This is a genomic window from Mycobacterium asiaticum (genome assembly GCF_001673365.1).
GTDB classification, from domain to species: Bacteria; Actinomycetota; Actinomycetes; order Mycobacteriales; family Mycobacteriaceae; genus Mycobacterium; species Mycobacterium asiaticum_A.
On sequence record NZ_LZLS01000087.1, the window covers coordinates 1 to 48,331 of the forward strand.

Consider the following 48,331-nt stretch of genomic DNA (forward strand, 5'->3'; position numbering starts at 1 on the left):
TCTGTGTCTGCTCGCGCCAGCTAGATCGCGGTAGGCAGGGGGCCGCGGGCGGCCTCGTAGGCCGCACCCACCCGGTACAGCCGGTCGTCGCGTAGCGCCGGCGCCATGATCTGTAACCCCACCGGCAGCCCGTCGTCGGAGGAAAGCCCGGAGGGTACCGACATGCCGCAGTGCCCGGCCAGGTTCAGCGGCAGCGTGCACATGTCGAACAAGTACATGGCCAGCGGGTCGTCGACCTTCTCCCCCAGCCGGAAGGCGGTGGTCGGGGTCGCCGGCGACACCAGTACGTCGACGGATTTGTAGGCCTCGTCCAGGTCGCGGGCGATCAGGGTGCGCACCTTCTGCGCCTGGTTGTAGTAGGCGTCGTAATAACCCGCGGACAGCGCGTAGGTGCCAATCATGATGCGCCGCTTGACCTCTGGTCCGAAACCGGCGGCGCGGGTCATGGCCATGACCTCCTCGGCGCTGTGGCTGCCGTCGTCGCCGACCCGCAGTCCGTAGCGCATGGCGTCAAAGCGGGCCAGGTTGCTCGAGACTTCCGACGGCAGGATCAGGTAGTACGCCGGCAACGAGTAGTCGAAATGCGGACAGTCGACTTCGCTGACCTGCGCGCCCAGCGCCTTGAGCTGTTCGACGGCGGCCTCGAACGAGGACAGCACACCCGCTTGGTAGCCCTCGCCGCTGTGCAACTGACGCACCACCCCGACTCGAACGCCGTTCAGGTCACCTCCGGCACCCGCCCTGGCCGCGCCGACGACGTCGGGAATCTCGGCTTCGATCGAGGTGGAGTCGCGCGGATCGTGGCCTGCGACAACCTGGTGAAGCAACGCGGTGTCCAGCACGGTGCGCGCGCACGGGCCGCCCTGGTCCAGCGACGACGCACACGCGATCAGCCCGTAGCGCGACACCGTGCCATAGGTCGGTTTGACGCCGACGGTCGCGGTCAGTGCGGCGGGTTGGCGAATGGAACCACCGGTGTCGGATCCGATGGCCAGTGGCGCCTGGAACGCCGCCAAGGCAGCCGCACTACCACCGCCGGAACCGCCCGGCACCCGCTCGACGTCCCACGGGTTGCGGGTCGGGCCGTAGGCCGAGTTCTCCGTCGAGGAGCCCATGGCGAACTCGTCCATGTTGGTCTTGCCCAGGATGGGAATGCCGGCGGCCCGCAACCGCGCGGTGAGCGTGGCGTCATACGGCGAGCGCCAGCCCTCGAGGATTTTCGAGCCGCAGGTAGTCGGCATGTCGATCGTGGTGAAGACGTCCTTGAGCGCCAGCGGAACGCCGGCCAGCGGCGACGGAAGCGCCTCACCGGCAGAAACCGCCTTGTCGACGGCCGCCGCGGCGCCCAGCGCTTCGTCGGCCGCGACGTGCAGGAATGCGCCGTAGCGTTCGTCGGTCGCCGCGATCTGGTCCAGGCAAGCTTGGGTGATTTCTACCGAGGACAACTCCTTGGCAGCGATCTTGGCGGCGAGCGTCGCCGCATCGAGCCGGATGATGTCCGTCACTGGCTCTCCCCCAGGATCTGCGGAACCGCGAAGCGGCCGTCGACAGCTTCGGGCGCGGCGGCGAGCGCCTGCTGCTGAGTCAGGCACGGCTGCGGTTCGTCCGGGCGCGTGACGTTGACGTCCTTGAGTGGGTTGTCGGTGGCCTCGACGCCGGTCACGTCGACGGCCTGAATCTGGCTGACATGGCTCAAGATGGCGTCAAGCTGACCGGCGAAGCTGTTCAGCTCGGTCTCGGTCAACGCCAGCCGGGCCAGCCGAGCCAGGTGGGCCACCTCGTCGCGGGAGATCTGGGACACGAGCGAAAAGCCTATCCCGCCGCGACCGTGAAGCTGGCTTCACGTTGGGCATCTTGAACTCAAGCATCGAGCGTCAAGCTGGCTTCACGCTCGGCGCACGGGGGCGAGGCACCGGCCGAAATGCCACGAACGCGTCGCTGTGCAACAGTGTTGGCCGTGCCGTCCTATCTATTGCGCGTTGAGTTGGCCGACCGACCAGGCAGTCTGGGGTCGCTGGCCGTCGCGCTCGGTTCGGTGGGCGCCGACATCTTGTCGCTGGATGTGGTCGAGCGCACTGGCGGTTACGCGATCGACGACCTGGTGATCGAGATCCCGGCCGGAGCGATGCCGGACGCGCTTATCACCGCGGCCGAATCGCTGCCCGGTGTGCGCGTGGACAGCGTGCGTCCACACACCGGCCTGCTGGAAGCACACCGGGAACTGGAGCTGCTTGACCTGGTGTCGGCGGCCCGCGACAACGCTTCGCGTCTACAGGTCTTGGCTGATCAGGCGCCCAGGATCCTACGGGTGAGCTGGTGCACGGTGCTGCGCAGCTCGCAGGGAAAGCTACAGCGGCTGGCCGGCAGCGCGGGTGCACCCGAAACGCGGGCGGATTCGGCACCGTGGCTGCCGATCGAGCAGGCTGCCACGCTGGATGGCAGCGCGGAGTGGGTGCCGCAGGCTTGGCGCGACATGGACACCACGATGGTCGCGGCGCCGCTGGGCGATCCGCACACCGCGGTGGTGCTGGGCCGACCCGGGCCGGAGTTCCGGCCGTCGGAGGTGGCACGGCTGGGTTATCTGGCCGGCATCGTCGCGACCCTGTTGCGTTGAAGCAGATGCGTTACGGCGCTTGGGTTTTGACGACGGGATCGTCGTCTTCCCAGAGCAGCAGTTGCCGGACCGCCGGGCGGGAACCGTAGGGTCGCAGCATCTGGCTGGCCGGACGCGGGCGAGCGGTACACCGTGGCCTTACTCGCGCGCGGTGTTGGCCACCGCGTCCACCGCGAGCAACTCGGCCTCCCGCGGCGACCAGGGGGATGCATCCGCGGACCAGTCGGCGGCCTGACTCATAGCGCCCACCATAAGACCGTTTGCCCGGTGGCAGCGAGCAGCCGCCTGGCTGTTACTCCGGTTCTTGCGGTTCGGGGTCGGGACCCTCGGCCAGCAACCTTCGGAATCCGTCCTCGTCGAGAATGGGTACGCCGAGTTCGACGGCCTTGTCGTACTTCGACCCCGGTGAGTCTCCGGCGACGACGTAAGAGGTCTTCTTCGACACCGAGCCGGCGGCCTTGCCGCCGCGGGCCACGATAGCTTCCTTGGCGTCGTCGCGGGAGAAGCCGGCCAGCGAGCCGGTGACCACGATCGTCAGTCCGGCCAGGTTGCGGGGCACGCTGTCGTCGCGCTCGTCGGCCAGCCGCACCCCGGCGGCGCGCCACTTGTCGACGATCTCGCGATGCCAGTCGACGGTGAACCACTCGGTGACCGCCGCGGCGATGGTTCCCCCCACCCCCTCGACGGCGGCCAACTGTTCGGTGGACGCGTCGCGGATCGCGTCGAGGTTGCCGAACTCGGTGGCGAGGGCGCGGGCCGCGGTCGGTCCGACATGACGGATCGACAACGCCACCAGCACCCGCCACAGCGGGGCGGCTTTGGCCTTGCCGAGGTTGGCCAGCAACCGTTTACCGTTGGCCGACAGCTCGCCGGCCTTGGTCCGAAATAACTCGGTGCGCAACAGATCGTCTTCGGTGAGGTCGAACAGATCACCTTCGCTGTCGACCACTCCAGCCCCCAGCAGCGCCGCACCCGCCTCATAGCCAAGCCCTTCGATGTCGAGGGCATTGCGGCTGGCGACGTGAAAAACCCGCTCCCGCAACTGCGCCGGGCAGCGCTGCGTGTTGGGACAACGAATGTCGGCGTCGCCTTCCTTCTCCGGCGCCAGCGTGGTGCCGCACTCGGGACACGTTGTGGGCATGACGAATTCGTGTTCGGACCCGTCACGCAGGTCGACCACCGGCCCGAGTACCTCGGGGATCACGTCGCCAGCTTTGCGGATCACCACGGTGTCACCGATCAGCACACCCTTACGCTTGACCTCCGAGGCGTTGTGCAGCGTGGCCTGCGAGACGGTCGAGCCCGCGACCTTCACCGGGGTCATCCACGCATACGGCGTGACCCGCCCGGTGCGGCCGACATTGACCTTGATGTCAAGCAGTTTCGTCTGGGCTTCCTCGGGCGGGTATTTGTAGGCGATGGCCCAGCGCGGGGCGCGCGATGTAGAGCCCAGCCGCCGTTGCAACGCCACCTCGTCGACCTTGACCACCACGCCATCGATTTCGTGGGCCACTTCGTGGCGATGCTCGCCCCAGTACTCGATGCGTTCGGACACCGCGGTCAGGTTGTCGACCAGGCTGGTGTGCTGGGACACCGGCAGTCCCCAGGCTTTCAGTGCGAGGTACGCCTCGTGCTGGCTGGCCGGCCGGAAGCCCTCGATTCGACCCAGACCGTGGCAGATCATCCGGAGCTTGCGACGGGCCGTGACGGCCGGGTCCTTCTGGCGCAACGAGCCCGCGGCGCTGTTGCGCGGGTTGGCGAACGGCGCCTTGCCGGCCTCGACGAGGCTGGCGTTGAGCGCCTGGAAGTCCTCGACCTGGAAGAAAACCTCGCCGCGGACCTCAAGAACCTCGGGGATCGGGAATTCGTCGGTGGCCGTGAGCCGTTGGGGGACATCATCGATGGTGCGGGCGTTGTTGGTGACGTCCTCGCCGGTGCGCCCGTCCCCGCGGGTCGCGGCTCGGGTCAGCCGGCCCTGCCGGTAGACCAGCGACAAGGCGACACCGTCGATCTTCAATTCGCACAGGTAATGTGCGGCGTCGCCGACCTCGGCGTGCACCCTTGCCGCCCAAGCTGACAGCTCGTCGCCGCTGAACGCGTTGTCCAGGCTCAGCATTCGCTCAAGATGCTCCGCCGGCTCGAAATCCGTCGCGAACCCAGCGCCCCCGACCAGCTGGGTGGGCGAGTCGGGTGTGCGCAACTCGGGATGCTCGTCTTCGAGCGCCTCCAGCGCGCGCAGCAACTTGTCGAACTCCGCGTCGGTGATGATCGGCGCGTCACGCACGTAGTAGCGGAACTGGTGCTCGCGCACTTCCTCGGCCAGGTCTTGCCATTGCCGCAACACGTCGGGCGAAGTCACCTTCAAAGGCTATCCACCAGCGGCCGGACTTACGGTGGGGCCCACCGGTGAGCGGCGACGCGGGCACCGCGGACACGCACTCGAGCACCGGCGTGCGTCGTGTCCGACTAAGTCGGATGACCGACTTAAACTAAAGCACGTGAAGCAAGCGGCCGAGAGGGCGGTTTAGATGGCGTACGTCAAAGCAGCCGAACGCGAGGAGCAGATCGTCGCGGCGGCCAGAAGCGTGCTTGCGGCGGCGGGGGTGTCGGCGACGACGTTGCGCGCGGTCGCGGCCGAGGCCGAGATTCCGTTGGGCACGCTGCACTACGTGTTCCCGACCAAGGAAAAGATGTTGCGCGCGGTGATCACCGCGGTCATCGGTGAGGTGGTCGATACGGTCGGGGCCGATCTGGAGCTCGATCAAGGTCTCGAACATGCCATCCGGCACGGTGCGATCCGCTTCTGGGACACCTTGGTGCAAGGCGACATCGGCGTCCAAATCATGCAATACGAGTTGGCGATGTACTCGGCCCGAACTCAGGACTCGGGGGGCCTGGCCCTCTACCAGCACTACACCTCGTTGATCACCGAACTGTGTGAACGGGCCGCCTCGGGTGCCGGCGAGCGCTGCGCGGTCGACTTCGACACGCTCGGACGCCTCTGTCTCGCTGTCGTCGACGGCCTGATCGTGCAATACGTGGCCAATCCCGATCCCGATCGCGCGCGTCGCGATCTCAACCGGGCGATCGACATGCTCGTTGCCTTCGCTGACCCACAACCCGTCACCAGCGCGCGGACCCGCGGCTAGGGCCTGCGTTCGAAGACATTGCGTTCGAGGGCCCTACTGCATTACCTTGAACAGTCGGTCGGTTGACCGACTTACTATTCAACCAGAAGAAGGACCCCAGATGGATTCGCGACAGACACCGGAACCGTCCCAGTCCATCGCCACAGCGACGGTGGCTGTGGTGGGTGCGGGGCTTTCCGGGCTGACGGCAGCCCGCGAGCTTGCCCGTGCGGGCGTCGATGTCGTGGTACTCGAGGCTGCCGACCGGTTGGGCGGACGAGCGATGACCGAGACGACCGTCCTCGGCTCGCGGGTAGACCTCGGCGGACAGTGGATCGGCCACGACCACCACCGCATCATCGAGTTGGCCGAAGAACTGGGCGCCGAACGGTTTCGGATGCATACCCGACCGCTGCCCGTGCTGATCAGCGGATCTCGCCGGATACGGCCGGTCTCGCCGTCGATGGTCCTGACCGCGTTCATCGTCGCCGGCGTCGAATTGCTGTCCCGCTGCCGAGTTACGCAGCGGTGGAACGCCACAACCGTTGCCTCATGGCTGCGCCGAGTCCCAGGGCACACCACCCGACGTCTGCTGGAAGTAATCGGCTTGGTCTCGTGGACGGCCGATCTGGACCGCTTCTCCATCCACGCCATGGCTAGCACGATCCGCCAACAGGGTGGCCTGAAGGCCATGTTGTCCACCAGCGGGGGCGCACAAGAATCGTTGCTGACGCAAGGGATAGGCGCACTCGTCGACGGCCTCGCGCGCGACCTCGGACCGCGAGTCCGTTTGAGCCACCGCGTCACAACGATTGCCCGCAGCCAAAGCGGCGTCACCCTCGACACCGACGCGGGCGTCGTGCGGGCGGCGAAAGTCATCGTCACGGTCCCGCCCCCGAGCGCCGCACGGATCACCTTCGACCCACAGCTTCCCGGCCACCGAGTTGCGCTGTCACGCAACACCTACATGGGCTCGGTCTACAAAGCGATCGCCATCTATGAGCGCCCGTTCTGGCGGGAACGCAACCACAGCGAGTTCATCATTCTGGACAACCCCGGGCGAGCCGTCTTCGATACCAGCCCACCCGGCGGCCCCGGACACCTGTGCGTGCTCGTGGCAGGCCCGGACGCACGCGAACTCGACGCATTCGATGAACCCGCGCGCCGCGACGCGATACTGAGCGCCCTTAGCCGACACATCGGGCCCGAAATCCTCGAACCGGTCGACTGGCACGAAAAGTCTTGGCACCTCGACGAGAACGTCGGCGGCGGCTACGTGGCCCTGCCCTGCCCCGGAACCACCGAAGGCCTGCTGCCCGTGGCGTCCACACCTGTCGGCGACATCCATTGGGCCGGCACCGAAACAGCTAGTCACCACCCCGGCTACCTCGACGGCGCCATCGAGTCAGGCATACGTGTGGCCAACGAGGTAATCGAAGCGCTGTCGGCTCGCCGCCCAGCCGGCAACCGAGTCGCCGCACGCTAGCTGAAGCTGACTCCCGCGCTAGATCGCGTCCGGATCTTCGGCGAACGCCTCGGCGGCCTTGCGGGCCAGCCCGATTGCCGTGCGCGCCCACTGCGGCGTGGCAACCGCCAGACCACAGACCGGTGTAACGCCGACGCAATCGCGCAGCGCCGAGCGTCCGAAGCCGAGCCGATCGGTCACCGAAACCACCGCGGTGGCCACTTGCTCAGCCGACAACGATCGCTGCGGAGCGCTCGCCGGGACGACGCCGAGCACGATGGTGCGGCCGGATTCGACGAACGCGGCGATGCCGTCCAGGTCCGCGGCCAGCAGTGTGCCGGCGTCGACCGAGACTGCCGCAATTCCGCTGCGCTGCAACAGGTCCCACGGTATTCCAGTGGCACAGCTGTGCAGCATCACATCCGCCCCGACACCCTGCACGCAGGTTTCCAGCAGTGCGGCCGCCACCGCTTCGTCAAGTGGTGGCACCGGACTCAATGCGGTGACGCCGCTCAACCCCCCACCCAGCGCGGCCGGCAGGGTCGGTTCGTCGAGTTGGACCACCACCGGGGTGTCCAGGCGGCGCGACAGTGCGGCGCGATGGCCCGCGACGCCCTCGGCGAGTGAGGCGGCCAGATCGCGCAGCGCGCCGGGATCGGTGATCGCTCGGTGGCCGTTGCTCAGTTCCAACCCGGCCGCCAGCGTGACCGGCCCCGCCGTCTGGACTTTGACCACCCGGTCGCCACCGCGCAGACCCGCCGTCTCCCACGCCTCCTCGAGGGCGTCCATGTCTTCGTCGAGCATGGAGACCGCCCGGCGCAGCACCGCACCCGGACGCGCGACGATGCGGTAGCCGCGCGGCACGGTGTCGATGGCTACATCGACAAGCATCGCGCCGGTCCGGCCGATCAGGTCTGCACCCACTCCCCTGGCGGGCAGCTCCACGAGGTGAGCCATTGCGTCCGCCAGTTCGCCGACGACGACTTCGGCGGCCGGGCGCGCCAAGGTGCCGGGCCACGAGCCGACGCCGCTGGCTTTGGCAAACGGATGCGTCGAAACACTCACCGGGCAACCGTATTCGACGTCGCATGGTGCGCCGGTCAGCAGGGGTGTTTAGCGACGGGCGCGGCGGGTAGGTTCGACCCAGAAGGGTGGCAGATGGCCAGATTGATGCGACGCCTGCGGCTACGTTCGCTCTGGTGTTGCGCGATGTTGCTGACGGCGGCGTGTACGCGCGTGGTGGACGGCGAAGCTTTGCCCGCATACGGTGCCGTCCCGGTGGGCGTGCTGGACGCCGCCGCCGTGCTGCTCGACCCGTCCCGGATGCGCGCGATCACCGGCGCCGGTGAGCATCTGACGATCATTCCGTCGATGGACGGGCGCTACCCCGTGGACATCGAGGCGCTGGCTACCAGCACGCCGCCGGAATGCCGGTTCGTGTTCGCCGAGACCGCGACCTTCGGTCCGGATGTCAAGGCGTTTCATAAGACGACCTTCCAGGATCCTCCCGAGGGCCGGATGATTTCCGAGGGTGCGGCGAGTTATCACGACGCCGACGCGGCCCGGCGCGCCTTCGATGGCCTGGTCAGCACCGTCAAGAACTGCGCAGAAAGTTCGATGGGCTGGTTGTTCGTCAGTTCGTGGGACGCTGACGCCGAGTCGCTGCACATGCGGCCGGGTGCGTGCGGACGTGACTACCGGGTGCTTTCCACGGCACTGCTGGAGGTGACGTTCTGCGGCTTTCCGGAGTCGGTCTCCGAGATCGTGCTGACGAACATGGCCGCAAACGTTCCGGGCAGCTAGCCCGTGCTCGCGATGGTGGCGCTACCCAGCACCTCGTCACCGGCGGGGTCGGGACGGTAAAGCACCAGCGTCTGACCGCGGGCCACGCCACGCAGCGGCGCGCGCAACTGAACTGTGAGTTGGTTGTCGACGAATTCTGCTACCGCACTAGCGATTTCACCGTGCGCCCGCACCTGGACTTCGCATTCGATCGGGCCCGAGGGGACGGTGCCCGCGGTGAAAACGGGCTGCCTTCCGATCAACCCGTGCACGTCGAGGTCCGCGACGGTGCCGACATGCACGGTCGCGGTGTCGGCGTCGATGGCGGTGACGTAGCGCGGGCGGCCGTCCGGGCCGGGCCCGGCAATGCCCAAGCCCTTGCGTTGTCCGATGGTGAAGCCGTGCACGCCGTCGTGCTCGGCAAGTACCGAGCCGTCCTGATCGACCACGCTGCCGCGACGAACGCCGATCCGCTCGCCCAAAAACGCTTGAGTGTTGCCGGACGGAATGAAGCAGATGTCGTGGCTGTCCGGCTTTTCGGCAACGGCCAGACCTCGGCTCGCGGCTTCGGCGCGGATCTGGGGCTTGGGGGTGTCACCGATCGGAAAGGCGGCGTGGCGCAACTGCTCGGCGTTCAAGACAGCCAGCACGTAGGACTGATCCTTGTCCCGGTCGACGGCGCGACGCAGCTTCCGACCGGACAGTCGCGCATAGTGCCCGGTGACGACGGTGTCGAAGCCCAAAGCCAGTGCGCGCGCCGAAAGAGCCGAGAACTTGATCTCCTGGTTGCAGCGGACGCAGGGATTCGGGGTTTCGCCACGCGCATAGGACGATACGAAATCGTCGATCACGTTCTCTTTGAACTTCTCGGCGAAATCCCAGACGTAGAACGGGATTCCGAGCACATCGGCGACCCGGCGCGCATCGGATGCATCTTCCTTTGAACAGCAGCCCCGCGAGCCGGTGCGAAGCGTGCCCGGTGCGCTCGACAACGCCAAATGCACACCGACCACGTCGTGTCCGGCATCGACCATGCGGGCAGCGGCAACAGCGGAGTCGACGCCACCGCTCATCGCGGCGAGAACCTTCACTTAACCAGCCCCGCACTGGCCAGCGCGGCGCGTCGGGCCCGTGCCACCGCACCGGGCAACACCTGCAGCGCCGCGTCGACGTCAGCGTCAACACTGTTATGGCCCAACGAAAGTCGCAGCGAGCCGCGAGAACTGGCCGGATCGGCACCCATCGCCACCAGCACGTGTGAAGCCTGGGCGACGCCTGCCGTGCACGCCGATCCGGTGGAGCACTCGATTCCGTTGGCGTCCAACAACATCAGCAGCGCATCGCCTTCGCAACCGCGGAAAGTGAAGTGCGCGTTGCCCGGAAGACGCAACGCGTCGCGGGCGCCGTTGACGCGGACGTCGTCGATCGTTTCCAGCACGCCCTCGACCAGGCGGTCGCGCAGCACCCGCAGCCGAGCGCTGTTGACCTCCAGCCCGTCCACCGCGATCTGTATCGCCGTCGCCATCCCGACGGCACCGGCGACATCTGGTGTGCCGGAACGAATGTCACGCTCCTGGCCGCCACCGTGCAGCAGCGGCACGCAACTTACGTCGCGGCGCAACAGCAGGGCGCCCACTCCCGGCGGGCCACCGAACTTATGTGCGGTCACGCTCATTGCCGAAAGACCGCTGGTTGCGAAGTCAACGGGTAGCTGTCCCACGGCCTGTACCGCATCACTGTGGATCGGGACACCGAATTCAGCGGCTACCGCGGCCAGTTCGGCGATCGGCATGATGGTGCCGACCTCGTTGTTGGCCCACATCACCGACACCAACGCCACGTCGTCCGGGTTTTCCAGCGCGGCGCGCAACGCGGCCGCCGACACCGAACCATCGGCGGCGGTCGGCAGCCAGGTGACCTCGGCGCCTTCGTGGTCGACCAACCACTGCACGGTGTCCAGCACGGCGTGGTGCTCGACCTCGGTGGTGACGATGCGGCGGCGACTCGGGTCAGCGTCGTGGCGCGCCCAGTAGATACCTTTGACCGCCAGGTTGTCGCTCTCGGTCCCACCCGCGGTGAAAATCACCTCGGAAGGCCGCGCCCCCAGCTTTTCGGCAATCAGTTCGCGGGATTCCTCGACGCGCCGGCGCGCCGTGCGCCCAGAAGTGTGCAGCGACGAGGCATTGCCCACCGTCCCCAGCACAGCCGTCATCGCCGCGATTGCAGCGGGATGCATCGGGGTGGTGGCGGCGTGATCGAGGTAGGCCATGACTCGTGCCACGATACCGGGCAACCTCAGGGACCCAGAATCTCGTGAGCAGACCGCACAGGTACCGCCCCCACCCGCGTCGTGCGGTCAGGAGATCAGCGCGTGACCAGGCGCGTGACCAGGGTGATGTCCGGGGATACGCGACGAACCCGGCCGCACGGCGGACTGGCACCGCCGAGCCAGCAGGCGACGGTCGTCGCCGGGCAGTTGCAGGGACTCGACCTGCAGCCTGACCAGTGTGCGGCGCGCTCGAACCACCCGGCAGACCGACCGCAGCAAGGTGTCCCGGCCGACGTAGGCGGGTGCGGTGGACAGGCTGCCGTCGACGTGGTGGTAGCTCAGTCGCAACGGTTGGACGGGACGTCCCGCGTCAATCGCGGCCTGGAACATGGCCGGGTAGAAGCTCCCAGATACCACCCCGCACCAGGTGGTTCCCTCTGGGAAAGCCACCACCGTCTGGCCCGCGCGCAGCCGTCGAGCAACCGCGTCCACCACCTCGGGTAGCCGCCGCAGGCTGGTCCGCTCGATCGGGATGATCTTCAGGACGCGTGCCACAATTCCGGTCGCGGGTCCGGTGAACATATCGGCGCGCGCGACAAAGGACCCCGGCAACACCGCGCCGATCGCGAAGACGTCCAGCCACGACACGTGCCGACTCACCACCAGGACGCCGCGGATATTGCGAATGGGGTTGCCCGACACGGTGATCCGCACGCCGAGACTGCGCAGCACCAGCCGGCAGTAGGCGCGCTGGATGTGGGTGCTGCCGGGTAACGGCACCCCCAGCAACGGCAGTCCCGGCGCCAGCACCAGCACCATGGCGATCCGAAGCGCCATGCGCAGCCGCACCGAGAAGCGCTCCGAACCCAGGACATCGCCCACACAGCCGAGGTCACACGATGCGCGGGGTAGCCAGGAGTGTCCGGCCGGCCCGTTCATCAGGCCGCGCCGCCGGACATCTCGGTGGCGGCCGAGACCGACCGTAGCCGGTTGAGGTAGCGGGTATCGGCGTCGCGCTTGCCCAGCAGCACGCAGAAGTCGCCGACCCCGAAGTCCGGGTCGTGCGCGGGTTCCCCGCAGACGCGGGCACCGAGGCGCAGGTAGCCGCGCATCAATGCCGGTACCGTGGGCCGCTCGGGCGGCGGGATGTCGTCGAGGGTCTTACCGTCGACGCATACCTGGCGATATGGCTGGACCCGGTACTGGGCCGGGTGCCGCTTGAGCACGAAGTCCCGTACGCCGCGAAGCTGACTGCCGGGAGCCTGGCCGTCGGTTTCGATCGGCACTGACACACACCCGGTTACGTAGTCGTAGTCGCAGCGGTCCAGGTAGGCCAGGATGCCTGCCCACATCAGCAACACCACACCACCATTGCGGTGGCCGTTACGCACCGCGGCGCGTCCCATCTCGACCAGGGAGGGACGCAGTGAGTCGAAGGCGCGGACGTCGAATTCCGTTGCGGTGTAAAGCCCTCCGGCCGCTATCGCACCCGAGGGCGGCAACATCCGGTAGCAGCCGACCAGTTCGCCGGTCTCGTCGTCGCGGACCAGCAAATGGTCGCAGTGCTCGTCGAACCGGTCGGCGTCTCTGCCGTCGGCCTTGCCGTCGGGAGGGGCCGGCATGGTGAATCCGGGTGTGGTGCTGAAGACCTCGTAGCGCAGCCGCTGGGCGGCCTCGATCAGGCTGGAATCGTTGGAAAGCAACAGAGAATAGGGCGGTCCGGACGACGACCGTGTCGCCGAGCCGCGCGGTTTGTCGCTGGGTATGAGTACAGAAGCGATGCTCATGCCCACAAGGTGACCTAGGCGATGAGCGAGTTGGCGTCGCTGCGTTGACAGGTCGGTGCACGTCAGGTGACAACTTGCTCGCGCGACAAGACGCAAAAGCACCGCGGAGCGGCCGCTCCACAGTGCTCTTGCGTCTGCTGGCGCAGCGAAAGCTAGCCCTTGCGGGCCTTGACTCCCTCGGTCAGCTGCGGCGTGACCTTGAACAGATCGCCGACCACGCCGTAGTCGGCGATCTCGAAGATCGGCGCCTCTTCGTCCTTGTTGACCGCGATGATCGTCTTCGAGGTCTGCATGCCGGCCCGGTGCTGAATCGCCCCGGAGATGCCCAGCGCGATGTACAGCTGCGGCGAGACCGTCTTGCCGGTCTGGCCGACCTGGAACTGGCCCGGGTAGTAGCCGGAGTCGACCGCGGCGCGCGAGGCACCGACGGCCGCACCGAGCGAGTCGGCCAGCTCCTCGACCACGCTGAAGTTCTCCGCGCTGCCCACACCGCGGCCACCGGACACCACGACGCTGGCCTCGGTCAGTTCCGGCCGGTCACCGGCGACCGCGGGCTCACGGGAGGTGATCTTGGTCGCGTTCTCGGCGGGTGCGGGCACCTCCACGGTCACCTGCTCACCAGCACCGTCGGCCGGCTCGGCGTCGACTGCACCGGCGCGCAACGAAATCACCGGGGTGTCGCCGTTGGCCTGCGCCTCGACGGTGAACGCACCACCGAAGATGCTGTGGACGCCCACGGCACCCTCTTTGACCTCGACCACGTCGACCAGCAGGCCGGAGCCGATCCGGGCGGCGAGGCGACCGGCGATCTCCTTGCCGTCGGCGGTGGCGGCCACCAGCACGCCGGCCGGCGCGTTGGACTCGGCCAGCGCGGCGAGCACGTCGACATACGGCGTGATCAGGTAGTTGTCGACGTCGTCGGACTCGGCGACGTAGATCTTGGCGGCACCGGCCGCCTTCAGCCCGTCCACCAGCGGGCCTGCCGTACCCGGCGCGCCGATGACGACGGCGGACGGCTCACCCAGCGCGCGGGCGGCGGTGATCAACTCGGCGGTGACCTTCTTCAGGGCACCATCAGCGTGCTCAGCGAGCACCAATACTTCAGCCATGAATTTCGCTCTTCTCGTCTTAAAGGATCAGCGGCTAGGTCAGATGATCTTCTGGGACACCAGGTACTTGACGATGTCGTTGCCGCCCTCGCCCTCGTCGGTGACCTTCTCACCCGCGGTCTTCGGCGGCTTCGGCGTCGACGACTTCACCGTCGACCCGGCGTTGTCCAGCCCGACCTCGTCCGCCTCGACCCCGATCTCGGCCAGCGTCAGGACGGTCACTTCCTTCTTCTTGGCGGCCATGATGCCTTTGAAGGACGGGAAGCGCGGCTCGTTGATCTTCTCGTTGACGCTGACGACGGCGGGCAGGGTCGCTTCGAGGGCGAAGACGCCGTCGTCGGTCTCCCGCTCGCCGGTCACCTTGCCGCCCTCGACGGCCAACTTGCGCACGTGTGTGAGCTGCGGCAGCCCCAGGTACTCGGCGATGATGGCCGGCACCGCACCGCCGGTGCCGTCGGTCGCCTCGTTGCCCGCGATCACCAGTTCGGTGCCCTCGATGGCGCCCAGCGCCCGCGCGAGCGCCCACCCGGTCTGGATGACATCGGAGCCGCTCAGGCCGTCGTCCTTGAGGTGCACGGCCTTGTCGGCGCCCATGGACAGCGCCTTGCGAATCGCCTCGGTGGCGCGCTCGGGACCGGCGGTCAACACGGTCACCGATCCGTCGCCGCCTTCGCGCTCGCGGATCTGCAGCGCCTCTTCCACGGCACGCTCGTTGATCTCGTCCAGGACCGCGTCGGCGGCCTCGCGGTCCAGCGTGTAATCGCCATCGGACAGCTTGCGCTCCGACCAGGTGTCTGGGACCTGCTTGATCAGGACCACGATGTTCGTCATGAGTGTGGTTCGTCCTCCTCGAAGGTGTCCCGCAGCGATCGGCTGCAGGACCTCGGTCACGAGTTACGCAATGCACAGCGAATGTTACTAGTCGGTAACTTCGTGCGGTCTGCTCTCACACCATAGCGGGTCGTACTGCACGTTCTTTCCCCCGGATCGCCCCCGCGAGCGGGTTGGCCCCCGTTCGCGGTTCGCGAATCCGATGCCAGGCGTTAGCCTGCCTTGGCAATGAGCGCATTCACCCCTGACGGGCCAGAACTGATACCCGCCGGTACCGGGCCGGCGGTTGACGCGGTCTTGACGCTGACCGGGGAACGCACCATTCCGGACCTGGACATAGAGAATTACTGGTTCCGCCGCCACGAGGTCGTCTACGAACGGCTCGCGCCGCGCTGCGTCGACCGTGACGTGCTCGAAGCCGGCTGCGGTGAGGGTTACGGCGCGGACCTGATCGCCGGTGTCGCGCGCCGGGTGGTCGCGGTGGACTACGACGAGTCCGCGGTGGCCCACGTGCGCAGCCGCTACCCGCGGGTCGAGGTGATGCACGCGAACCTCACCGAACTGCCGCTGCCCGACGCATCGGTGGACGTCGTCGTCAACTTTCAGGTGATCGAGCATTTGTGGGATCAGGGCCAGTTCATCCGGGAGTGCGCGCGGGTGCTGCGGCCGTCGGGCCTGCTAATGGTCTCCACTCCCAACCGGATCACCTTCTCCCCCGGTCGCGACACCCCGATCAACCCGTTCCACACCCGCGAACTCAATGCCGACGAACTCACCGAACTGCTACTCGAAGGCGGTTTCTCGGACGTTTCGATGAGTGGTTTGTTCCACGGGCCGCGGTTGCGGGAGATGGACGCCCGCCATGGCGGTTCGATCATCGACGCCCAGATCGAGCGCGCGGTCACCGACGCGCCCTGGGCGCCCGAGCTGATCGCTGACGTGGCGGCGGTGCGCACCGCCGACTTCGAGCTGAGCGGACGTGAGATTCGCAACATCGACGACAGCCTGGACTTGATTGCAATCGCGGTGCGGCGTTGAACACCGCTGGCCAGCACCAGGTGCCGGGCATGTTCACGCTGGTGCTGCACACCCATCTGCCCTGGCTGGCTCATCACGGCCGGTGGCCGGTCGGTGAGGAATGGCTTTACCAGTCGTGGTCGGCGGCCTATCTCCCCTTGTTCCGGGTGCTGCGCGAGCTGGCTGAGGAGGACCGCCACGGGTTGCTCACGCTGGGCATGACGCCGGTGGTCAACGCCCAACTCGACGACCCGTACTGCCTGGACGGCATGTACCACTGGCTGGCGAACTGGCGGCTGCGCGCATTCGAAGCCGCCAGCGTGCGGTCGTTACCTCGGTCGAAGTCGGCCGGCTACCTGTCCTGCACTCCGGAAGCCTTGCAGGCGTTCGGTATTCGTGAGCGTGAGGAAGCCGACCAGGCGCTCGAGGACTTCGCGACGCGGTGGCGGCACGGCGGCAGCCCGCTGCTGCGAAACCTGATCGATGCGGGCACCGTGGAGTTGCTCGGCGGTCCGTTGGCCCATCCGTTCCAGCCGCTACTTGCGCCGCGGCTGCGCGAGTTCGCGCTGCGCGAGGGTCTGGCCGATGCGCGTTTGCGCCTGGCGCACAGCCCGACCGGAATCTGGGCGCCGGAATGCGCGTATGCCCCGGGCCTGGAAACCGAGTACAACTCCGCCGGCGTCACCCACTTCATGGTGGACGGTCCGTCGCTGCACGGTGACACCGCGCTGGGCCGGCCCGTGGGCGCCACCGACGTCGTCGCATTCGGTCGTGACCTGCAGGTCAGCTACCGGGTGTGGTCGCCAAAGTCCGGTTACCCCGGCCACGCCGCTTACCGCGACTTTCACACCTACGACCATCTCACCGGGCTGAAGCCGGCCCGGGTCACCGGTCGCAACGTGGGATCCGAAGACAAAGCGCCTTACGACCCGGAGCGGGCCGACCGTGCGGTCGACGTGCACGTCAGCGACTTCGTCGACGTGGTGCGCAACCGGTTGGCTTCGGAATCCGAGCGGATCGGCCGGCCCGCGCACGTGGTCGCCGCCTTCGACACCGAGTTGTTCGGCCACTGGTGGTACGAGGGCCCGACCTGGCTGGCGCGGGTGCTGCGGGCGCTGCCCGAAGCCGGGGTGCGGGTCGGCACACTCAGCGACGCGTTGGCGGCCGGGTTCGTCGGCTCGCCGGTCGAATTGCCGCCCAGCTCTTGGGGTTCAGGCAAGGACTGGCAGGTGTGGAACGGCGAGCAGGTGACCGACCTCGTTCAGCTCAACGCCGAGGTCGTCGACACCGCTTTGACCACGGTCGACAAGGCACTTGCCCAGACCGCATCGCTGGACGGACCAACGCCTCGCGATCACGTCGCCGACCAGATCCTGCGCGAGACACTGCTGACCGTGTCCAGCGATTGGCCGTTCATGGTCAGCAAGGACTCCGCCGCCGACTATGCGCGCTACCGCGCCCACCTGCACGCCCACGCCACCCGGGAAATCGCCGGGGCGCTCGCGTCGGGCCGCCGCGACACAGCCCAGCGCCTGGCCGAGGGGTGGAACCTGGCCGACGGACTGTTCGGCGCGCTGGATGCCCGTAGGCTACCCAGGTGACCGCTCGCCCGTCCCGCCGCGAGCGTGCGTGTCGTGCCAACGACACGCCGCTACACGTGGCATTTCGCGAGCGCTCGCGGCAAGGCGGAAGGGCACGCGCGTGAAGATCCTGATGATCTCGTGGGAGTACCCGCCGGTGGTTATCGGCGGCCTGGGACGCCACGTTCACCACCTGTCGACCGCGTTGGCCGAGGCCGGCCACGACGTCGTCGTCCTGTCTCGTCGGCCCACCGGCACCGATCCCAGCACCCACCCCTCCTCGGACGAGATCAGCGAGGGGGTGCGTGTGATCGCGGCCGCTCAGGACCCGCACGAGTTCACTTTCGGCACCGACATGATGGCGTGGACGCTGGCCATGGGCCACGCCATGATCCGCGCGGGACTGTCCCTCAAACGGCACGGCAGCGACCGGCCCTGGCGTCCCGATGTGGTACACGCCCACGACTGGCTGGTTGCTCACCCCGCCATCGCGCTCGCCCAATTCTATGATGTGCCAATCGTTTCCACGATTCATGCGACCGAGGCCGGCCGGCACTCCGGCTGGGTCAGCGGAGCTATCAGCCGTCAGGTGCATGCGGTCGAGTCGTGGCTGGTGCGGGAATCCGATTCGCTGATCACGTGTTCGGCGTCGATGAGCGACGAGATCACCGAGTTGTTCGGCCCCGGACTGTCCGAGACGACGGTGATTCGCAACGGAATAGACGCGGCGCGTTGGCCGTTCGCGCCACGACGCCCACGGACCGGGCCGGCCGAACTGCTCTACGTGGGAAGGTTGGAATACGAGAAGGGGGTGCACGATGCGATCGCCGCATTGCCCCGGATCAGGCGCACCCACCCTGGCACCACGCTGACCGTCGCCGGTGACGGCACCCAGCAGGACTGGCTGATAAAGCAAGCACGTAAATACAAGGTGCTCAAGGCAACTCGTTTCGTCGGACACCTTCACCACGAGGAGTTGCTGGCAGCGCTGCATCGGGCCGACGCCGCGGTACTGCCCAGCCACTACGAGCCGTTCGGACTGGCCGCGCTGGAAGCCGCCGCCGCGGGTGTACCGCTGGTGACGTCGAACATCGGCGGTCTGGGCGAAGCCGTGATCAATGGCGTCACCGGGGTGTCATGTCCGCCTCGCGACGTGGCAGGACTGGCTGACGCGGTACGAACGGTGCTCGACGACCCCGCCGCCGCACAACGCCGCGCCCGCGCGGCCCGGCAGCGGCTTACCTCCGACTTCGATTGGCAGACGGTGGCAAAAGAGACCGCCGAGGTGTACTTGTCGGCCAAGCGCCGCGAACGCCAACCGCAACCGCGGCTGCCCATCGTCGAGCACGCCCTGCCCGATCGCTGAGCGACGCACTGCCGGTAACGTCCTGGAGAGGGCTTCAAATGGGCATCATCCACACCAGCGTGATCGACGCGCCACGCGACCAGGTATTCGCCTGGCACGCCAGGCCGGGTGCCTTCGCCAGGCTCTCGCCGCCGTGGTCACCCATGCGGTTGATCTCCGAGACCGACTCGCTCAAGGACGGCCGCGCCATCCTCGGCTTGCCGGGCGGCCTGCGCTGGGTCGCCGAGCATCAGGCCGATTCATACGATCCGCCAAGGCGTTTCGTCGACGTGCTCAGCAGTGCCGGGTTGGCCTCGCTGCCACCGCGCATCATCGGGCGTTGGCGGCACATCCACGATTTCGAAGAAGTCTCCGACACCCAGACCCGGGTGATCGACCGGGTGGAAACCCCGGTGCCGAAGTCTGCGTTGCGGGCCATGTTCGTCTACCGGCACCGCCAGTTGGCCGACGACCTCGCCGTACATGGGCGGGCAGCCCGGCTGGGTCTTGCGCCGTCCACCGTGGCCGTGACGGGTTCGTCGGGCCTCGTCGGCACGGCGCTGGCCGCCTTCTTGAGCACCGGCGGCCATCGGGTCATCCGGCTGGTCCGGGGCACCGCCGAGAATCCCGATCAGCGGCAGTGGAACCCGGATGACCCCGACCCCGACCTGCTGCGTGACGTGGATGCGGTCATCCACCTGGCGGGTGCCTCGATCGCGGGCCGATTCTCCGACAAGCATCGAAAGGCCGTCCGCGACAGCCGAATAGGTCCGACGCGTCGGCTGGCCGAACTGGTGGCGCGTAGCGGGACACCGGTGCTGATCTCGGCTTCGGCCGTTGGAATCTACGGCTATGACCGCGGCGACGAACCACTCACCGAAGACAGCAGCCGCGGCGACGGGTTCCTCGCCGACGTCGTCGCCGACTGGGAGGACGCCACCGAAGCCGCCGAGCACGTCGGAGCGCGGGTCGTGCACGTGCGCACCGGGATCGTGCAGTCACCTGCCGGCGGTACTTTGCAGCTGATGCGACCGCTGTTCACCGCCGGACTGGGCGGCCGACTCGGCGACGGCCAGCAGTGGCTCTCCTGGATCGGGATCGACGATCTGGTCGACATCTATCACCGTGCGCTCTGGGACACCGAGTTGGCGGGGCCGGTGAATGCCGTTGCCCCACAACCCGTTCGCAATGCGGAGTACACCCGCGTACTGGCCCGGGTGTTGCACCGTCCCGCGGTCCTGCCGGTGCCGTCACTGGGTCCGCGGGTGCTACTCGGCGCCCAGGGCGCCCGCGAACTCGCGCTGGCTAGTCAGCGGGTCAGTGCCGCGCGACTGAGCCAGGCCGAGCACCGGTTCCGTTGGCCCGACTTGGAGTTGGCCTTGCGGCACCTGCTGGGACGCACCGCGTAGCCGATTTGGATCAGCCGGGGTTAATCCGCGTCTCTGCCGCTTCGGCTGCGCGAGTAAGCGCTGGCCCGCAAGTCGGCGAGCCAGCCCGGAAATAGCTTCACGCCGGGGGCGGTGTTGAGTACCGGATCGAACGAAACATCTTCGCCCGGTGCCAGTTCGACCACACTGGTCAATGTCAGTCGGCCCAACTTCTCGAATTCCGAACTGCCGCAAGCTTGATCGAGAGCCACATCGACACCGTCGGCATCGATTCGCGTTCGAATGTCGTCGAGCGACACTCCGGTTCCGTCGATTTCGCTTTCGATCCGGGCCCGTAGCCACCACTTCTTTCCGCCGTAGTTCAGCGGCATCAGGGTGGTCAAGGTTTGTCCTGACCACGATGTCACCGGTCGAAGTGCCAGTGCTCGGGTCAGTACGCCAGAGCCGGCGGAGACGAGCAGGACGTCCCATGGTTCGGCCTCTGCGCGGGTAGCGGGAACCCGGATTGCCAGTCCGATGAAGTCGGGTAGGGCTCCGGGGGTGCCGGTGGCCTTGGAGAACCGGGCGACGACGTCCGACGACGGTATCGGTAGGCCTCGTCCCGCTGGTGCGAGACGTTTGATGGAGCCCTCCGCCACCACACCGAGTGGATGGAAAAATCGTTTGCCTCGGATTGCGGATCCCCACTGGAAGGGCAGGGCGATGAGATCGGAAACGTTCACCGGCGGCGGATTCCCGTTATCGCGGGAGGAAAACCTCTGCCGTGCTGCCTACTGGCTGTGGCTGACCAACCTGACCGCCCGCTGCGTGCCCGACGAGCGCGTGTCGGCATGAACTTGTTGCATCAGGGCCGGCCAGGACTGTGCCTCCAGTACCGAGCCGCGCGCGCTTTCCACCAGTCCGATCAGTACCGCACGTTTGTCGTCAGGAACGGCATAGACCGGTCCACCCAGGTCGCGTGGTTCGCCTTGCCATCGGTTGACGGTGAAGCGGCGATGATTCGCCGCATCAATCGACCCGCACACTTGTTCCACCGTGTTTCGCATTCGGCAGACGGGCAGACCGGTTTGCATGCGCAGCGCCGGGTCGACGACCAACTGGCGACCGTTCGGTAGCAGATCTGTGGCGTTGGCTTCTGGCGCAAGTCCGATGATCTCGTACTCGGCCGCCAACTTTGACGAGTCAGCAGCCTCGTGGTCTGCGATGTCGTGGCTGGTCCGAAGCACCGTCCCGATCGGAACGCGGTTTTTGTCCGTCACTATCGGGGCGCCATTGCACCGGCCTATGGTGACCGCCATCCGAAGCCGTGCTGAAACATAACCAAGCGTGCAAACCGTGTCGCCCTGATGGATTTCCATACCGGGATATACCGCTACCTCAGCGTTTGCGTCCACCCGCTTTGGCACGACAAGCCACAGCATCAGAAGCGCTAGCGCGGCCGCCATCGGGAGGGTCGCGCTGCACACCGTTTTCATCGACGCTCACCGCCCGTCATTTGTTACTGCTGGCGCCCGGATACCCTCGCGAAAGCCGGCCAAACGCCCAGACCGCAACCCCAGCGTCCACCGCCGTCCGGTAGGCGCAGACCGGTGCGACGACGGCCCCGGACTTTCCTTTCGCCGCATCCCGGACTGGCGGTGAGGATAATCATTCATTAAATTAACGATTAAATAACTGAAGCTAGGCCGTCAGGCCAGCGCGGCAGCCCGAGGGCGGTCGGGGGTTTCCTTTCGCGCAAAGGGGGTATGAACGCGTGATTCTGGGTCGTTCGGGTCAGCGGTTGGCCGAGGAGACTGGCAACCTTGCGAAGGAGGATTCGGTGGAGGCTTTGCGTGAGTTTCCGCGCGTGCGCCTGCCCGACGTCACGCCGCGTGTCCCCTTCCCCGCTGGCGTCCAATTGGCCTCGTGGCGACAAGGTTTGCGACGCAGCGTGCTTGCCGAAGTAGCCGAGTTCGTGGCCGCGCGGGGCGCGGGCGAATTGAGTAAGTGCGGCGTGACCGCGGCCGGTGAGATCCTGCTCGAGTTCGTCCAAGGCGGTAAGTGTCTGCGCTCGACGTTCATGTATCTGGGTTGGCTGTGCGGCGCACCTCCCAGTGCTGCCGCGCTCTCAGCCGCCGCCAGTTTGGAGTTGCTGCACGCTTTCGCGCTGCTGCAAGACGACGTGATGGACGATTCGGATTCCCGGCGTGGACGTCCCGCCGCGCACGTCCAGTTCGCCGGTTGGCATCGCGGGCATGGCCTGTCCGGGTCCGCGCGCCGGTTCGGGGAATCGGCCGCGGTGTTGCTCGGCGACTTGTGCCTGATCTGGGCCGAACAGATGCTGCGGGACTGCGGCCTGGGGAGCCGCCAGCTGGACCGCGCCTGGCCACGATACGACGTCATGCGCACCGAACTGGCTATTGGCCAATTCGCCGATCTGGCAATGGATTTGCACAACATGCCCACCATGGGATCGGTGCTGGACATGATCCGGATGAAGTCCGGCAACTACACGGTGCGCCGCCCGTTGGAAATCGGTGCGGCGATGGCCGGCTGCGACGAGCGCACGCTGGGAAAGCTGGGCGAATACGGCTACGCAATCGGCGAAGCCTTCCAGCTCCGCGACGACATTCTGGGCATTTTCGGCTCGCCCGGCACAACTGGCAAGCCCAACGCCGGCGATCTGGCCGAACGCAAGACAACCAGCGTCGTCGTCGCCGCGTACGAGCTGGCCGACACTTCGACCCGACAGCACTTCGATGAACTGATGAACACCGACGCTCTCGACGACGCCGCCATCGACCACTGGCGGGATCTCATTTTCGCCACCGGAGCCGTGCGAAGGATCGAGAAGATGATCGCCCAACGCGTAAAGATGGCCCAGAAAGCGTTGGACGACAGCGGAATTGATCCTTCGATGCGGGCGGCGCTGATCGATATGGCGGACGTGTGCACGCGGCGGGCGGCATGAACGTGCGGGAGACGGACTGATGCGATCGGTAGGCGGACGAACCGACCACGTGGTCGTGGTCGGTGCCGGATTCGCGGGACTCTCCGCGGCACTGCACCTCTACGGCCGAGGCCGCGAGGTCACTGTGCTCGAGCGTGAACCCTGGCCCGGCGGTAGAGCGGGCCGTCGCGACATCAACGGCTACCGGATCGACACGGGGCCAACGGTTCTCACGATGCCCGACATCATCGAGGAAGTGTTCGCCGCGGTCGGTGAATCAATGGATCACCGGGTGGAACTGATGCCGGTCGAGCCGGCCTACCGGGCCAAGTTTGCCGACGGGAGCGCTATCGATGTCCACACCGATGCCGACCGGATGGCCGCCGCGGTGGCAGATTTCGCCGGCGCAGCCGAGGCCGCCGGTTACCGTGCGTTGCGCGACTGGCTGGAGCGGCTCTACCGCACCGAATTCGCGGGTTTCATCGACGCCAATTTCGACTCGCCGTTGTCCATGCTGACCCCTGCCCTGGCGCGGTTGGCCGCGATCGGCGGGTTCCGCCGTTGGGGAACGATGGTCGGGCGTCACCTCAGCGATCCACGGCTGCGACGGGTCTTCACCTTCCAGTCTCTGTACGCCGGGGTGGCACCCCAAGATGCGTTGGCGGTCTATGCCGTTATCGCCTACATGGACACGGTCTCAGGAGTGTTCTTCCCACGGGGCGGCGTCCGAGCGCTGCCCGACGCGCTGGCCGCGGCGGCCCAGGACGCCGGGGTGCGGTTCCGCTACGGATCGCCGGTTAGCGCGTTGGAACGCAGCGGGGAACGCATTACGGCCGTGATCACCGCAGCCGGTGAGCGCATCGCCTGCGACGCGGTGGTGTTGACCACCGAGTTGCCGCAGACCTACGAACTGCTGGGCCGGCGACCAAAGCGGTTACTGGCCCTGCGCGCGGCGCCGTCGGCGGTCGTGCTGCACGTGGGTTGCCGCACATCTGCCCAGGTCCAAACCGAACCACCGGCGCACCACACGATCCTGTTCGGCGACGCCTGGGAGCAGACATTCACCGACATCATTCGGCATGGCCAACTGATGCGGGATCCGTCGCTGCTGGTGACACGGCCGACGATCAGCGACCCAGGGCTGGCCCCGGCGGGACGCGACCTGCTCTACATACTGGCGCCCGCGCCGAATCTGTCCCAGCAGCGCATCGACTGGTCCAGCACCACCGAGTCATATGCGCAGACGATGCTCGACGCGGTGGCCGAACGCCTGCTGCCGGACCTGCGTAGCCCCCACGACGACGTCGAACTGCTGCACGTCGACACCCCGGCCGACTGGGCACGTCAAGGTATGGCAGCGGGCAGCCCGTTCGCGCTCGCCCACACCTTCGCCCAAACCGGGCCGTTCCGCCCGACCAACCTGGTGCGCGGCATCGACAACGCGGTGCTGGCGGGATCGTCGACCGTGCCCGGGGTGGGGGTGCCGACCACGCTGATCTCCGGACGGCTCGCCGCAGACCGCATCACCGGAGTGCCTGCGAGCGCCACCATCGTCGACCTGAAGGCCCGATTGTCATGATCCGTACCGAACTTGACGCCGCCGGTATCGAAGATCCCGCGCTGCGCGCCGCCTACCGCCGGTGCCGAAAGATCGCCGCCGACAACGGGCGCACCTACTTTCTGGCCACCAGACTCCTTGCGCCCGACCAACGTCCGGCCGTCCATGCGTTGTACGCCTTCGCACGCCACGCCGACGACATCCTCGACGAGTTCAACCCCGACTTGGACACTGCCACCCGTGCCGAACGGTTGCAGCGGCTGTCCGACCGATTCTTCGCCGGCGGAGAGCATTTCGACGAGCCGGTGCTGGCGGCGGTCGCGCACACGATATCTCGCTACGGCATCGCCGGCGACCTCTTCGAGGACTTCCTCACCTCCATGCGGATGGATCTGAGCATCACCGACTACCCGGATCGCGCCGCGTTGGAGCTGTACATGCGCGGCTCGGCCGAAGTCATTGGCCTGCAGATGCTTCCGGTGCTGGGCACCGTCTCCGATGCGCAGGAGGCCGCACCGTACGCCGCCGCGCTGGGGCGCGCGTTTCAGCTCACCAATTTCCTGCGCGACGTCGACGAAGACCTGGTGCGCAACCGCGTCTATCTGCCGGCTGACGAACTCGCCGCGCACGGTGTGGACCGGGACCTGCTGACGTGGTGTCACGAGCACCGCTACACCGACGCGCGGGTACGCAATGCTCTTGCGGCGCAGCACCAGATCACCCGGGAGATCTACCGATTCGCCGCCGACGGAGTCCAGACGCTGGCACCGCGGTCACGCCCGTGTGTGGCAACCGCTTTGACTTTGTACTCCGAAATCTTGGATTGCATTGAGGACAGCGACTTTTCAGTGTTCAGCCAACGCGCCACGGTGGGTACCACGCGACGACTTCAGGTCGCCGGTAGCGCGCTGTTCCAGTCGTGGCGGGCCCGGCGGGGCCAGCCCGATGATCGAAGGCGTGGTGCGGCGTGAGTGATCGCTGGCAATACCTGATCGTGCTCGGCCTGTGCCTCTTGATCACCGCACCGCTGGAGATTTTCGGCGACGGCGTCTACCGCCGCGCCCGCCGGGTCGTGGTCGCGATATTGCCGGTAGCTGCGGTGTTTTTGGTGTGGGACGCGGTAGCGATCGCGGCGCGAGTGTGGACGTACAACGAAAACTACATCACCGGAATCGAGATCCCGCCGGATATACCGATCGAGGAAGTGTTGTTCTTTGTGGTAATTCCGTTGTGCGGCTTGCTGACCTACAACGCGGTCAGCACCATCCTGGACTGGAGCAGACGGCGATGACGGGGCTGGGATACACACTGCCGGCGGTGATTTCCGTGCTGGCCGTGGTTGCGTTGGAGTTGCTGATTTTGCACACCGGCCTGTTTCGGCGCCTGGCCTACTGGCTGTCGATGGTGATCGTGCTGGGCTTCCAGATCCCGGTCGATGGCTGGCTTACCAAACTGAGCGCACCGGTCGTAATCTATAACGAGCGGCACACCAGCGGGCTGCGGTTCCCGTTCGACATTCCGGTCGAGGACTTCTTGTTCGGTTTCGCACTCGTCACCGGGGTGCTGCTGCTGTGGGAGCGTCAACGTGCAAGTCGGCAGATATGAATAAGACAGGTCTTGCTCGCAGCGACGTGCCCGACGCATTCGACGTCGGCGCGAGCGCCTACGACAAACTGGTGGGAGCCAACCCGGGCTATCACAGCAACTTGGCGCGCTCGGCGCATCGTATGAACTTGCCGGGACACGGCCGAGGATTACGACTGCTCGATGCCGGTTGCGGCACCGGTGCTTCGACGGCCGCGTTGCTGGCCGCGGCACCGGAGGCCGAGATCATTGCCGTCGATGCGTCTCGCGGCATGCTCGATGCCGCACAGGCGAAATCGTGGCCGCCGTCGGTCCGGTTCGTACACGCGCGCATCGAAGACCTGGGCGAGCACGGCATCACCGGACCCTTCGACGGCATCTTCGCGGCCTATCTGTTGCGGAATCTGGCCGACTCCGACCGTCAGCTCCGCGCTTTCCGGGCTCTGCTGCGCCCGGGGGGAATCCTTGCCGTGCATGAGTATTCGGTGCGGGATTCACGCGCGGCTACCCGAATCTGGCATGCCGTGTGTTGGGGGATCATCATCCCCACCGGTTGGTGGCGAACCCGCAGCACCACCCTGTATCGGCACCTGTGGCGCAGTGTCCTGACCTTCGACGGGGCCGGCAGGTTTGCACGCCGGATGTCCGACGCCGGTTTTGGCTCAGTACACAGCCAGACGATGCCGGGCTGGGAACGCGATGTCGTCCATACGTTCATCGGCAAGGCACCGGCCGGGAAGGTGCCCCAATGACCGACCGTCGTCGCCACAGGCATCCCGCCCGCCCGGGATTGGCCGACGCCGCCGACCTGTCCGCGCAGCCGCGCGTCGTCGTCGTCGGCGGCGGCATTGCCGGCCTGGCGGCCGCGACCGGACTTGCCGAGCGCGGTGTCGCCGTCGAGGTCGTGGAGAAGGAGAAGTACCTCGGCGGTCGGGTCGGCGGCTGGAACGAATGCCACGATGGCGACCATCTCGCCATGAACCGCGGGTTCCACGCCTTCTTCCGCCAGTACTACAACCTCCGGGACCTACTTCGTCGCGTCGACCCGCGGCTGGAAATGCTGACACCGGTCACCGATTATCCCCTGATCGACGGTGCCGGCCGCCGCGACGGGTTTCGGGGATTGCCGCAAACGCCGCCGTTCAACGCCATGGCATTCGCGTTGCGCAGCCCCACCTTTCGGCTCTCCGACCTGATCCGCATCGACGCCCGCGCCGCCGCGCCCCTAGCGGCAGTGTCGGTGCCCGACATCTATCACAAGCTGGATCACATTGATGCAGAGACCTTCCTGAAGAGCATCAACTTCCCAGAAAGCGCGCGGCACCTCGCGTTCGAGGTGTTCTCCCGCAGCTTCTTTGCCGAACCGTCCCAGCTGTCGGCCGGTGAGCTCGCGACGATGTTCCACATCTACTTCCTGGGTTCGAACGAGGGCTTGATTTTCGACGTCGCAAACAGCAATTTCGACGTGAGCCTGTGGAACCCGCTGTGTGAATACCTGCGCGAACGTGGCGTGCAGTTTCGGTTAGGGACCGGCGTACAACATGTCGAGACCAACGACCGCGGCGGTTATCGCGTTCAAACCGATTCGGGCGAGTCGATCGATGCCGACGCCGTGGTGCTGGCCGTCGATGTGGCTGGGCTGCAACGGATTGTTGCCGACTCCGCCGGTCTGAGCGATGATGCCTGGCGCACCCAGATAGGACGACTACGCACCGCGCCGTCCTTTGTGGTGCACCGGCTCTGGCTGGACCGCCCGGTGAACTCAACCCGCGCTCCTTTCCTGGGAACTGCGGGTCACAAACCGCTGGACAACATCAGCGTGCTGGAACGCTACGAAGCCGAGGCCGCCGAATGGAGCCGGCACAACGGCGGTTCTGTCGTCGAATTACATTCCTATGCAATGGATCCCAGTATGTCTATCGAGGACGGCGTCGAGCAGCTGCACAAGTTGTATCCAGAAACCATGTCCGCCAAGATCATTCACCAGCGGGTGCTGCGACGAGGCGATTGCCCGCTGTTCACACCCGGTACCTACACGCGGCGCCCGACGGTCGTCACCCCACTGCCGGGCCTGACGTTGGCCGGCGACGGGATTCGCATCGATCTGCCCGTGGCCCTGATGGAACGCGCGGCCACGACGGGCTGGACGGCCGCGAACCACCTACTGAGTCAGTGGGGTTTGGCCGGCCACGACCTGTACACGGTTCCGATTCGCGGACGTTCGGCGCTGCTGCGGTCACTGGCTGCCCGACAAAAGCAAGGCACCCATGAGCATCGGTGATCGGTTTCGTCGTAAGTGGGCTAAAGACTGGCCGAAAGATTGGCCACTGCAGGTGGTTCCGCGGGTCTCCTGGGCGCAACAACGCCCGACCTATGGAGCGGCGCAGCCCGGCATCATCGAGGCCGCGCTGGATCGGTCACAACGCCGTCCCACCGGAAATTGGTATGCATTCGCGGCGAGCCGGGAGGTGCGGAGAGGCCGCCCATTCGGGACACGCGTAGCCGGTGTGGAACTCGTCGCCTGGCGCGATCAGGCCGGTCAGTTGCGAGTGGGTCCCGGTGCCTGCCCGCACCTGGGTGCCGATCTGGCCACCGGAGTCGTTTCCGGCGGCGTCTTGTTCTGTCGATGGCACGGGCTGGCGCTCGACGGCAACACATGCAAACTCGGCTGGGCGCCATTGCCGAGCCACGACGACGGGGTGCTGGCCTGGGTGCGACTGGATTCGGTGGGTGGCGAAGCGCCGCGGGAGCTTCCGGTGCTGTCCCCCCGGCCGGGCGGCGATGCGCTGGCGGCGGTCACCCGGGTCGTGGGTGTCTGCGAGCCATGCGACATCATCGCCAATCGTCTCGATCCCTGGCACGGCAATTGGTTTCACCCGTATTCATTCACGCGGCTCGAGGTACTCACCACCCCCACGGCCGAAGACGACCGCTTCGTCGTCTCGGTCACCTTCCGCATCGGACGTCTCGGTGTGCCTACCATCGCCGAGTTCACCTGCCCTGATGCCCGCACCATCACGATGCGCATCGTCGAAGGTGAGGGCGCGGGCAGTGTCGTCGAAACCCACGCCACCCCAATGGGACCGGGACACGACGGCCGGCCGCGGGTGGCCGTCGTCGAGGCGGTCATCGCGCAGTCACCACGTCCGGGGTTCAAGATGGCGCGCAACGCGGCCGGGCTGATCACACCGCTGATGCGCCACGCGGCGAACCGGTTGTGGCGCGATGATCTGGCCTACGCCGAGCGTCGGTACCAGTTGCGGTGCGGTGGCTGAAGCCGCTCGGTGGCGCGGCGGCGAGCACTAGCTCTACTCTGAATCAGCGATGAGGAAAGCATATTTCGGCGTCGTCATCGCCACCGTGGTCGCGCACTTGGCATATCTGATCTACCTGCCCAGCGGTGGCTTTCTCGCGTTGCGTTGGCGTCGCTCATTGTGGCTGCACCTGCCCGCCGTGTGTTGGGGGGTCGGTGTGGTGGCACTGAAATTCCCCTGTCCCCTCACCTCGTTGGAGAGCTGGGCGCGCGAGCGGGCCGCAATGCCGCCCTTGCCCGACTCCGGGTTTACCGGTCGATACGTGGCCGGCGTCGCATTTCCCGCGACCCGGGTGGGGACCGCGCAAAAGCTCGCTTTCCTAGCCGCCGCGGTGTCCTGGGTTGCGCTCGGGGTTCAACACCGCAAACCGGGGTACCCCGCTGATACTGGTTAAGTAACTTAACTACCTAGGGGGATTAAATTGGCCGACAAGGAGTTCACCGCGGGCGAAGAAGTCTCGTGGAAAAGCCACGGAAACAACGTCAAAGGCAAAGTAGAAAAGAAGATCACCTCCGATACCGAGGCGGCCGGGCGCACGGTGCGCGCGTCCACGGACGAACCTCAATACCTGGTGCGCAGTGACAAAACCGGCAAGGATGCCGTGCACAAACCCGGCGCGCTGCGCCGCCGTGGGAAGTGACCGCTTCGGGCATGGGCGACGCGGATCACGACACCACGTGGAAAGAATTCAAAGAGACGGTCAATATGACCCCTCGCGAAATCGAAAAATGGCTACAGACAGGTCAATCCCGGGAGGTGGGTCAGAAGCGGGGAAGCCAGGAGTCCACTGGCCACGCCAGTGGACGACGCATCGTCTCGATCCTGCGTACCAAGCGGGCCGACTTGAAAGACGATGACTACGCGCACATGCGCAAAGTCGTCGGCTACGCCAAGCGCCACCTCGCCCAACGCCCCAGCGGCGATATCGACGGCTCGTCGTGGCGCTATTCGCTGATGAACTGGGGGCACGACCCGACCAAGGAGTAGCGCCGACGCGTAACCGCGCCCGAGACGCCGTACCCTGTGTATTCGATGAAGGAAACGGGCAGGTGACAACCAAGCTGCGTACTACCGAATCTCGCGACAGGGTGGATTTGGAGAAGCGGCTGTCGGCGGATATGCGCGCACTAACCGCGCAGTCTGATCGCATTGGTCGGCACTTCGCGCGTGAAAATGACGTCAGCAGCGGCGATTTCCACGCGTTGCTGCACATCATGGTGGCCGAAACCGCCGGCAAGCCGTTGACACTGGCCCAACTGCGGCAACGCATGGACGTATCTCCACCAGCGATCACCTATCTGGTCGACCGGATGATCGAGTCGGGCCACATCAGGCGTGAACCCGATCCGGCAGACCGGCGCAAATGGCTGTTGAGGTACGAGAGCCGCGGTATGGCACTGGCCCACGGATTTTTTCAGCCGCTCGGCGGTCACATCAGCGAGGCGATGGCGGATCTGTCCGACAAGGATCTGGCCGCCGCGCACCGGGTCTTCCAGGCGATGATTGCCGGAATGTCGAAGTTCGAGCACGACCTGCTCGCCCCCGCCGCCGAAGCCTCAACGGAACTCGGGCGCAGCGCCGCGCCCGCACGCCGGCGGCAGGGAGCGGCGCGCTCCACCGCCCCCAACCGTTGACAGCAGCCGCTGCTCGATCAGTTCTGCCCCACGGGTGACACCGCCCGTCGCAGCGAAACCTGCGGCAACCCGCCGCGCTCCATCGGCCATTGCCGCGGCCTCAAGGACGGCGGCGCGTAGTCGTGCCGGAGTGAGCCGCTTTGGTGGCAGCCGGGTACCGCAGCGCGCGACCTGGACGCGGCGCGCAACTTCGGCCTGGTCACGGGCATAGGGCACCACGCAGACGGGGATGCCTCGGTCGAGTGCCTTGACGGTGGTTCCCATGCCGCCGTGCGTGACCACACAGCGCGCACGGTCAAGCACCGGCGCGTGCGCAAGGAACTGGCACACCGTCGCGTTGGGCGGCTGCGGCAGTCCGGGCGGCACGCCTGCCGGGAAGGTGGCCACCACATGTACCGGCTCGTGCGCCAGCGCCCGCAACGCGACACGGCCCAATTCGGCGTCAGCTTGTGCGATCGAGGACGTGTTGACCAGCACGACGGGTCGATCGATTGCTTCCAACCAGGGCGGCACCGGTTCGCAATCCGGCTCGAATACGCACGCCCCGAGGAAGTGCACGCGTTCACTCCAGTCCGGGTGCGGGTATTCGAACGGCTCTCCTCCGACTGCCAGCAGCAGCGGCGCGCGGCGCATCAGTTCGTCCACGGAGCGGACCGGCGGCGCGCCCAAACCCGCCCGTAATGCGTTGATAGGCGGCAGCATCGGTCGATCGAACAGGAACCTGACGAACGGGCGAAACGATGCATCGCGGATTCGGCCGACCGGACCGCGCAGTGGCCGCAGCCCCGGCCCGAAGGGTGGCGCCGAGCGCGAGCGCAGGTAGGGGGTGAACGGCGAGAACACCACCCACGGAAGGTCGCCGACGTCGGCCGCGCAAATCGCACCCCAACAGTTTGCGTCGACGACGATCAGGTCCGGGCGCACCTGCGCGATCGCACGCGCGAGGTCGTCGACTTCGACCACCGCTCGCCGGCAAAGCACCTCGATGGACCGTCGCAGTACGTCCAGAGCACCGCGGGCCAGCCAATCCTGCCCGACCATCGCTTCGATGCGCGGGTCGATCGCTTCGACGTGCATTCCGGTGCGACGCATGGCCGCAACTTCGCTACCCATGGTGCGCAAATGCACCTCGTGGCCGCGTCGCATCAACTCGATCAGCAGAGCACTCAGCGGATACAAATGTCCTAGTGCCGGTGAGCCGTAAGCGAGAATTACTGCCATTTGACGCCTCTAGGGGATGCGCAACGCGCCCAGTTTGCGCAGTGCCGGCAGATCCGGTGTGCCGCAACAATGCAGACAGATCCGCAACTCGTCGATGAAATTCTGCAACAAAGCCGTTGCGGCAGTTGCGGACTCGATCGCGGCGGACAGTAGCGGACGGGCCAGCGCCACCACGTCGGCACCCAGAGCGAGTGCTTTGGCCGCGTCCATCCCGGTCCGAATTCCGCCGGAGGCAACCAGCGGAAGCTCGGGTAAGGCCGCTCGCACTTCGAGTAGCGCCTGCGCGGTCGGTATCCCCCAGTCGGCCAAATCCGGATAACGCACCTCGCCGTAGCGGACTAACTGTTCCACTCTCGACCACGACGTTCCTCCCGCGCCGGCGACATCGATGGCCGCTATCGGCGGTTCACCGGTCAGGCGCAATAGTTCAGCAATGGCGGCGGAGCCGATTCCGTGGCCGACTTCCTTGAGCAGCACCGGGTAATCCAGCATTGCAGTCACGTCGTGCAGGCGGTCGAGTGAGCCCGCAAAGTCTGTGTCGCCGTTGCGCTGCATCACCTCCTGAAGTGGATTGGTATGCACGGCAAGGACATCGGCGCCCACCCTATCGAGCGCTCGCGCGATGTCGGGTACGGCGTCCTTCGTGAACTGCGAGATGCCGATGTTGCCGAATAGCAACACGTCCGGCGCGACGTCTCGCACGGTGAAGCTGCCGGCGGCTTGCTCGCCCATAGCGCTGTCAAGCATCACCCGCTGGGACCCCAGCATCATCCCGATGCCCAGTTGTTGTGCGGCCGTCGCCAGGTTCCGATTTATGGTGCCCGACAGTTCGGAGCCGCCCGTCATCGCGCCAACCACAATTGGTGCGCACAAACGCTTTCCGAGGAAGTCCAGCGACAGGTCGATGTCGTCGAGGTTGGTTTGAGTGAGGGCGTCGTAGGGCAGTCGGTACCGTTCCAGCCCGGTGGTCACCCCGTGAAATCCCACGTCTTCTTGTCTGCACACGTCGATGTGCCGACGTTTGCGGTTTGTCATCTCGTTGCGGTTGCCGGTCATGAGCTAGACCGGACCGGGACAGCGATTTCGTTGCGGCGCAATGCCGGGAGGGTCCAGGGTGGGTCGTAGAACCAGGCGGACGGGGTGCCTGTTGCTTCGAATCCGAACTCGACGAGGGTGTTGAGCAGCTTTTCGGTCTGCGTGGCTACCGCCTTGGCGCTCGGATTACCCGAAAAACGGCGCACTGCAACGGTCTCCGGCGGGATGGTGACGAGTTTGATGTCGGCATCATCGGGTTCGGGCAACGTCCCCAGTGTTTGATCCGCGGGCATGAAAAAGCGGATCACCCAGTCGCCGGCACCGGCAGCGGCCTGCGATACCGGTGCCGTCATAGCAATCTTCTGGCCATCCTCAACGCTGCTCTGCTGGACAACAGTGTTAGTCAACTGTTGGTGGTTGGCGCCGAAAATGTAGCGAGCCAGCCGGCGAAAACCTACATTGCGAGCCGCTTGTTCTCCTGCGCTGACTGTGGTCTCGGCAGCGATCCGCGCGTCGTAGCGGCGGATGTCCACGCTTTTGGTCAGCTTCTCAGCGGTATGGGCAGGCTCCTCGGTGCCGCGGTAACCCACCACCGAGCCCGCCGCCTCGACGATCTTTCCTATCGAGGTCACAACCCAGGTGAACACGGGCACCCCATTTCGTCTATCCATCCCCCTCAGGTACCCAAGCCGGCACCAGATTCTGCAATCGTGGCATCTCACCGCGAACAGTTCCGATCGTACCCGCACCCGTGGTGCTTGTTAATTTATTGAACTATTAATCAAGTTAAGTTACTCTGTCCACAAAACGAAAACTTGAACGACTACCTACAGATTCGCAGCGATGCCGCTTCTGGCGAAAGTTGCTGCCGTTCTGAGCTTTTGGCTGTCCGCAACCATAGTTTCGGCCACCGCACTACTCGTGGGCTGGGTATAAGCTCATAACCAGTTGAGTCCACAGCTGAAGTCTCCGGGGCACGCGCTCTATCCAGCCCTCACTATCCCGATTGGCTTTTCAAATGCATGCTGTAGATTCACCCGACCGCACCCATCCCCGCTATCGCTACGCGATCGACTGCGGCGGGGCCCAACTATCCGTGTATGCACGCAGCCTGGCAACCGTGCTGCGCATAGACGGCGCAATTGACGGATCCAACGCCGGCCGTGTCGCCACGGAAATCCGCCGCTTCGCCCATCTGGGGTCACCGCTGATCCTTGATCTCGCTCAGTTGGAATTTCTGGGAATCGAAGGGTTCCAGGAGCTGCTGGCACTCAACCACGAGCAGCACAAGAAAGGGCTGTACTGCGGCATCGTCAGTGGAATCGCCCTGCGTCCGCTGCTGAGAATCGTCCGCGACCACGGCCTGCAATTGGTGAAATCCGTACCCGAAGCCCTGCAGATCATCGAGGATGCGCTCATCGGTCGACGGCAGTTCGTGCAGAGACTCGCCCGCTAGCAGTAACCTTCGAAGCGTTGTAGCAGCGAGGGGAGCGGGCAGATGGATGCCGAGCACGGCGGTGACCGCCACTTTCCCTACCACTACGACCGGCGACTCGCACCGCTGTGGCTGCCGTTTCGATGGGGTCGCCAACAAGGAGTAACGCTTACCAACGACGGCCGCTTCCTGGCCCGCTACGGACCGTTGCGCGCGTCAGCGCCCTTGTCCAGCGTGCGCGATGCCCACATCACCGGGCCCTACCGATGGTGGACGGCAGTGGGTCCGCGGTTGTCACTGGTCGACGACGGCCTGACCTTCGGCACCAACGCGGCGGCGGGAGTCTGCATCCATTTCGACCCGCCGCTACCGCGGGTCATCGGCTTCAAAGACCACTCCGCGCTCACGGTCACCGTGGCCGACCCGGCAGGTCTCAAGGCAGCACTGCTATCGGAGTAGCGCGAATCATCTTGCGCTACAGCACATCTAGCCTCAGGTACTGGCGCGTCGGCACCGAGCGCTCAAACCGGTCAGGTCGTGCCCAACTCCGTCTGAAAGCCGCGCATAGCCGCAATGAGTGCGCCGAAGACACGATGCGCCGCGGCCAGGTCGGCGTCGGAAAAATCGGTCAGCGCGTGGTGCGTATGTCTGCCCAGCGGGGTGAAGAACGACCGAGCGGTAGCCAGGCCGGGTTCGGAGTAGCGCAGGATCACTTTGCGGCGGTCAGAGGGGTGCGAATCGCGGCGAATATGTCCGGAGTCGATGAGTCGATCCACCAGGTAGGTGATCGCCGCACCGGACAGGCCCATCCGCTGGCTGAGGTCGCCTGACGTCAGCGGTTGACCAGCGGATTCGGCGACCATGATGTGCAGCAGGGCACGAAAGTCCGTCGGGCGCACGTCTTGACGCGTCGCGAACAGCCGACCGATCTGGTCGGATTCGGTCGACATCTCCCGCAGATCGGCCGAGATCAGCGACTCGAGCGCATCCCGGGAACAGGCCTGCCCATCAGGATCCATTGCGATCCTCAGCGTAACCGGAATTACGCTTCATTTCAGTTGATTAATGTTTAATTCACTGAAATGCTTGACTGGTGACTTGGGAGGGAGTCGCCGCAACGCTGACGGGTCGACGCTCATGGATCCTCGGATTGGGCTTACTGCTGCTGGCGAGCGGGTTGATGGTGTTGATCGGCGGCAACGCAGCGGCGACCCAGGCACCGTTGTCGGTTCCTACCGACTCGGACTCGGCCAAGGTGGACAAACTCTCTGCCCAGTTCTCCGGCGGTGATCGGGTCCCGCTGATCGTCGTGGTCAGCGCTTCCGGTGGCAGGGAGGTCGACGGTCCCGCACTGCGTCGAGCCGCCGACGAGGCCCGAGACCGGATGCTGGCGATCGCGCAGCCGGAAGGCCCGCCGGCCCCGTCTTTCGTCTCATCCGACGGCCAGGCAGCCATCGCGATAGTCCCCATCAAGGCCGATCTTTCCGGTTTGACGCTCAGCGACACCGTCGCCGACCTACGCAGCGCTGCCGGCAACTCCCTTCCCGAGGGCATGGCCGTACACGTCACCGGCGGACCCGCCTTCGGCGCCGACATCGCCAACGCGTTCACCAACGCCAACATCACTCTGCTCGCAGTGACCGCGGCAGTGGTGGCGCTGCTGCTGATCGTTACCTACCGCTCCCCCGTGCTGTGGCTGGTGCCATTGGTTGTCATCGGCTTCGCCGATCGGGTCGCCAATTCGGTGGGCACCGGGGTGGCCTCGCTGACCGGCCTGAACTTCGATGGCTCCACCTCGGGCATCACCAGTGTCTTGGTGTTCGGCGCGGGCACGAACTATGCGCTGCTGTTGATTTCGCGCTACCGCCAAGAGCTCCGGCGCCAGCCCGACCACCGGGACGCCCTGCGGCGTGCGGTACGGATGGCGGGACCGGCAATCGTGGCGAGCAACGCGACCGTGGTGCTGGCGTTGCTCACCCTCGTCTTCGCTTCGACTCCGAGCACCCGCAGCCTGGGTGCGCTGGCTGCTTGCGGCCTCCTGGTTGCCGCCTTGTCGGTGCTGGTGCTGTTGCCACCGCTGTTGGCGCTGTGCGGTAGGCGATTGTTCTGGCCGTTCATCCCGACGGCGACCGACGCGGCCGATTCGGACTCTGAGACCGGCATTTGGCACCGGATCGCACAGCGGGTGGCCCGCCGCCCGGTCCTGGTCGGCTCCGTCACCATCGTGTTGTTGGCCGTCCTGGCAACCGGGCTGTTCGGTATCCGAATCGGGCTGTCACAGACTGAACAATTTCGCGTCAAGGCCGATTCGGTGACCGGATTCGACATCGTGTCCGCTCACTTTCCCGCCGGGCTGGCCAACCCCACCGTCGTCATCGCTCCCAGCGCACAGGCGGAGTCCGTGCAACAGGCGATCACTGCGACCCCCGGCGTGGCGTCGGCGAACCGGTCCGGCGAGTCGAATACGGGCTTGACGAAATGGTCGGTGGTGATCGACGCGGCGCCGTCATCACCGCAGGCGTTCAATACGGTTGCGGCGCTTCGTCATTCCACCAAAGATGCCGGAGCCGTGGTGGGTGGGCCCGACGCGCAGGCACTCGATGCGCGCGATGCGGCCGTGCATGATCGGGAGTTGCTGATCCCGGCGATCCTCGGGGTCATCCTGCTCGTCCTCTATGCGTTGCTGCGATCCGCCCTCGCGCCGCCGACACTACTGGCCGCAACGATTTTGGGCGCCCTGGCCGCGCTGGGCCTGGGGGGTTGGACCAGCATCCACGTGTTCGGGTTCCCGGCCTTGGACAACATCACTCCCCTGTACGCGTTCCTGTTCCTGGCGGCACTCGGGGTGGACTACACGATCTTCTTGGTGACCCGCGCCCGGGAGGAAGCCATCGCGGCGACCGGGGGGCGCGCCGCGCGCGACGGGATGATCCGCGCGGTGTCGGCCACTGGCGGTGTCATCACCAGCGCCGGAATCGTTCTGGCCGCGGTCTTTTGCGTGCTCGGAGTGTTGCCCCTCATCGTGATGACCCAACTGGGAATCATCGTGGGCTTAGGCATCTTGCTCGACACTTTCATCGTACGGACGCTGGTTATTCCGGCGCTGTTCGCACTGATCGGCGACCGCATCTGGTGGCCGGCCAGCTTCTCTGGTGTCAAAACTGAAGGGTGTCAACGTGAATAAGTCAACTCTGGCCGGAACCGGCCTGGCCGTCGCCGCCGCGGCGGGCACCGGAAGCGTCGCCAGCCCCGGCAGCGGCAACACGCCCACATGGTTCGCGCGGATCCGCAAACCGCGCTATCAACCACCGTCCGTCGCCTTTCCGTTGGTCTGGACGACGCTCTACACCGATATCGCGGTGAGCTCGGCGACGGTCGTCGACAGGTTTCGGGCCACCGGGCGGGAGGACAAGGCCCGCAGCTACATCCGCGCGCTCGGTGCCAACCTGGTACTCAACGCGGGCTGGAGTTGGTTGTTCTTCCGCTACCACAAGCTCGGCGCTTCGGCACTGGGAGCGGCGGCACTCGCGGTCAGCAGCGCCGATCTCGTCCGGCGTGCCGCCGAAGCCGACCCCCGGGCCGGGGCTGCGCTTTCGCCCTACCCGTTGTGGTGTGGTTTCGCAGCGGTGTTGTCCACCGATATCTGGCGGCTCAACCGCTAGTGACTTCTCTGTTGTGGTTTCGGCGCGACCTGCGGTTGGGTGACCATCCGGCGCTGGCCGCCGCGGCCGACAGCGATGCCGAAAAGCCTGCCGAAAAGCGCGAAATATTGGCCTGTTTCGTCCTGGACCCGCGCTTGGAGGCTTCATCGGGGCCAAGGCGCCTGCAGTACCTGGGCGACGCGCTCCGGCAACTCAGCGGCGATCTGGACGGTCGGTTGCTGGTTGTCCGAGGCCGCCCTGAGCAGTTAATCCCCTTGCTCGCCAAGCAAATTAATGCTTCCGCGGTGCATGTCACGCAGGATTTCGCCCCGTTCGGTCGGCGCCGCGACGCAAATGTGTCCGCCGCTCTGGGTTCGGTGCCGCTCGTTGCTACCGGGTCGCCCTACCTGGTCTCGCCCGGCCGCGTCACCAAGGACGACGGCACGCCGTACAAGGTGTTCACGCCGTTCTTGCGCAGGTGGCGCGATGTCGGGTGGCGATCGCCGGCGCAGACCGGGGCCGATTCGGCGCGGTGGCTGGATCCTTCGGAGTCCGGCCAGGAGCAGGCGCAGATTCCCGATCCCGGTGCAACGCTGGACATCGGCGCCGGTGAGGCACAAGCACTTTCGCAGTGGGCCGAGTTCGTCGAGGACCGCATCGAGCATTACGGGTCGGAGCGTAATCGGCCGGACCTGGCCGCGACGAGCCGCATGTCGGCGCATCTGAAGTTCGGTACGATACACCCCCGGACCATGGCCGCCGACCTGGATCTGCGCCGCGCGGGTAGACGAGAATATCTGCGCGAGTTAGCGTTTCGTGACTTTTATGCTTCGGTGCTGCATCACTGGCCACACAGCGCCTGGCACAATTGGAACACCGACTTCGATGACATTCAGACCGACACCGACACCCTGGCGGATCAGCGCTACCAGGCGTGGACAGCGGGTGAAACCGGGTTCCCGTTGGTCGATGCCGGGATGCGCCAACTGCGCGAGACCGGGTTCATGCATAACCGGGTGCGCATGACCGTCGCCTCATTTCTGGTGAAGGACCTGCACCTGCCGTGGCAGTGGGGCGCCCGTTGGTTCCTGGAGCAGTTGGTGGACGGCGATATGGCCAACAACCAGCACGGGTGGCAGTGGGCGGCGGGCTGCGGAACCGACGCCGCACCATACTTCCGGGTGTTCAATCCCACCAAGCAGGGCGAGAAGTTCGATCCCACAGGCGATTACATCCGTCGCTGGATTCCAGAGTTGGCCGGTGTCGACGACGTTCATCTGCTCAAGGTTGAACGGCCACCGGGGTATCCCGCGCCGATCGTCGACCACGCCGCCGAACGGCAGGAGGCGTTGCGCCGCTACCGCGACATCAGCTGAGCGTGCACCCGTTCGGCAGATTCCAAGTTTGCCGTAACCACTTTTCAGATCGCCACCGGCGTGCAATCATCAGCCGATTCACAGTTGTGCACACCAGGAGGCGCTTCATGGCTCGGATCGTCCGCACATTGCTGGTCTCGGTTGCGGCCGGCGGCCTGATCGCAGGCGCCAGCGCCTGCTCCTGCTCGGTCGGTTCGTCCGGGCCGAAGTCGGTGAGCAAGAAAGACGTGGCCGGCCAGATCATCAACAAGATGACCGACGCCAACGGCAACAAGCCCAGCTCGGTGAGTTGCCCGGAAGATCTGCCGGCAAAGGTTGGGGCGCAAACCAACTGCGAGATGAAGGTCAAAGACGAGACCTACAACGTCAACGTCACCGTCACCAGCGTCGAAGGTTCCGATGTCAAGTTCGACATGGTAGAGACGGTTGACAAGAACCAGGTGGCCCACATCATCAGCGACAAGCTGTACCAGCAGGTCGGCCAGCGGCCGGACACAGTAACCTGCCCGGAGAACTTGAAGGGCTACCAGGGAGCCACCCTGCGTTGCGAACTCGTTGACGGCACAAAGAAATACGGGATCAACGTGACCGTCATCGAGGTGGTGGGCGGCGAGGTCAACTTCGATTTCAAGGTCGACGACCAACCTGAGTAGACCAGTCCTGAAGATTTTCTATGCGCTGGACTACTGCGCGGCCTTCTTGCGTTCGATGTCGGCCAGGGCGGCGGCCAGTTCGGCTCGCTGAGCGGCTGAGGTCTCCCAGGACAACTTGCGGTTCTTTACGACCTTGGCCGGCGCGCCGACCGCGATCGAATAGTCCGGGATGACGCCTCGGACCACCGCGTGCGAGCCCAACACGCAACCCCGCCCGACGGACGTGCCGCGCAGCACCGAGACCTTCACACCGACCCACGTGTCGGGTCCGATCCGCACCGGCGACTTGATGATGCCCTGATCCTTGATCGGCAGCGTTATGTCGTCCATCCGGTGATCGAAATCGCAGACGTAGCACCAATCGGCCATCAGCGCCGAGTCACCCAGCTCGATGTCGAGATAGCAGTTGATGACGTTGTCGCGGCCCAGCACCACCTTGTCGCCGAACCGCAGCGACCCTTCGTGGGCGCGAATGGTGTTCTTGTCCCCGATGTGTACCCATCGGCCGATCTCGAGCTGGGCCAGTTCCGGCGTGCAGTGGATTTCGACGCCCTTGCCCAGGAACACCATTCCGCGGGTGATGATGTGCGGATTCTGCAGTTTGAACTTCAGCAGTCGCCAATACCGGACCAGGTACCACGGGGTGTACGCCTTGTTGCGCAGCACCCAACGCAGCGACGCCAGCGTCAGGAAATTGGCCTGGCGCGGGTCTGTCAGCCGCCCTCCCCGCCACCGGCGATGTAGCGGAGCACCCCACATGCTCGTCATGGCCGGAAGCCTACCGAGCCGACGATGCCCGTCGTGACGCCGGGCGGTGAGGTCGGGCAATCCCGGGCGTGCCGTGCGCCTCGGGTTACCCTCACCTGTACTCAATCGCTGCTGCCAAGACCAGAAAGGGCGAGGTGCTCGCGCGACGTCTCCTAGCGGCCGCTGGTGCGGCCGTGCTCATGGTCGGCATCGGCGGTTGCGGCAACACGGACTCCTGGGTGAACGCCTCCCCCGCGCTGGGTTGGCCTGCGCAGTACGGCGACGCTGCGAACAGCAGCTACACCACCGTTACCGGCGCCACCAAACTCGCCCTGAGCTGGACTCGCTCGGTGAAGGGAAGCCTGGCCGCCGGGCCGGCGCTGGGCGCCCGCGGCTATCTGGCGTTGAATGCGCAGACGCCCGCCGGATGCTCCTTGATGGAATGGGAGACCGGCAACGGCCGACAGCGCTGGTGCATGCGACTGCTCCAGGGCGGCGGTGTCGGCGGCCCGCTGTTCGACGGTTTCGACAACCTCTACGTTGGGCAGCCGGGAGCGATCATCTCTTTCCCGCCGACGCAGTGGACTCGCTGGCGAGAGCCCGTCATCGGCATGCCGACCACGCCGCGCTTTCTCGGTGACGGCCACCTCCTGGTGAGCACCCACCTGGGACAGTTGCTCGTTTTCGACACCCACCGCGGCGCGGTGGTCGGCACCGCACTGGACCTGGTCGACGGTGTCGACCCCGCCGACGCGACACGTGGACTGGCCGATTGCGAGCCGGCCCGTCCCGGCTGCCCGGTCGCCGCCGCACCCGCCTTTTCCACAGCCAGCCAGACCTTGATCGTCAACGTGTGGCAGCCCGGCGCACCGGTCGCGGGACTGGTCGGGCTGAAGTACCGCGACGGCCAACTCACCCGCGAATGGACCAGCGACGCCGTCAGCGCCGGCGTGGTCGCCAGCCCGGTGCTTTCCGCGGACGGAACCACCGTCTACGTCAACGGCCGCGACCAACGGTTGTGGGCCTTGCATGCCACTGACGGAAAGCCGAAATGGTCTGCACCACTTGACTTTTCCGCCCAAACACCACCGGCGGTCAGCCCACAGGGACTGATCGTGTCAGGCGGTGGCCCCCAGGCACGGCTGGTGGCGTTCCGGGATGCCGGTGACCACGCCGAGATGGCCTGGCGACGCGACGACGTCGTGGCGTTGTCGACGTCGTCGCTGGCCGGCGGCAACGTCGGTTACAGCGTGCTCGCCGGGATGTCTTTGCTGGTCTTCGACCCCGGCAACGGACACACCATCAACAGCTATCCCCTCCCAGCTGCCACCGGCTATCCGCTCGGGGTTTCCGTCGGCAAGGATCAGCGGGTCGTGGTGACCACCAGCGACGGCCAGGTCTACACCTTCGCCCCTGCCTGAGGCTCAGAGCGCAAGCGGCGGGATGGCGTTGCGCGGCACCTGCACCTGGGTGGCCCCGGCGAATGACGGCAACAACTCGCCCTGGGCGAAGTAGAAGATCAGCGCGTCGTCGGTGATGGCGAAGTTCTGGTAGTTGGTGGGGTCATGCCCGGCGCCGGGTGAGATCGCCACGCCCAGCCCGCTCTGGTGTTCCAGCTCGCGCTGCACGATCGGGTAGATGGCATCCAACGGGTTGGTGTTGGGCGCGAAAAGGTTGTCGAAGGTGATGGGTTGTTTGGTGGCCAGGTTGTAGTTGAAAGCCTTGTACCAGTTGGACGGTCGGGCTCCGCCGAGGTCCTGAAAGAACTTGAGCACCACACTGCGAGTGCGTGGCGGCTGGCCGGAGCTGTGTTGATCGCTGGTGGCGTCCATCTGGTAGGGCTGGTCGCGGCGCCCTGATCCCTGCGCGACGTTGACGAACCCGTCGCGGTTCTGCGTGACGTAGTCGGTCAGTGCCTGTTGGTCCGGGTAGTCGACCGGGAAGGTCATGTCCAGGGTGTAGGTAGGGCCCGACTGGTGGATGTGGCACATCTGGGCGGCCTCCATGGCGCCGCCCAAACTGGCGCAGGACGCCGGTGCGGCCTCGGCGATGCCGGCCGGCCAGCCCAGCAGGATTCCCGCAGCAAACACGGCAGCCGACGTAGCGGCCGCACGGAGATATCGCATCGTCGTTTGTCCTAGCACCAAGTCCTCGCCCACCCAGAGGGCGTGATACGCCCTTATCAGGTAATCGCCGTCAGCGTACCCGGCGTTACCAAGAAGCTCGGCAAACGTATGCCACCGCGTGACTGGCGGCCCCGGCGCCGATGCGAGTAATCACCACCGACAGCGACACACTGCCGCGCAGGCGCATTCGTCGGCGCAGTCCGTCCGGGTCCACCTGCACGCCTCGGACCAGGATCTCGACCACGCCGCAGTCCAGCGCGGACAAGGCCTGACGCAGCCGCCGTTCGTCGAAGGCCAGCTGATCGAGCACCTCGAAGCCACGCACTCCCGACGGCAGCCGGTCACCGGACAGATAGGCGATGGCTGGGTCCAGCTGCCACAGCGCGTGGCGGGCGCCGTAGTGACGAACGAGTCCGGCACGTACCACGGCGCCGTCGGGGTCGACGATCCAGCGTCCGGCGGGCCGCACCGGGCAGTCGTCGGGGTCGGCGTCGGTGAGGTATTCGTCGCGGTCGAGAATGCTTGCCCGCCGACGCACGCCGGGCTGGGCCAATTCGGCCGACCACAAACATGCCTCTCGGACCGCGCCGCTATACGACGTCACCTCGATCTCGCCGGCGAACCCCAACCGGTTGACCTCGTCGAAATCGATTCCGGGAGCGCACTTTACGGCCAACTCTCGACCGCGGTAGACGTCCAGCAGCGGGCCGAGCGCGGGCTGGTAGGCGGCGGGGCTGAAACGGCGGCGACCGCTGCTGCTGCGTCGCGCCGGGTCGACGACCACGACCGCGCCGCGGGTTACCGGACGCAGGGCGTCGGCGAGGCACAGGTCGGCCCGGTGATTTCCGGCGGCCAGGTTGTGCCGGGCCATCGCGAGCCGGACGGGGTCGATATCGCTGCCGATGACCCGGTCCGCCGAGCCGCTCAGCGCGGCCATTTCGGTGCCGATGGAACAGGTGGCGTCGTGCACGACGCGTCCGGCCAACCGCTTCGCGCGGTGCAGCGCCACCGGTGCCGCGGTGGCCTGCTGCAGCGCGTCGTCGGTGAACAGCCAGCGCGAGGGATCGCCCAACGCGCTCAGCTTGCCGGCCGCTTTGCGCCGCAGCAGCGTCGTCTCCACCAGCACCGGCGCGCGCTCCCCGAACCGGGCACGCACAGCGGCGATATCGCTGATCCGCGTCGCGTCGCTCAACTCGAACTCGGCGACCGTCGCCAAGGCCGCGGCGCCGGAGTCTGACCGCAGGTAATCGACGTCGTCGAGTCCGAACGCGACGCTCAGGAGGGTTTGACCCCGGTGACCATCACGTTGTAGAACCAGCCTTTCGGGGCCACATGCCGCCAAACGTTCGCATCCACCCAGCTCAGCGCTTTCCAGCCGTTGAATGCGAACCTCGCCCAACCCCAGCCCAGGCGGCCTGGCGGCACCGATGCCTCGAAGGTGCGGACCGGCCAGCCGAACATCGCGGCGGTGAACTCCTCGCTGGCGGTCTGGACCTGCACCGCGCCGGCGTTGGCGGCCATCCGCTCCAGATCCTCGGGGGCGAAGGTGTGCAGGTCGACTATCGCTTCCAGCGCTGCGGCACGACTGGATTCGTCGAGCTCTTCCTGCGGCCGGCGCCAGCTGCCGAATCCGGGGAGTTTCGTCACGTTGGTCGCCACCCGCCAGGTCAGCGTCGACAAGCCGCGGGCGTAGACGTTGCCGGCGCTGGTCGGCTCACCGGCAAAGACGAACCGGCCGCCCGGCTTGAGGACCCGGATCACTTCACGCAGCGAAAGTTCGACGTCGGGGATGTGGTGCAGCACGGCGTGCCCGACCACCAGGTCGAAGGTGTCGTCGTCGTACGGGATGCCTTCGGCGTCGGCGACGCGGCCGTCGATGTCCAGGCCCAATGACTGCCCGTTGCGGGTGGCAACTTTGACCATGCCCGGCGACAGGTCGGTGACCGACCCGCGCCGGGCCACCCCGGCCTGGATCAGGTTGAGCAGGAAGAACCCGGTGCCGCAGCCCAGTTCCAGCGCGCGGTCATAGGGCAGTTCGCGGATCACGTCCTCGGGCACGATCGCGTCGAACCGGCCGCGGGCGTAGTCGACGCAGCGCTGGTCGTAGGAGATCGACCATTTCTCGTCGTAGTTCTCGGCTTCCCAGTCGTGATAGAGGACTTGGGCGAGCTTGCTGTCGTGCCGGGCGGCTTCGACCTGCTCGGCAGTTGCATGCGGATTCGGAGCCGCGTCTGCGGGGATTTCAGTACTCCTCGTCATGCAGGGAGCCTAACCGCCGTGCCGCTCGCCTTCGGCAGCCCGTGCGGTCATCGCACCGTAGACGGCATTGATTCCCGCTTTGGCGGCCGCCAGCACGTCCGCGGGACCATCCAGGAAGCGTCTGGCCCACGTCGCGGCGGCGTCGTAGACCGCGTCGGGGGCCACCATGTCGTCGATCAGACCCAGGGCGAGTGCTTCCTCGGCGTCGAAGAAGCGTCCGCTGAACACCAACTCCTTGGCGCGGCTGGCTCCCACCACGTGGGTCAGCCGGGCCATTCCGCCGCCGCCGGGGACCAGTCCGGCCAGGATTTCGGTCGCGCCGAACTTCACGTTGTCGCCGCTGACCCGCCAGTCAGCAGCCAAAGCAAGGGTGAGTCCGGCACCGAGCGCATAGCCGGTGATGGCGGCGACGGTCGGTTTGGGGATGGCGGCGACGGCGTCGACGGCCTCGCGCTGTACCCGGGCCGCGGTGCCGGCCTCGGCCTCGTTGAGCGTGCGAAGTTCGGGCATGTCGTCACCGGCGGAGAAGATTTCGTGGCCGCCGAACAGGATCACCGCGGAGACGTCGTCGCGGCGGCCCAGTTCCTCAGCGGCTGCGATGATCTCGCGATAGACCTGTCGGGTCATCGCGTTGGTGGGCGGCCGCGAGAGCAGCAGCATGGCCAGGCCAGGATCTTGCGTACCGTCGCTGACCACGACGCTGACGAACTCACTCAACACGCACTCACAGGGGCCATCACAGGGGCCACTGCATCGATCCGCCCTTTTCGCGGGCCCGATGGTAGCGGTCGGAATCGAAGAACTCGAAAACCCAGTTGTCGCCCCGTTTTTCCAGCAGCGGCTGCACCGGGGTGATCTGCCGGTCGACGGCCAGCACCTCGGCGACGGTACGGCCGGCCAGCGAGTCCAGCTGGGTCCAGGTCGGCGGCAGCAAGATGTTGCGTCCGGCCTCGAAGTCGTCGATGGCGTCCTGCGGCCGCGCCCACCCGGCCCGGTCGGATTCGGTGTTGTCGCCGTCGGCTCGCTGTCCCTCGGGCAGGGCTGCCACGAAGAAGTAAGTGTCATAGCGGCGGGTTCGCTCGGCCTCCGGGGTGACCCAGTTCGCCCATGGCCGCAGCAGATCCGAGCGCAGCACCAAGTTCTCGTTACGCAGGAAGTCGGCGAAGGACAGCGTCCGATCGTCGAGCGCGCGGCGGGCCTCGGCGTAGACCGAGGCGTCCCCTACCACACCGATTGGGCCGTCCGGGCCATCTGGGCCGTCAGCCGGCCCTGCGAACAGCACCCCGGATTCCTCGAACGTTTCCCTGACCGCCGAGCAGACCAGCGCGATGGCCAGCTCGGTTTCGATGCCGAAGCGTTCGGCCCACCACTGCGGCGGCGGACCGGCCCACGCAATATCGGCGTTGCGGTCGCGGTCGTCGACCCCGCCGCCGGGAAACACGATCACGCCGGGGGCGAACTCCATCTTCGAGTGCCGACGCATCAGGAAGACATCCACCCCGCCGGGGGCGTCGCGAACCAACATGATGGTCGCGGCCGGGCGCGCCGGCAGCGGCACGTACGGGTCGTTCATGGTTGCCGCCGATGAGCCGCTCGGGTGCGCACTCGCCGCGCGAAGTAGCGCCCGTCCACAACGTCCAACGCGATCCGCTGTCCGAAGGCCGCGGAGAGATTCTCGGCGGTGAGCACGTCGGGCAGCAGACCGGATGCCACAACCTGCGCCTCCGACAGCAGCAGGCAGTGACTGAAGCCCGGCGGCACCTCCTCGACGTGGTGCGTGACCAGCACCAGCGCGGGCGCGTCCGGATCGGCCGCCAGGTCGGCCAATCGCGCAACCAGCTCTTCGCGGCCGCCCAGGTCCAACCCAGCAGCCGGCTCGTCGAGTAGCAGCAGTTCCGGATCGGTCATCAACGCCCGCGCGATCAGTACCCGCTTGCGTTCGCCTTCGGACAGCGTCCCGTAGGTGCGGTCGGCCAGGTGCTCGGCGCCGAGGCTTTCCAGCATGTCGACGGCTCGGCGGTAGTCGACGTCCTCGTAGGCCTCCCGCCAGCGGCCCAGCACCGAGTAGCCGGCGGAAACGACGAGGTCGCGAACCACTTCATCGGTGGGGATGCGTTGGGCCAGTGCCGCTGAGCTCAAGCCGATCCGGGAGCGTAGCTCGCTGACGTCGACCCGGCCCAGTCGCTCCCCCAGCACGTAGGCGGTGCCGGTGGATGGATGCTCGGATGCGGCGGCGATGCGCAACAGCGAGGTCTTCCCGGCGCCGTTGGGGCCGATGACCACCCAGCGTTCGTCGAGCTCGACGGCCCAGTCGATCGGACCGACCAGGGTGCGGCCACCGCGGCGCAGCGAGACATTCCGGAAGTCGATCAGCAGGTCGGGATCGGCTTCGGTTGCGGCCACCCGACCATCGTGCCGTATGGCCCGTGGGCGGGACGCACCACCCGCCCGTGGGCGGGACGCACCACCCGCCCGTGGGCGGGACGCACCACCCGCCCGTGGGC

The 48,331-nt window shown here is 66.4% G+C and carries 50 protein-coding genes and 1 pseudogene; 27 read left to right on the forward strand and 24 right to left on the reverse strand.

Annotated features, from left to right (window positions below):
* Nucleotides 1-20 precede the first annotated feature (20 nt).
* Nucleotides 21-1,505 (reverse strand): Asp-tRNA(Asn)/Glu-tRNA(Gln) amidotransferase subunit GatA, encoded by a 1,485-nt coding sequence (gene gatA, locus A5634_RS09555; RefSeq protein WP_065143806.1) that lies wholly within the window; start codon nucleotides 1,503-1,505, stop codon nucleotides 21-23.
* A complete protein-coding gene (gene gatC, locus A5634_RS09560) occupies nucleotides 1,502-1,801 on the reverse strand; it encodes an Asp-tRNA(Asn)/Glu-tRNA(Gln) amidotransferase subunit GatC (protein WP_065143807.1) in 300 nt (99 codons plus the stop codon). The genes gatA and gatC overlap by 4 nt, the downstream gene beginning before the upstream one ends.
* Nucleotides 1,802-1,957: 156 nt before the next feature.
* Here gatC and A5634_RS09565 point away from each other — a divergent pair, with 156 nt between their 5' ends.
* Complete coding sequence (locus A5634_RS09565) at nucleotides 1,958-2,614, forward strand: amino acid-binding protein (RefSeq protein ID WP_155769449.1); 657 nt, start codon at nucleotides 1,958-1,960, stop codon at nucleotides 2,612-2,614.
* A gap of 122 nt (nucleotides 2,615-2,736) precedes the next feature.
* Here the strand turns inward: A5634_RS09565 and A5634_RS28140 are convergent.
* A pseudogene (locus A5634_RS28140) lies at nucleotides 2,737-2,866 on the reverse strand (TetR family transcriptional regulator); the annotation flags it as partial.
* A gap of 40 nt (nucleotides 2,867-2,906) precedes the next feature.
* A complete protein-coding gene (ligA, locus tag A5634_RS09570) occupies nucleotides 2,907-4,973 on the reverse strand; it encodes an NAD-dependent DNA ligase LigA (RefSeq protein ID WP_065143809.1) in 2,067 nt (688 codons plus the stop codon).
* Between the two features lie 169 nt (nucleotides 4,974-5,142).
* Here ligA and A5634_RS09575 point away from each other — a divergent pair, with 169 nt between their 5' ends.
* Both A5634_RS09575 and A5634_RS09580 read left to right on the forward strand, forming a co-directional pair.
* On the forward strand, nucleotides 5,143-5,763 hold the full coding sequence (locus A5634_RS09575; RefSeq protein ID WP_065143810.1) for a TetR/AcrR family transcriptional regulator: 621 nt from the start codon (nucleotides 5,143-5,145) through the stop codon (nucleotides 5,761-5,763).
* A gap of 100 nt (nucleotides 5,764-5,863) precedes the next feature.
* The gene (locus tag A5634_RS09580; RefSeq protein ID WP_065143811.1) at nucleotides 5,864-7,228 is read left to right on the forward strand and encodes a flavin monoamine oxidase family protein; all 1,365 of its coding nucleotides are present in this window, start codon (nucleotides 5,864-5,866) and stop codon (nucleotides 7,226-7,228) included.
* 18 nt (nucleotides 7,229-7,246) lie between these two features.
* Here A5634_RS09580 and A5634_RS09585 read toward each other — a convergent pair whose 3' ends face one another.
* Entirely contained in the window at nucleotides 7,247-8,272 is a 1,026-nt protein-coding gene (locus A5634_RS09585) for a methionine synthase (RefSeq protein WP_081290315.1), read from the reverse strand.
* Between the two features lie 93 nt (nucleotides 8,273-8,365).
* Here A5634_RS09585 and A5634_RS09590 point away from each other — a divergent pair, with 93 nt between their 5' ends.
* Entirely contained in the window at nucleotides 8,366-9,010 is a 645-nt protein-coding gene (locus tag A5634_RS09590) for a sensor domain-containing protein (RefSeq protein WP_065143813.1), read from the forward strand.
* Here the strand turns inward: A5634_RS09590 and mnmA are convergent.
* From mnmA to A5634_RS09620, 6 genes are all read right to left on the reverse strand, one after another.
* Nucleotides 9,007-10,080 (reverse strand): tRNA 2-thiouridine(34) synthase MnmA, encoded by a 1,074-nt coding sequence (gene mnmA / locus A5634_RS09595; protein WP_065143814.1) that lies wholly within the window; start codon nucleotides 10,078-10,080, stop codon nucleotides 9,007-9,009. The two genes, A5634_RS09590 and mnmA, sit on opposite strands and share 4 nt — an antisense overlap.
* Nucleotides 10,077-11,258: a cysteine desulfurase family protein gene (locus A5634_RS09600; protein WP_065143815.1), complete on the reverse strand. Its 1,182-nt coding sequence runs from the start codon at nucleotides 11,256-11,258 to the stop codon at nucleotides 10,077-10,079. Before A5634_RS09600 ends, mnmA begins: the two co-directional genes overlap by 4 nt.
* An 87-nt stretch (nucleotides 11,259-11,345) precedes the next feature.
* On the reverse strand, nucleotides 11,346-12,197 hold the full coding sequence (locus A5634_RS09605) for a lysophospholipid acyltransferase family protein (protein WP_065143816.1): 852 nt from the start codon (nucleotides 12,195-12,197) through the stop codon (nucleotides 11,346-11,348).
* Nucleotides 12,197-13,045: a GNAT family N-acetyltransferase gene (locus A5634_RS09610; RefSeq protein WP_065143817.1), complete on the reverse strand. Its 849-nt coding sequence runs from the start codon at nucleotides 13,043-13,045 to the stop codon at nucleotides 12,197-12,199. Before A5634_RS09610 ends, A5634_RS09605 begins: the two co-directional genes overlap by 1 nt.
* 152 nt (nucleotides 13,046-13,197) lie before the next feature.
* Nucleotides 13,198-14,154, reverse strand: a complete 957-nt coding sequence (locus A5634_RS09615) for an electron transfer flavoprotein subunit alpha/FixB family protein (RefSeq protein ID WP_065143818.1) — start codon at nucleotides 14,152-14,154, stop codon at nucleotides 13,198-13,200.
* A 39-nt stretch (nucleotides 14,155-14,193) separates the two neighbouring features.
* Complete coding sequence (locus A5634_RS09620; RefSeq protein ID WP_065143819.1) at nucleotides 14,194-14,985, reverse strand: electron transfer flavoprotein subunit beta/FixA family protein; 792 nt, start codon at nucleotides 14,983-14,985, stop codon at nucleotides 14,194-14,196.
* Nucleotides 14,986-15,213: 228 nt separating this feature from the next.
* On the opposite strand from A5634_RS09620, the gene A5634_RS09625 reads away from it, so the two are divergent.
* The 4 genes from A5634_RS09625 to A5634_RS09640 all read left to right on the forward strand — a co-directional run bounded on the left by A5634_RS09625 (nucleotide 15,214) and on the right by A5634_RS09640 (nucleotide 20,336).
* A complete protein-coding gene (locus tag A5634_RS09625; RefSeq protein ID WP_065143820.1) occupies nucleotides 15,214-16,023 on the forward strand; it encodes a class I SAM-dependent methyltransferase in 810 nt (269 codons plus the stop codon).
* 29 nt (nucleotides 16,024-16,052) lie between these two features.
* On the forward strand, nucleotides 16,053-17,603 hold the full coding sequence (locus A5634_RS09630) for a glycoside hydrolase family 57 protein (protein ID WP_081290318.1): 1,551 nt from the start codon (nucleotides 16,053-16,055) through the stop codon (nucleotides 17,601-17,603).
* 100 nt (nucleotides 17,604-17,703) lie between these two features.
* Nucleotides 17,704-18,948 (forward strand): glycosyltransferase family 4 protein, encoded by a 1,245-nt coding sequence (locus A5634_RS09635; protein WP_065143822.1) that lies wholly within the window; start codon nucleotides 17,704-17,706, stop codon nucleotides 18,946-18,948.
* Nucleotides 18,949-18,986: 38 nt separating this feature from the next.
* A complete protein-coding gene (locus A5634_RS09640; protein ID WP_065143823.1) occupies nucleotides 18,987-20,336 on the forward strand; it encodes a TIGR01777 family oxidoreductase in 1,350 nt (449 codons plus the stop codon).
* A 20-nt stretch (nucleotides 20,337-20,356) separates the two neighbouring features.
* Here the strand turns inward: A5634_RS09640 and A5634_RS09645 are convergent, their stop codons facing one another.
* Nucleotides 20,357-21,037: a phosphodiesterase gene (locus A5634_RS09645; RefSeq protein ID WP_065143824.1), complete on the reverse strand. Its 681-nt coding sequence runs from the start codon at nucleotides 21,035-21,037 to the stop codon at nucleotides 20,357-20,359.
* 48 nt (nucleotides 21,038-21,085) lie between these two features.
* Entirely contained in the window at nucleotides 21,086-21,790 is a 705-nt protein-coding gene (locus A5634_RS09650) for an Rv1815 family serine proteinase (protein WP_065143825.1), read from the reverse strand.
* Between the two features lie 353 nt (nucleotides 21,791-22,143).
* Between A5634_RS09650 and A5634_RS09655 the strand changes: the two genes are divergently transcribed.
* The 12 genes from A5634_RS09655 (at nucleotide 22,144) to A5634_RS09710 (ending at nucleotide 31,334) form a co-directional block, all read left to right on the forward strand.
* Entirely contained in the window at nucleotides 22,144-23,265 is a 1,122-nt protein-coding gene (locus A5634_RS09655) for a polyprenyl synthetase family protein (RefSeq protein WP_437339959.1), read from the forward strand.
* Nucleotides 23,266-23,284: 19 nt separating this feature from the next.
* A complete protein-coding gene (crtI, locus tag A5634_RS09660) occupies nucleotides 23,285-24,823 on the forward strand; it encodes a phytoene desaturase family protein (RefSeq protein WP_065143826.1) in 1,539 nt (512 codons plus the stop codon).
* On the forward strand, nucleotides 24,820-25,773 hold the full coding sequence (locus A5634_RS09665; protein WP_065143827.1) for a phytoene/squalene synthase family protein: 954 nt from the start codon (nucleotides 24,820-24,822) through the stop codon (nucleotides 25,771-25,773). The genes crtI and A5634_RS09665 overlap by 4 nt, the downstream gene beginning before the upstream one ends.
* The gene (locus A5634_RS09670; RefSeq protein WP_065143828.1) at nucleotides 25,770-26,093 is read left to right on the forward strand and encodes a lycopene cyclase domain-containing protein; all 324 of its coding nucleotides are present in this window, start codon (nucleotides 25,770-25,772) and stop codon (nucleotides 26,091-26,093) included. Before A5634_RS09665 ends, A5634_RS09670 begins: the two co-directional genes overlap by 4 nt.
* Entirely contained in the window at nucleotides 26,090-26,407 is a 318-nt protein-coding gene (locus A5634_RS09675; RefSeq protein WP_065143829.1) for a lycopene cyclase domain-containing protein, read from the forward strand. Before A5634_RS09670 ends, A5634_RS09675 begins: the two co-directional genes overlap by 4 nt.
* Entirely contained in the window at nucleotides 26,404-27,138 is a 735-nt protein-coding gene (locus tag A5634_RS09680) for a class I SAM-dependent methyltransferase (RefSeq protein WP_065143830.1), read from the forward strand. The genes A5634_RS09675 and A5634_RS09680 overlap by 4 nt, the downstream gene beginning before the upstream one ends.
* Nucleotides 27,135-28,667 carry an FAD-dependent oxidoreductase gene (locus A5634_RS09685; RefSeq protein ID WP_065143831.1) on the forward strand — a complete coding sequence of 511 codons (1,533 nt, stop codon included), beginning with the start codon at nucleotides 27,135-27,137 and terminating at the stop codon, nucleotides 28,665-28,667. The genes A5634_RS09680 and A5634_RS09685 overlap by 4 nt, the downstream gene beginning before the upstream one ends.
* Entirely contained in the window at nucleotides 28,654-29,661 is a 1,008-nt protein-coding gene (locus A5634_RS09690) for a DUF5914 domain-containing protein (RefSeq protein ID WP_065143832.1), read from the forward strand. The genes A5634_RS09685 and A5634_RS09690 overlap by 14 nt, the downstream gene beginning before the upstream one ends.
* A gap of 49 nt (nucleotides 29,662-29,710) precedes the next feature.
* Nucleotides 29,711-30,094: a DUF2784 domain-containing protein gene (locus A5634_RS09695; RefSeq protein ID WP_065143833.1), complete on the forward strand. Its 384-nt coding sequence runs from the start codon at nucleotides 29,711-29,713 to the stop codon at nucleotides 30,092-30,094.
* A 27-nt stretch (nucleotides 30,095-30,121) separates the two neighbouring features.
* Nucleotides 30,122-30,340 carry a DUF2945 domain-containing protein gene (locus A5634_RS09700; RefSeq protein ID WP_065143834.1) on the forward strand — a complete coding sequence of 73 codons (219 nt, stop codon included), beginning with the start codon at nucleotides 30,122-30,124 and terminating at the stop codon, nucleotides 30,338-30,340.
* A gap of 11 nt (nucleotides 30,341-30,351) precedes the next feature.
* On the forward strand, nucleotides 30,352-30,687 hold the full coding sequence (locus tag A5634_RS09705; protein WP_065143835.1) for a DUF3140 domain-containing protein: 336 nt from the start codon (nucleotides 30,352-30,354) through the stop codon (nucleotides 30,685-30,687).
* Between the two features lie 131 nt (nucleotides 30,688-30,818).
* Nucleotides 30,819-31,334, forward strand: coding sequence for a MarR family winged helix-turn-helix transcriptional regulator (locus A5634_RS09710; protein ID WP_081290320.1), 516 nt, complete (start codon nucleotides 30,819-30,821; stop codon nucleotides 31,332-31,334).
* On the opposite strand, the gene A5634_RS09715 is transcribed toward A5634_RS09710, so the two are convergent.
* Genes A5634_RS09715 through A5634_RS09725 form a run of 3 tightly spaced genes read right to left on the reverse strand, consistent with a single transcriptional unit; the run spans nucleotide 31,257 to nucleotide 34,261 of the window.
* The gene (locus tag A5634_RS09715) at nucleotides 31,257-32,555 is read right to left on the reverse strand and encodes a glycosyltransferase (RefSeq protein WP_081290317.1); all 1,299 of its coding nucleotides are present in this window, start codon (nucleotides 32,553-32,555) and stop codon (nucleotides 31,257-31,259) included. The genes A5634_RS09710 and A5634_RS09715 overlap by 78 nt on opposite strands.
* Nucleotides 32,556-32,564: 9 nt before the next feature.
* A complete protein-coding gene (gene fni / locus A5634_RS09720) occupies nucleotides 32,565-33,611 on the reverse strand; it encodes a type 2 isopentenyl-diphosphate Delta-isomerase (RefSeq protein ID WP_065143836.1) in 1,047 nt (348 codons plus the stop codon).
* The gene (locus tag A5634_RS09725; RefSeq protein WP_065143837.1) at nucleotides 33,608-34,261 is read right to left on the reverse strand and encodes an SOUL family heme-binding protein; all 654 of its coding nucleotides are present in this window, start codon (nucleotides 34,259-34,261) and stop codon (nucleotides 33,608-33,610) included. The genes fni and A5634_RS09725 overlap by 4 nt, the downstream gene beginning before the upstream one ends.
* A 347-nt stretch (nucleotides 34,262-34,608) precedes the next feature.
* Here A5634_RS09725 and A5634_RS09730 point away from each other — a divergent pair, with 347 nt between their 5' ends.
* Both A5634_RS09730 and A5634_RS09735 read left to right on the forward strand, forming a co-directional pair.
* Complete coding sequence (locus tag A5634_RS09730) at nucleotides 34,609-35,046, forward strand: STAS domain-containing protein (RefSeq protein ID WP_155769453.1); 438 nt, start codon at nucleotides 34,609-34,611, stop codon at nucleotides 35,044-35,046.
* 42 nt (nucleotides 35,047-35,088) lie between these two features.
* Nucleotides 35,089-35,484 carry a hypothetical protein gene (locus A5634_RS09735; RefSeq protein ID WP_065143838.1) on the forward strand — a complete coding sequence of 132 codons (396 nt, stop codon included), beginning with the start codon at nucleotides 35,089-35,091 and terminating at the stop codon, nucleotides 35,482-35,484.
* A 71-nt stretch (nucleotides 35,485-35,555) separates the two neighbouring features.
* Here A5634_RS09735 and A5634_RS09740 read toward each other — a convergent pair whose 3' ends face one another.
* Nucleotides 35,556-36,044 carry a MarR family winged helix-turn-helix transcriptional regulator gene (locus A5634_RS09740; RefSeq protein ID WP_065143839.1) on the reverse strand — a complete coding sequence of 163 codons (489 nt, stop codon included), beginning with the start codon at nucleotides 36,042-36,044 and terminating at the stop codon, nucleotides 35,556-35,558.
* Between the two features lie 74 nt (nucleotides 36,045-36,118).
* Here A5634_RS09740 and A5634_RS09745 point away from each other — a divergent pair, with 74 nt between their 5' ends.
* The 4 genes from A5634_RS09745 to A5634_RS09760 all read left to right on the forward strand — a co-directional run bounded on the left by A5634_RS09745 (nucleotide 36,119) and on the right by A5634_RS09760 (nucleotide 40,695).
* Entirely contained in the window at nucleotides 36,119-38,209 is a 2,091-nt protein-coding gene (locus tag A5634_RS09745) for an MMPL family transporter (RefSeq protein ID WP_253861532.1), read from the forward strand.
* Entirely contained in the window at nucleotides 38,202-38,687 is a 486-nt protein-coding gene (locus A5634_RS09750; RefSeq protein WP_065143840.1) for a TspO/MBR family protein, read from the forward strand. The genes A5634_RS09745 and A5634_RS09750 overlap by 8 nt, the downstream gene beginning before the upstream one ends.
* A complete protein-coding gene (locus tag A5634_RS09755) occupies nucleotides 38,687-40,042 on the forward strand; it encodes a cryptochrome/photolyase family protein (RefSeq protein ID WP_065143841.1) in 1,356 nt (451 codons plus the stop codon). Before A5634_RS09750 ends, A5634_RS09755 begins: the two co-directional genes overlap by 1 nt.
* A 107-nt stretch (nucleotides 40,043-40,149) precedes the next feature.
* Complete coding sequence (locus A5634_RS09760) at nucleotides 40,150-40,695, forward strand: DUF4333 domain-containing protein (protein ID WP_065143842.1); 546 nt, start codon at nucleotides 40,150-40,152, stop codon at nucleotides 40,693-40,695.
* A 30-nt stretch (nucleotides 40,696-40,725) separates the two neighbouring features.
* Here A5634_RS09760 and A5634_RS09765 read toward each other — a convergent pair whose 3' ends face one another.
* Nucleotides 40,726-41,463: an acyltransferase gene (locus A5634_RS09765; RefSeq protein WP_065143843.1), complete on the reverse strand. Its 738-nt coding sequence runs from the start codon at nucleotides 41,461-41,463 to the stop codon at nucleotides 40,726-40,728.
* Nucleotides 41,464-41,642: 179 nt separating this feature from the next.
* On the opposite strand from A5634_RS09765, the gene A5634_RS09770 reads away from it, so the two are divergent.
* Nucleotides 41,643-42,863 (forward strand): outer membrane protein assembly factor BamB family protein, encoded by a 1,221-nt coding sequence (locus tag A5634_RS09770; protein ID WP_065143851.1) that lies wholly within the window; start codon nucleotides 41,643-41,645, stop codon nucleotides 42,861-42,863.
* A 3-nt stretch (nucleotides 42,864-42,866) separates the two neighbouring features.
* On the opposite strand, the gene A5634_RS09775 is transcribed toward A5634_RS09770, so the two are convergent.
* The 6 genes from A5634_RS09775 to A5634_RS09800 all read right to left on the reverse strand — a co-directional run bounded on the left by A5634_RS09775 (nucleotide 42,867) and on the right by A5634_RS09800 (nucleotide 48,248).
* Entirely contained in the window at nucleotides 42,867-43,568 is a 702-nt protein-coding gene (locus A5634_RS09775; protein ID WP_065143852.1) for an esterase, read from the reverse strand.
* An 85-nt stretch (nucleotides 43,569-43,653) separates the two neighbouring features.
* Nucleotides 43,654-44,886 carry a THUMP-like domain-containing protein gene (locus A5634_RS09780; RefSeq protein WP_081290322.1) on the reverse strand — a complete coding sequence of 411 codons (1,233 nt, stop codon included), beginning with the start codon at nucleotides 44,884-44,886 and terminating at the stop codon, nucleotides 43,654-43,656.
* Entirely contained in the window at nucleotides 44,844-45,827 is a 984-nt protein-coding gene (locus A5634_RS09785) for a class I SAM-dependent methyltransferase (RefSeq protein WP_065143844.1), read from the reverse strand. Before A5634_RS09785 ends, A5634_RS09780 begins: the two co-directional genes overlap by 43 nt.
* Nucleotides 45,828-45,836: 9 nt before the next feature.
* On the reverse strand, nucleotides 45,837-46,544 hold the full coding sequence (locus A5634_RS09790) for an enoyl-CoA hydratase (RefSeq protein ID WP_065143854.1): 708 nt from the start codon (nucleotides 46,542-46,544) through the stop codon (nucleotides 45,837-45,839).
* 19 nt (nucleotides 46,545-46,563) lie between these two features.
* Nucleotides 46,564-47,400, reverse strand: coding sequence for an NUDIX hydrolase (locus A5634_RS09795; protein ID WP_065143845.1), 837 nt, complete (start codon nucleotides 47,398-47,400; stop codon nucleotides 46,564-46,566).
* Complete coding sequence (locus A5634_RS09800) at nucleotides 47,397-48,248, reverse strand: ABC transporter ATP-binding protein (RefSeq protein ID WP_065143846.1); 852 nt, start codon at nucleotides 48,246-48,248, stop codon at nucleotides 47,397-47,399. Before A5634_RS09800 ends, A5634_RS09795 begins: the two co-directional genes overlap by 4 nt.
* Nucleotides 48,249-48,331 lie beyond the last annotated feature (83 nt).

Excerpts from the sequence above, each read along its gene's own strand:
- A5634_RS09575 (WP_065143810.1), top strand. The coding sequence starts at position 5,143 with ATGGCGTACGTCAAAGCAGCCGAACGCGAGGAGCAGATCGTCGCGGCG.
- A5634_RS09580 (WP_065143811.1), top strand. The coding sequence starts at position 5,864 with ATGGATTCGCGACAGACACCGGAACCGTCCCAGTCCATCGCCACAGCG.
- A5634_RS09590 (WP_065143813.1), top strand. The coding sequence starts at position 8,366 with ATGGCCAGATTGATGCGACGCCTGCGGCTACGTTCGCTCTGGTGTTGC.
- A5634_RS09600 (WP_065143815.1), bottom strand. The coding sequence starts at position 11,258 with ATGGCCTACCTCGATCACGCCGCCACCACCCCGATGCATCCCGCTGCA.
- A5634_RS09605 (WP_065143816.1), bottom strand. The coding sequence starts at position 12,197 with ATGAACGGGCCGGCCGGACACTCCTGGCTACCCCGCGCATCGTGTGAC.
- A5634_RS09610 (WP_065143817.1), bottom strand. The coding sequence starts at position 13,045 with ATGAGCATCGCTTCTGTACTCATACCCAGCGACAAACCGCGCGGCTCG.
- A5634_RS09615 (WP_065143818.1), bottom strand. The coding sequence starts at position 14,154 with ATGGCTGAAGTATTGGTGCTCGCTGAGCACGCTGATGGTGCCCTGAAG.
- A5634_RS09620 (WP_065143819.1), bottom strand. The coding sequence starts at position 14,985 with ATGACGAACATCGTGGTCCTGATCAAGCAGGTCCCAGACACCTGGTCG.
- A5634_RS09625 (WP_065143820.1), top strand. The coding sequence starts at position 15,214 with ATGAGCGCATTCACCCCTGACGGGCCAGAACTGATACCCGCCGGTACC.
- A5634_RS09630 (WP_081290318.1), top strand. The coding sequence starts at position 16,053 with ATGTTCACGCTGGTGCTGCACACCCATCTGCCCTGGCTGGCTCATCAC.
- A5634_RS09640 (WP_065143823.1), top strand. The coding sequence starts at position 18,987 with ATGGGCATCATCCACACCAGCGTGATCGACGCGCCACGCGACCAGGTA.
- A5634_RS09650 (WP_065143825.1), bottom strand. The coding sequence starts at position 21,790 with ATGAAAACGGTGTGCAGCGCGACCCTCCCGATGGCGGCCGCGCTAGCG.
- crtI (WP_065143826.1), top strand. The coding sequence starts at position 23,285 with ATGCGATCGGTAGGCGGACGAACCGACCACGTGGTCGTGGTCGGTGCC.
- A5634_RS09665 (WP_065143827.1), top strand. The coding sequence starts at position 24,820 with ATGATCCGTACCGAACTTGACGCCGCCGGTATCGAAGATCCCGCGCTG.
- A5634_RS09675 (WP_065143829.1), top strand. The coding sequence starts at position 26,090 with ATGACGGGGCTGGGATACACACTGCCGGCGGTGATTTCCGTGCTGGCC.
- A5634_RS09680 (WP_065143830.1), top strand. The coding sequence starts at position 26,404 with ATGAATAAGACAGGTCTTGCTCGCAGCGACGTGCCCGACGCATTCGAC.
- A5634_RS09685 (WP_065143831.1), top strand. The coding sequence starts at position 27,135 with ATGACCGACCGTCGTCGCCACAGGCATCCCGCCCGCCCGGGATTGGCC.
- A5634_RS09690 (WP_065143832.1), top strand. The coding sequence starts at position 28,654 with ATGAGCATCGGTGATCGGTTTCGTCGTAAGTGGGCTAAAGACTGGCCG.
- A5634_RS09695 (WP_065143833.1), top strand. The coding sequence starts at position 29,711 with ATGAGGAAAGCATATTTCGGCGTCGTCATCGCCACCGTGGTCGCGCAC.
- A5634_RS09705 (WP_065143835.1), top strand. The coding sequence starts at position 30,352 with ATGGGCGACGCGGATCACGACACCACGTGGAAAGAATTCAAAGAGACG.
- A5634_RS09710 (WP_081290320.1), top strand. The coding sequence starts at position 30,819 with ATGCGCGCACTAACCGCGCAGTCTGATCGCATTGGTCGGCACTTCGCG.
- A5634_RS09715 (WP_081290317.1), bottom strand. The coding sequence starts at position 32,555 with ATGGCAGTAATTCTCGCTTACGGCTCACCGGCACTAGGACATTTGTAT.
- fni (WP_065143836.1), bottom strand. The coding sequence starts at position 33,611 with ATGACCGGCAACCGCAACGAGATGACAAACCGCAAACGTCGGCACATC.
- A5634_RS09725 (WP_065143837.1), bottom strand. The coding sequence starts at position 34,261 with ATGGATAGACGAAATGGGGTGCCCGTGTTCACCTGGGTTGTGACCTCG.
- A5634_RS09730 (WP_155769453.1), top strand. The coding sequence starts at position 34,609 with ATGCATGCTGTAGATTCACCCGACCGCACCCATCCCCGCTATCGCTAC.
- A5634_RS09735 (WP_065143838.1), top strand. The coding sequence starts at position 35,089 with ATGGATGCCGAGCACGGCGGTGACCGCCACTTTCCCTACCACTACGAC.
- A5634_RS09740 (WP_065143839.1), bottom strand. The coding sequence starts at position 36,044 with ATGGATCCTGATGGGCAGGCCTGTTCCCGGGATGCGCTCGAGTCGCTG.
- A5634_RS09760 (WP_065143842.1), top strand. The coding sequence starts at position 40,150 with ATGGCTCGGATCGTCCGCACATTGCTGGTCTCGGTTGCGGCCGGCGGC.
- A5634_RS09765 (WP_065143843.1), bottom strand. The coding sequence starts at position 41,463 with ATGACGAGCATGTGGGGTGCTCCGCTACATCGCCGGTGGCGGGGAGGG.
- A5634_RS09770 (WP_065143851.1), top strand. The coding sequence starts at position 41,643 with ATGGTCGGCATCGGCGGTTGCGGCAACACGGACTCCTGGGTGAACGCC.
- A5634_RS09775 (WP_065143852.1), bottom strand. The coding sequence starts at position 43,568 with ATGCGATATCTCCGTGCGGCCGCTACGTCGGCTGCCGTGTTTGCTGCG.
- A5634_RS09785 (WP_065143844.1), bottom strand. The coding sequence starts at position 45,827 with ATGACGAGGAGTACTGAAATCCCCGCAGACGCGGCTCCGAATCCGCAT.
- A5634_RS09795 (WP_065143845.1), bottom strand. The coding sequence starts at position 47,400 with ATGAACGACCCGTACGTGCCGCTGCCGGCGCGCCCGGCCGCGACCATC.